56 protein-coding genes and 1 pseudogene (2 of these 57 cut by a window edge) are annotated in these 57,671 nt (G+C 65.4%); 11 read left to right on the forward strand and 46 right to left on the reverse strand.

The window, feature by feature from the left end:
* The 3 genes in view from ACIA48_RS07340 to ACIA48_RS07350 are tightly spaced (at most 27 nt apart) and all read right to left on the reverse strand, a layout consistent with a single transcriptional unit that may run on beyond the window.
* On the reverse strand, nt 1–466 hold the 5' portion of the coding sequence (locus ACIA48_RS07340; protein WP_396729209.1) for a TetR/AcrR family transcriptional regulator. It extends 158 nt beyond the left edge of the window; 466 of the gene's 624 nt are visible here — the first part of the coding sequence; its start codon is at nt 464–466; the stop codon falls past the left edge of the window.
* 27 nt (nt 467–493) lie between these two features.
* Nucleotides 494–1,279 (reverse strand): spirocyclase AveC family protein, encoded by a 786-nt coding sequence (locus ACIA48_RS07345; RefSeq protein ID WP_396729211.1) that lies wholly within the window; start codon nt 1,277–1,279, stop codon nt 494–496.
* The gene (locus ACIA48_RS07350) at nt 1,276–1,416 is read right to left on the reverse strand and encodes a hypothetical protein (RefSeq protein WP_396729213.1); all 141 of its coding nucleotides are present in this window, start codon (nt 1,414–1,416) and stop codon (nt 1,276–1,278) included. Before ACIA48_RS07350 ends, ACIA48_RS07345 begins: the two co-directional genes overlap by 4 nt.
* A gap of 122 nt (nt 1,417–1,538) precedes the next feature.
* Between ACIA48_RS07350 and ACIA48_RS07355 the strand changes: the two genes are divergently transcribed.
* Nucleotides 1,539–2,183 (forward strand): TetR/AcrR family transcriptional regulator, encoded by a 645-nt coding sequence (locus ACIA48_RS07355; RefSeq protein ID WP_396729215.1) that lies wholly within the window; start codon nt 1,539–1,541, stop codon nt 2,181–2,183.
* A gap of 8 nt (nt 2,184–2,191) precedes the next feature.
* Here the strand turns inward: ACIA48_RS07355 and ACIA48_RS07360 are convergent, their stop codons facing one another.
* From ACIA48_RS07360 to ACIA48_RS07400, 9 genes are all read right to left on the reverse strand, one after another.
* A complete protein-coding gene (locus ACIA48_RS07360; RefSeq protein ID WP_396729217.1) occupies nt 2,192–3,073 on the reverse strand; it encodes a mycofactocin-coupled SDR family oxidoreductase in 882 nt (293 codons plus the stop codon).
* Complete coding sequence (locus ACIA48_RS07365; protein WP_396730677.1) at nt 3,070–4,347, reverse strand: cytochrome P450; 1,278 nt, start codon at nt 4,345–4,347, stop codon at nt 3,070–3,072. Before ACIA48_RS07365 ends, ACIA48_RS07360 begins: the two co-directional genes overlap by 4 nt.
* 32 nt (nt 4,348–4,379) lie before the next feature.
* Complete coding sequence (locus tag ACIA48_RS07370) at nt 4,380–5,594, reverse strand: cytochrome P450 (RefSeq protein WP_396729219.1); 1,215 nt, start codon at nt 5,592–5,594, stop codon at nt 4,380–4,382.
* 12 nt (nt 5,595–5,606) lie between these two features.
* Nucleotides 5,607–7,091 carry an aldehyde dehydrogenase family protein gene (locus ACIA48_RS07375; RefSeq protein ID WP_396729221.1) on the reverse strand — a complete coding sequence of 495 codons (1,485 nt, stop codon included), beginning with the start codon at nt 7,089–7,091 and terminating at the stop codon, nt 5,607–5,609.
* The gene (locus ACIA48_RS07380; RefSeq protein ID WP_396729223.1) at nt 7,084–8,082 is read right to left on the reverse strand and encodes an SDR family NAD(P)-dependent oxidoreductase; all 999 of its coding nucleotides are present in this window, start codon (nt 8,080–8,082) and stop codon (nt 7,084–7,086) included. The genes ACIA48_RS07375 and ACIA48_RS07380 overlap by 8 nt, the downstream gene beginning before the upstream one ends.
* Entirely contained in the window at nt 8,075–9,211 is a 1,137-nt protein-coding gene (locus tag ACIA48_RS07385) for a spirocyclase AveC family protein (protein WP_396729225.1), read from the reverse strand. The genes ACIA48_RS07380 and ACIA48_RS07385 overlap by 8 nt, the downstream gene beginning before the upstream one ends.
* Nucleotides 9,212–9,217: 6 nt before the next feature.
* Nucleotides 9,218–10,336, reverse strand: a complete 1,119-nt coding sequence (locus ACIA48_RS07390) for an ABC transporter substrate-binding protein (protein WP_396729227.1) — start codon at nt 10,334–10,336, stop codon at nt 9,218–9,220.
* A gap of 61 nt (nt 10,337–10,397) precedes the next feature.
* Nucleotides 10,398–11,243 carry a CbbQ/NirQ/NorQ/GpvN family protein gene (locus ACIA48_RS07395; RefSeq protein ID WP_396729230.1) on the reverse strand — a complete coding sequence of 282 codons (846 nt, stop codon included), beginning with the start codon at nt 11,241–11,243 and terminating at the stop codon, nt 10,398–10,400.
* 152 nt (nt 11,244–11,395) lie between these two features.
* The gene (locus ACIA48_RS07400; RefSeq protein WP_396730679.1) at nt 11,396–13,042 is read right to left on the reverse strand and encodes a nitric oxide reductase activation protein NorD; all 1,647 of its coding nucleotides are present in this window, start codon (nt 13,040–13,042) and stop codon (nt 11,396–11,398) included.
* 128 nt (nt 13,043–13,170) lie between these two features.
* Here ACIA48_RS07400 and ACIA48_RS07405 point away from each other — a divergent pair, with 128 nt between their 5' ends.
* The 3 genes from ACIA48_RS07405 to ACIA48_RS07415 all read left to right on the forward strand — a co-directional run bounded on the left by ACIA48_RS07405 (nt 13,171) and on the right by ACIA48_RS07415 (nt 16,224).
* On the forward strand, nt 13,171–14,145 hold the full coding sequence (locus ACIA48_RS07405; RefSeq protein ID WP_396729232.1) for an SDR family NAD(P)-dependent oxidoreductase: 975 nt from the start codon (nt 13,171–13,173) through the stop codon (nt 14,143–14,145).
* Between the two features lie 74 nt (nt 14,146–14,219).
* Nucleotides 14,220–14,774: a nuclear transport factor 2 family protein gene (locus ACIA48_RS07410; RefSeq protein WP_396729234.1), complete on the forward strand. Its 555-nt coding sequence runs from the start codon at nt 14,220–14,222 to the stop codon at nt 14,772–14,774.
* Between the two features lie 103 nt (nt 14,775–14,877).
* Entirely contained in the window at nt 14,878–16,224 is a 1,347-nt protein-coding gene (locus ACIA48_RS07415) for a TetR/AcrR family transcriptional regulator (RefSeq protein WP_396730681.1), read from the forward strand.
* Here the strand turns inward: ACIA48_RS07415 and ACIA48_RS07420 are convergent.
* The 5 genes and pseudogenes from ACIA48_RS07420 to ACIA48_RS07440 form a co-directional block, all read right to left on the reverse strand.
* Complete coding sequence (locus ACIA48_RS07420) at nt 16,216–17,100, reverse strand: SDR family oxidoreductase (RefSeq protein WP_396729237.1); 885 nt, start codon at nt 17,098–17,100, stop codon at nt 16,216–16,218. The genes ACIA48_RS07415 and ACIA48_RS07420 overlap by 9 nt on opposite strands.
* A 3-nt stretch (nt 17,101–17,103) precedes the next feature.
* Nucleotides 17,104–18,216, reverse strand: coding sequence for an ABC transporter substrate-binding protein (locus ACIA48_RS07425; protein ID WP_396729239.1), 1,113 nt, complete (start codon nt 18,214–18,216; stop codon nt 17,104–17,106).
* 13 nt (nt 18,217–18,229) lie between these two features.
* Nucleotides 18,230–19,426, reverse strand: coding sequence for a cytochrome P450 (locus ACIA48_RS07430; protein ID WP_396729241.1), 1,197 nt, complete (start codon nt 19,424–19,426; stop codon nt 18,230–18,232).
* Between the two features lie 45 nt (nt 19,427–19,471).
* Nucleotides 19,472–20,532, reverse strand: a pseudogene (locus tag ACIA48_RS07435) (dihydrodipicolinate reductase).
* A 21-nt stretch (nt 20,533–20,553) separates the two neighbouring features.
* Nucleotides 20,554–21,522, reverse strand: a complete 969-nt coding sequence (locus ACIA48_RS07440) for an LLM class flavin-dependent oxidoreductase (protein WP_396729244.1) — start codon at nt 21,520–21,522, stop codon at nt 20,554–20,556.
* A gap of 123 nt (nt 21,523–21,645) precedes the next feature.
* Here ACIA48_RS07440 and ACIA48_RS07445 point away from each other — a divergent pair, with 123 nt between their 5' ends.
* Nucleotides 21,646–22,752 (forward strand): dihydrodipicolinate reductase, encoded by a 1,107-nt coding sequence (locus ACIA48_RS07445; protein ID WP_396729247.1) that lies wholly within the window; start codon nt 21,646–21,648, stop codon nt 22,750–22,752.
* Nucleotides 22,753–22,755: 3 nt separating this feature from the next.
* On the opposite strand, the gene ACIA48_RS07450 is transcribed toward ACIA48_RS07445, so the two are convergent.
* From ACIA48_RS07450 to rplS, 4 genes are all read right to left on the reverse strand, one after another.
* On the reverse strand, nt 22,756–23,061 hold the full coding sequence (locus tag ACIA48_RS07450) for a DUF2469 domain-containing protein (protein ID WP_006242155.1): 306 nt from the start codon (nt 23,059–23,061) through the stop codon (nt 22,756–22,758).
* A gap of 47 nt (nt 23,062–23,108) precedes the next feature.
* Nucleotides 23,109–23,852 carry a ribonuclease HII gene (locus ACIA48_RS07455; protein WP_396729251.1) on the reverse strand — a complete coding sequence of 248 codons (744 nt, stop codon included), beginning with the start codon at nt 23,850–23,852 and terminating at the stop codon, nt 23,109–23,111.
* Nucleotides 23,853–23,896: 44 nt separating this feature from the next.
* On the reverse strand, nt 23,897–24,742 hold the full coding sequence (gene lepB, locus ACIA48_RS07460; protein ID WP_396729253.1) for a signal peptidase I: 846 nt from the start codon (nt 24,740–24,742) through the stop codon (nt 23,897–23,899).
* Nucleotides 24,743–24,828: 86 nt separating this feature from the next.
* On the reverse strand, nt 24,829–25,170 hold the full coding sequence (rplS, locus tag ACIA48_RS07465; protein ID WP_006242158.1) for a 50S ribosomal protein L19: 342 nt from the start codon (nt 25,168–25,170) through the stop codon (nt 24,829–24,831).
* Nucleotides 25,171–25,482: 312 nt separating this feature from the next.
* Here rplS and ACIA48_RS07470 point away from each other — a divergent pair, with 312 nt between their 5' ends.
* Nucleotides 25,483–26,400 (forward strand): hypothetical protein, encoded by a 918-nt coding sequence (locus ACIA48_RS07470; RefSeq protein WP_396729256.1) that lies wholly within the window; start codon nt 25,483–25,485, stop codon nt 26,398–26,400.
* 19 nt (nt 26,401–26,419) lie between these two features.
* Here ACIA48_RS07470 and trmD read toward each other — a convergent pair whose 3' ends face one another.
* From trmD to rpsP, 4 genes are read right to left on the reverse strand one after another with little or no spacing between them, the layout of a single operon-like run.
* Nucleotides 26,420–27,097, reverse strand: coding sequence for a tRNA (guanosine(37)-N1)-methyltransferase TrmD (trmD, locus tag ACIA48_RS07475; RefSeq protein WP_396730683.1), 678 nt, complete (start codon nt 27,095–27,097; stop codon nt 26,420–26,422).
* Between the two features lie 14 nt (nt 27,098–27,111).
* Nucleotides 27,112–27,627: a ribosome maturation factor RimM gene (gene rimM / locus ACIA48_RS07480; protein ID WP_396729259.1), complete on the reverse strand. Its 516-nt coding sequence runs from the start codon at nt 27,625–27,627 to the stop codon at nt 27,112–27,114.
* Nucleotides 27,628–27,633: 6 nt separating this feature from the next.
* Nucleotides 27,634–27,876, reverse strand: a complete 243-nt coding sequence (locus ACIA48_RS07485) for an RNA-binding protein (protein WP_003881089.1) — start codon at nt 27,874–27,876, stop codon at nt 27,634–27,636.
* A gap of 8 nt (nt 27,877–27,884) precedes the next feature.
* Entirely contained in the window at nt 27,885–28,391 is a 507-nt protein-coding gene (gene rpsP / locus ACIA48_RS07490; protein WP_396729265.1) for a 30S ribosomal protein S16, read from the reverse strand.
* Nucleotides 28,392–28,568: 177 nt separating this feature from the next.
* On the opposite strand from rpsP, the gene ACIA48_RS07495 reads away from it, so the two are divergent.
* On the forward strand, nt 28,569–29,051 hold the full coding sequence (locus ACIA48_RS07495) for a nuclear transport factor 2 family protein (RefSeq protein ID WP_396729267.1): 483 nt from the start codon (nt 28,569–28,571) through the stop codon (nt 29,049–29,051).
* Between the two features lie 3 nt (nt 29,052–29,054).
* On the opposite strand, the gene ACIA48_RS07500 is transcribed toward ACIA48_RS07495, so the two are convergent.
* Nucleotides 29,055–29,486, reverse strand: a complete 432-nt coding sequence (locus tag ACIA48_RS07500; RefSeq protein WP_396729270.1) for a nuclear transport factor 2 family protein — start codon at nt 29,484–29,486, stop codon at nt 29,055–29,057.
* A gap of 45 nt (nt 29,487–29,531) precedes the next feature.
* On the opposite strand from ACIA48_RS07500, the gene ACIA48_RS07505 reads away from it, so the two are divergent.
* The 3 genes from ACIA48_RS07505 (at nt 29,532) to ACIA48_RS07515 (ending at nt 33,032) form a co-directional block, all read left to right on the forward strand.
* Nucleotides 29,532–30,410, forward strand: coding sequence for a D-alanyl-D-alanine carboxypeptidase family protein (locus ACIA48_RS07505; RefSeq protein WP_396729272.1), 879 nt, complete (start codon nt 29,532–29,534; stop codon nt 30,408–30,410).
* Nucleotides 30,411–30,479: 69 nt separating this feature from the next.
* Nucleotides 30,480–31,313, forward strand: a complete 834-nt coding sequence (locus ACIA48_RS07510; protein WP_396729275.1) for a D-alanyl-D-alanine carboxypeptidase family protein — start codon at nt 30,480–30,482, stop codon at nt 31,311–31,313.
* A 141-nt stretch (nt 31,314–31,454) separates the two neighbouring features.
* Nucleotides 31,455–33,032 (forward strand): sulfite reductase flavoprotein subunit alpha, encoded by a 1,578-nt coding sequence (locus ACIA48_RS07515; protein WP_396730685.1) that lies wholly within the window; start codon nt 31,455–31,457, stop codon nt 33,030–33,032.
* A 100-nt stretch (nt 33,033–33,132) separates the two neighbouring features.
* On the opposite strand, the gene ACIA48_RS07520 is transcribed toward ACIA48_RS07515, so the two are convergent.
* The 8 genes from ACIA48_RS07520 to ftsY form a co-directional block, all read right to left on the reverse strand.
* Nucleotides 33,133–33,831, reverse strand: a complete 699-nt coding sequence (locus ACIA48_RS07520; RefSeq protein WP_396729278.1) for an enoyl-CoA hydratase-related protein — start codon at nt 33,829–33,831, stop codon at nt 33,133–33,135.
* 52 nt (nt 33,832–33,883) lie between these two features.
* Nucleotides 33,884–34,975: an amidohydrolase family protein gene (locus ACIA48_RS07525; RefSeq protein WP_396729281.1), complete on the reverse strand. Its 1,092-nt coding sequence runs from the start codon at nt 34,973–34,975 to the stop codon at nt 33,884–33,886.
* 2 nt (nt 34,976–34,977) lie between these two features.
* Nucleotides 34,978–36,540, reverse strand: coding sequence for a signal recognition particle protein (ffh, locus tag ACIA48_RS07530; RefSeq protein ID WP_396729284.1), 1,563 nt, complete (start codon nt 36,538–36,540; stop codon nt 34,978–34,980).
* Nucleotides 36,541–36,584: 44 nt separating this feature from the next.
* Entirely contained in the window at nt 36,585–37,466 is an 882-nt protein-coding gene (locus ACIA48_RS07535; RefSeq protein ID WP_396729287.1) for a DUF4190 domain-containing protein, read from the reverse strand.
* A gap of 55 nt (nt 37,467–37,521) precedes the next feature.
* Complete coding sequence (locus ACIA48_RS07540) at nt 37,522–40,029, reverse strand: [protein-PII] uridylyltransferase (RefSeq protein WP_396729290.1); 2,508 nt, start codon at nt 40,027–40,029, stop codon at nt 37,522–37,524.
* A gap of 75 nt (nt 40,030–40,104) precedes the next feature.
* Entirely contained in the window at nt 40,105–40,443 is a 339-nt protein-coding gene (locus ACIA48_RS07545) for a P-II family nitrogen regulator (RefSeq protein ID WP_006242172.1), read from the reverse strand.
* A 6-nt stretch (nt 40,444–40,449) separates the two neighbouring features.
* The gene (locus tag ACIA48_RS07550; protein WP_396729294.1) at nt 40,450–41,841 is read right to left on the reverse strand and encodes an ammonium transporter; all 1,392 of its coding nucleotides are present in this window, start codon (nt 41,839–41,841) and stop codon (nt 40,450–40,452) included.
* Between the two features lie 174 nt (nt 41,842–42,015).
* Complete coding sequence (ftsY, locus tag ACIA48_RS07555) at nt 42,016–43,335, reverse strand: signal recognition particle-docking protein FtsY (protein ID WP_396729297.1); 1,320 nt, start codon at nt 43,333–43,335, stop codon at nt 42,016–42,018.
* A 49-nt stretch (nt 43,336–43,384) separates the two neighbouring features.
* On the opposite strand from ftsY, the gene fni reads away from it, so the two are divergent.
* A complete protein-coding gene (fni, locus tag ACIA48_RS07560; protein ID WP_396730687.1) occupies nt 43,385–44,386 on the forward strand; it encodes a type 2 isopentenyl-diphosphate Delta-isomerase in 1,002 nt (333 codons plus the stop codon).
* A 51-nt stretch (nt 44,387–44,437) separates the two neighbouring features.
* Here fni and smc read toward each other — a convergent pair whose 3' ends face one another.
* The 12 genes from smc to ACIA48_RS07620 all read right to left on the reverse strand — a co-directional run.
* Nucleotides 44,438–48,025, reverse strand: coding sequence for a chromosome segregation protein SMC (gene smc, locus ACIA48_RS07565; protein WP_396729300.1), 3,588 nt, complete (start codon nt 48,023–48,025; stop codon nt 44,438–44,440).
* 26 nt (nt 48,026–48,051) lie between these two features.
* Nucleotides 48,052–48,336 (reverse strand): acylphosphatase, encoded by a 285-nt coding sequence (locus ACIA48_RS07570; protein ID WP_396730689.1) that lies wholly within the window; start codon nt 48,334–48,336, stop codon nt 48,052–48,054.
* Nucleotides 48,320–48,736, reverse strand: coding sequence for an OsmC family protein (locus tag ACIA48_RS07575; RefSeq protein ID WP_396729302.1), 417 nt, complete (start codon nt 48,734–48,736; stop codon nt 48,320–48,322). The genes ACIA48_RS07570 and ACIA48_RS07575 overlap by 17 nt, the downstream gene beginning before the upstream one ends.
* Nucleotides 48,737–48,882: 146 nt before the next feature.
* Nucleotides 48,883–49,740, reverse strand: coding sequence for a bifunctional DNA-formamidopyrimidine glycosylase/DNA-(apurinic or apyrimidinic site) lyase (gene mutM, locus ACIA48_RS07580; protein WP_396729305.1), 858 nt, complete (start codon nt 49,738–49,740; stop codon nt 48,883–48,885).
* A complete protein-coding gene (rnc, locus tag ACIA48_RS07585) occupies nt 49,733–50,437 on the reverse strand; it encodes a ribonuclease III (protein ID WP_396729308.1) in 705 nt (234 codons plus the stop codon). Before rnc ends, mutM begins: the two co-directional genes overlap by 8 nt.
* On the reverse strand, nt 50,430–51,059 hold the full coding sequence (locus ACIA48_RS07590; RefSeq protein ID WP_396729311.1) for a YceD family protein: 630 nt from the start codon (nt 51,057–51,059) through the stop codon (nt 50,430–50,432). Before ACIA48_RS07590 ends, rnc begins: the two co-directional genes overlap by 8 nt.
* 32 nt (nt 51,060–51,091) lie before the next feature.
* A complete protein-coding gene (gene sepIVA / locus ACIA48_RS07595; RefSeq protein WP_396729314.1) occupies nt 51,092–51,829 on the reverse strand; it encodes a cell division protein SepIVA in 738 nt (245 codons plus the stop codon).
* 192 nt (nt 51,830–52,021) lie between these two features.
* Nucleotides 52,022–52,588: a hemerythrin domain-containing protein gene (locus tag ACIA48_RS07600; RefSeq protein ID WP_396729317.1), complete on the reverse strand. Its 567-nt coding sequence runs from the start codon at nt 52,586–52,588 to the stop codon at nt 52,022–52,024.
* A gap of 80 nt (nt 52,589–52,668) precedes the next feature.
* A complete protein-coding gene (gene coaD, locus ACIA48_RS07605; protein ID WP_396729320.1) occupies nt 52,669–53,145 on the reverse strand; it encodes a pantetheine-phosphate adenylyltransferase in 477 nt (158 codons plus the stop codon).
* A gap of 22 nt (nt 53,146–53,167) precedes the next feature.
* Nucleotides 53,168–53,722 carry a 16S rRNA (guanine(966)-N(2))-methyltransferase RsmD gene (gene rsmD, locus ACIA48_RS07610; protein ID WP_396730691.1) on the reverse strand — a complete coding sequence of 185 codons (555 nt, stop codon included), beginning with the start codon at nt 53,720–53,722 and terminating at the stop codon, nt 53,168–53,170.
* Nucleotides 53,719–57,102 carry a pyruvate carboxylase gene (locus ACIA48_RS07615; RefSeq protein ID WP_396729323.1) on the reverse strand — a complete coding sequence of 1,128 codons (3,384 nt, stop codon included), beginning with the start codon at nt 57,100–57,102 and terminating at the stop codon, nt 53,719–53,721. The genes rsmD and ACIA48_RS07615 overlap by 4 nt, the downstream gene beginning before the upstream one ends.
* 20 nt (nt 57,103–57,122) lie before the next feature.
* Nucleotides 57,123–57,671: the 3' portion of a vitamin K epoxide reductase family protein gene (locus ACIA48_RS07620; RefSeq protein WP_396729326.1), read on the reverse strand. Its footprint extends 84 nt past the window's final position; 549 of the gene's 633 nt are visible here — the last part of the coding sequence; its start codon lies beyond the right edge, outside the window; its stop codon occupies nt 57,123–57,125.

Below are 57,671 nucleotides of genomic sequence, written 5' to 3' on the forward strand. Positions count from 1 at the left end.
CCTTGATGGTGCCGAGTTCCTCATGGCGGCGCAGCAATTCGGTGACCGCACGTGTGCGGCCCGCCCACATCATCGACTCCGCCGAGACGTTGAACTCCGGGAACTGAGCGGCCTCGTTGAACGCGATCCGCTTGAGCCGCACGTTCTCGGGATGCGTTGCGCGGGCCAGTGCCACGCGTCCGGTGGCCAGAAGCGCGGTCTCCAAATCGTCTTCGTCGATCTCGTCGATGGAGCCGTCGTCGCTGAAGCGAGCCAGCGCCCACGGGATAACGTCGGCGAACACCGCCCGCTTGTCCGCGTAGCGGGCATACAGCGACCGCTTGGTGATGCCTGCGGCCTTCGCGATGGCCTCCATACTGGCTCCGGCATAACCCATTTCGAGGAAAGTGGCGACCGCGGCCTCACGCACCGCGAGGTCGAGCTTCTTCGTCTCCGCCTGGGTAGGCCGCCCACGCCGAATCGCCACCAGGCGAATTGTACTGCGTCAACGGCGCTATCTTGGTTGGTTGGGTACGCCGGGGAACAGCTGAACGTCGGGGCCGGAGGTCACGTATCCCATTTGCTTGGTGACGAGATGCGGTGCGAACACGGATGCGTAGAGAACGTTTCCGATGACGATCACCGCGACGGCGGACAGGACAGCCGACTGCGCCTTGGTCTTCGACAGTTTGTCCGACCACATCTCGATGACGTTGCGGCCCTGTGAGTCCACCCGGCCCAACAGGTAGGTGAAGACCATCATCTGGATGCCCATCGCGATGGCGTCGTAGATCGGGTACTGGTGCAGGGTGCCCTCGAACAGTCCGAGACCCGGAATGACGTAGGCGTAGTGAAAGACTCCGAGGCGGGCGCCGAGCCCCGCGTTGAACATCAGGGCCCAGCAGAAGCCGACGATGAGGCCGACGATCAACAGTGTCTGCGGTTGGCGCCAGTTGAACCGGGCGCTGAGCCGCCGGCCGATCGCCGCGCCGGTGACCGCGGGGATGCAGAAGTAGCCGATGTATCCGAGCGGCACCGATGACGGCAGCCCACCCCACGTCATATTGAGCGGCCACCACGAGGGCATGCGTGGAAGTGCCGGCGGGAACTGCGCATACATCGCCCAGTCGTAGGGCGCCTCGATCCACGAGAACGAGATCGCCGAAATACACAGCAGAAGCAGCGGGTGCAGTCGGCCGCGGCGGACGCTCAGATAGATGCCGGCGATGACGAATAGGATGCCGCTGCCCCAGCCAAAGGCGTTGGACGCGATCAGCAGCGGGGTCATCTCGGTGTTCATCGGTCGGCCTCGTCACCCACCGGTGCTGATTCGGGCGTAGGACGCGGACCGCGCGCTTCGGGGTCGAAATAGGTCACCACGCCGAATATCAGGATGATCAGCCCGAACAGAGTCCCGAGCATGATGAGTTGGCCCACGAGCGCGTCCCTTCACAGCGATCCACCGATCAGTAATAGTGGACACTATTACCAGGGTTCAGGTCAAGGACGGCTATCGTGGTGCCACTAGCCGCGCAGCGCGGTCAGAGGAGTGAGAAGCCGTGCCGCAGCGACGTTCGGGAAAGCAGACCGCCCCGACACCTCGTCGCCCGCGCGGGGAGGCGCGCAGGCTGCTGCTCGACGCCGCCCGTGATCTGTTCGCGCGCCAGGACTACCGCGCCACAACCACCCGCGAGATCGCCGAAGCCGCCGGAGTCACCGAATACCTGCTCTTCCGCCACTTCGGCTCGAAGGCGGGGCTGTTCCGCGAAGCCCTCGTCCTGCCGTTCACGAACTTCGTCGACGACTTCGGCAAGACCTGGCAGTCCGTCATACCCGAGGAGACCGACGAGGAGGAACTTGCCCGACAGTTCGTCGGCCATCTCTACGACGTCCTCGTCGAACACAAGGGCCTGCTGCTGACCCTCGTCACATCGGACGGACTCAGCGAGGAGGAGATCGAAAGTGCCGGCATCACCGATATCCGGCGCGCGCTCACCCTGCTCGGTCAGATCAGCGGCGAAGGCATGCGGCTGCGCGGATTGCATTCGGGCCACCCGGATCTGCCCGCACACTCCACGGTGGCGATGATCGTCGGCATGGTCGCATTGCGGTCCACGTTCTTCGGCAGCCGCCCGCCGTCGCGCGAGGCGATCGTCGACGAACTCGTCCAGTCGACCCTGCACGGCTTCCTGCACCGCCCCTAGAGCGCTGCCTATCCCCCAGGCCCGTTCGGCCACTTCAGCAATGAGCCCGCGTCGACCCGGATCTGCTGACCGGTGATGTATCGGCTGTCATTGCTGGCCAGGAAGACCCCCAGCTTCGCCATGTCCTCGGGTTCGATGTACGGGATCGGCATGGCCTGAAAGATCGTGAACAACGGCTCGGCGTCTTCGCGGGTGGCCTGCTTGCCCTCCATCGTCAGGTCCGGCCGGAACATGCTGTACATGCCGTCGTTCTGCAGCAGATGGGTGTTGCAGTTCGTCGGATGGATGGCATTGACGCGGATCATCTTGTCCGCCAATGCCATCGACATCTCTTCGACGTACTCGATGAGCACACGCTTGCTCCAGCCGTAGCCGCGACCCCCGGGCCCCATGTTCGGGTTGTCGGTCGTGCCGCGGATCATCCCGGCCGTGGATCCGGTGATGATCACCGAGGAGCCGTTGGGCAGATGCGGGACGGTGACGGCCACGGTGTTCATCACACCGAGCAGGTCGACGTCGCTGGCGTCGACGAACGACATCGCATCGAAGGCTCGTCCCATCGCCATCGGCAAGATGCCCGCGTTGGCGACGACGATGTCGATCTTGCCGAGGTCGGCGACGCCTGCCTCGACGGCGTCGCGCAACTCGTGCCGCTCCCGGACATCGGCGACGCGGGCGACCACGCGGCGCCCGATCTCCTTGACCGATCGCTCCGTCTCGGCGAGATCGTCAGGTGTGGCCAACGGGTAAGGGTTGGACGGGATGTCGCGGCAGATGTCCACCGCGATGATGTCCGCCCCCTCCTTCGCCATCTCGATCGCGTGGGCCCGGCCCTGACCGCGAGCCGCGCCGGTGATGAAAGCGACCTTGCCGTCGAGCTTTCCGGTCATTCCGTACTCCTCGGGGTGTATTCCACGTGCAGCGCGGTAAGGCCACGCATGATGAAGGTCGGCTCGTACCCGTACTTCCGATCGTCTGCCGGTCCGTGCATCTCCTCGGAGACGCGAATGTCGGCCATCCGGTCCAGGATTCGATTGACTGCGATACGTGCCTCCGACCGCGCCAGCGGCGAACCCGGACAGGAATGGGGGCCGCGCCCGAACGCGACGTGTTCGCGCACGTTCGGCCGGTCGTGCTTGAACTCGTCCGGATTCTCGAACTTGCGCGGATCGCGGTTACTCGCACCGGGGAGCATCATCAGGATCGTGCCCGCGGGAACGTCGAACTCCCCGATGGTTGTCGACTTACTCGCCAGCCGGAAGTGGCTTTTGACGGGGCTTTCCATCCGCAGGCATTCCTCGAGGAAAGCCGGGATCTGCGAGCGGTCGTCGCGGAGGGCCTTCTGGATGTCCTCCCGCTCGCCGAGCACGCGCATCGCGGTGCTCACGAGCTTGGTCGTCGTATCGGTACCTGCCGCGAACAGGAACGTCGCCAGTTTGACGACCTCGTCGACCGGCGGCACCGACCCGTCCGGATACGTCGCCGCGGCGAGTTCGGTCAGCACATCCTGTCGTGGGGACTCACGCCGGTCGGAGATGTAAGCGGTGAACTTCTCGTCGAGCCACGCCAGCGGGTTGTGCGCTACCGTTTCGCCCTCGTTGCCTTCGACCTCGCCCAGCGGTTCGGCGCCCATCATCTGCTTGAACTCCTGATGGTCTTCAGCTGGTACGCCAAGCAGATCGGCGATCACCAACAGCGCCAACGGTTTCGCGAAGTCCTCCATGAACTCGCATGAGCCGCGGTCGACGATCTTGTCGAGCTGCTGGTCGACGAGACGCCACATGAAGTCTTCGTTCTCGCTGAGTCGCTTCGGCGTGATCAGCCTGCTCAGCAGCCCGCGCGTCTTCTGATGCTCCTCGGCATCCATGGTGACGACGTGCTCGGCCATCGGAATCGTGGCGCGGTGCTCTTCGATGAGCGCGCTGATGTCGTCGCCCTCCGGGGTGAACGGCAGCGGTGGGAACGGACCCGCCACCGCGACACACGACGACATCGCCGGGTCTTTGTACGCAGCCAGCGCTTCGGAGTGTCCGGTCACTGCCACCACGCCGTACGGTGTCGCGTGCTGCACAGGGCATTTCGAGCGCAGCTGGTCGTAGTACGTGTACGGGTCGGGGACCAGCGACATGTCGGTGAAGTAGTCGATCGATTCGAGATCGCCCATCGCGCCTCCTCGGAGCTCGGTCATCGGAATTCCTACTGTGGATCGAAAAGCACCGGCAGCGACGTCGGCGAGCGGAACACCATGCCGCGGATGTGCGGGTCGTCGCCGTCGGGATCCATGCGCAGATTGGGCAACCGGTCGAGCAAGAGGTTGATCGCCGTGCGCATCTCCAGCCGCGCCAGGTGCATTCCGAGGCAGACGTGTACGCCGTGGCCCCAGCTGATCGGAACCTTGGCCTGCCGGAAGATGTCGAATTGGTCTGGATCGGCGTAGCGATCTTCCTGACGGTTGGCCGCACCGAGCATCGGCATCACCGAACAGCCCTCCGGAATCTGCACTCCGCCGAGTTCGGTGTCACGCGTCGTGACCCTGGTGATGTTCAACAGCGGTGCGTCCCAACGCACCCCCTCCTCGATCGCCTGCGGGATCAGCGACCGGTCGGCCTTGATCGCATCGAGTTGATCCGGATTGCTCAAGAGCCCGAACAACAGGCTGCCCAGCGACCGGTACGTCGTCTCCACCCCGGCGGGCAGCAGCAGCCGGATGAACGAGTAGATGTCCTCGTCCTCGAGCTTGTGACCGTCGATTTCAGCGGCCGCCAGAGCACTGATCAGGTCCTCGCGGGGTTCTGCCCGACGAGCCTCCAGGATCGGCGTGAAGTAGTCGATCAGCGCTTTCGACGCCGCCTTGCCGCGTTCCGGGTTCACGGTGAAGCTCAACATCGAGATCGACCACCGCTGGAACTGCGGGAAGTCTTCCTCGGGCAGGCCGAGCAGCGCGGCGATGATGCGGGTCGGATATGGGAAGGTGAACGTCTTGACCAGGTCCGTCTTGCCGTCCGCGGCGAACCCGTCGATCAGCTCGTTGCCGACACGCCCGACGATCTCGTCCTCCCAACGGGCAAGCGCCTTCTGGGTGAACGCCTTGGTCACCAGTGACCGCAGCCGACCGTGGATGGGCTCATCCATACCCAGCATCACGCCCTGACCCAGCACCTCCCCGAAGATCTGGATGACCATGTTCGACGAGTAGGTCTCGTTGTCGCGCAACATCGTCTGGATGTCCTCGTGCCGGTACACGATGAAAACCGGCTTACCCTCCTCGCCGGGCATCGCCGACATGTCGATCCGTTGGATCGGCGTCTCATGGCGCTGTTTGGCCAACTCCGGGTACGGGTCTCGGACGTTACCCGAGACAACTTCGTCGAATGCCCCGAAGTCCTCGAGGTCGTCGAATAGATCGGACAAGACTGCTTCCTCCTACTGGGCTGGGTAGGCCACCGATTTCACTTCGGTGTACTGGCTGAATCCGGCGATACCGTTCTGGCGGCCGACGCCGCTGTCCTTGTAACCGCCGAACGGCGTGTCCGCCCCGTATCCCGCGGTTCCGTTGAGGCCGATGAAACCGGCACGCAGCCGGCGCGCGACGGCAAGGGATCGATCAAGCGAACTCGACATCACGTTCCCCGCAAGGCCGTACACGCTGTCGTTGGCAATTCGGACCGCGTCGTCCTCGTCCTCGTAAGGGATGACGACGAGGACGGGTCCGAAGATCTCCTCCTGCGCGATGGTCATCGTGTTGTCAACATCGGTGAAAAGTGTTGGGGTGAGCCAGAATCCCTTGTCGAATTCCTTCGGCGGCTCGGGACTGCCGACGAGCATGGTCGCGCCCTCGTCCACACCCTTGCGGATGTAGCCGAGGATGCGCTCCTGCTGTTTGGCCGAGATGACCGGCCCGCAGATGGTGCCCGGATCCTGCGGATCGCCGGCCTTGATGTTCTCGTAGATGCCGCGCAGGATCTCAACGCCTTCGTCGTAGCGGGAGCGCGGCAACAGCATCCGGGTCGGGGCTGCACAGCCCTGCCCCGCATGCATCAGCGGACCGATGCCGATCAGGCAGGCGGTGTTGAAGTCGGCGTCGTCGAGCACGATGGTCGCCGACTTGCCGCCGAGTTCGAGGAACAGGCGCTTCATCGTCGCGGCGCCCTTCTCCATGATCCGCTTGCCCACCACGGTCGATCCGGTGAACGAGATCATGTCGACCTTCGGCGACAGGGTCAGTTCCTCTCCGACGAAGTGATCCGACGCGGTCACGACACTGACCACACCCGCTGGGATATCGGTCTTCTCGGCGATCAGCCGACCGAGCCGGGTCGCGTTGAACGGCGTGTTGGGTGCTGGTTTGAGCACGACGGTGTTGCCCGTCGCCAACGCCTGCCCGAGCTTGTTGATCGTGACCTCGAACGGGAAGTTCCACGGCACGATGGCGCCGACCACGCCAACGGGTTCGTGCCAGACCTTCCGTCTGGTGTTGACCCCTGTGACCGATACGACCTTGTCGCCGAGGTCGGTCTCCCATTCGAAGGTGTCGATCAGCCGGGCGGGGTATTTCAGGCCGTCCTCCAGCGGCGCATCGAGGTGCGGGCCGTGCGTCACCGCTCGCGGCGCGCCGACCTCGAGGATCAGCTCCTCGCGCAACTCCTCGAGCTCGCTTTCGATCGCGTCGTGCAGCTGCAGCAGACAACGCTTGCGGAGCTCGCGGTTGGTCGACCAATCAGTCTCGTCGAAAGACCTTCTGGCAGCGTCGATCGCGCGGTTCATATCGGCCTTCGACGCGTCGGCGACCTCGCCGAGAACGTCTTCGTTGGCCGGGTTGATGTTGGTGAACGTGCCTGCTTCGCCGTCGACGAGGGCGCCGTCGATCAACATCCTCGACTCGAATCTCACGGCAGTGGCTTCAGTCATCGATCTCACTCCTGTCGGGCTTCGGCTTCGGCATCAGCGACACGAGTCGCATGAGAACCGGCTGAGGAATCACCTTGGCGGCGGCGACCATCGCCTTCTGCGATGCGGTCAACGGGTATGCCCCGCCCCGCATCGCGCCTTGTCGCGGGATTCCCATGACCAGTCGGGACATGTGGTGCATCCCGGATGCCGGCAGAACTCTGTTGGACACCAACAACATCGAGGCATCCGGACCCACACCGTGGCGCCGGAACGACGCTTTGTCGCCAAGCGCCTTGAGCAATCCGTCGGCGAATTTCTCTGGCGGTCGCGCGAGCTTCATCGCAAAGCGCCCGCGGGTGTTCACGGTGTTGTGTATGCGCGCGTACGGGCCGCCGAAGTTGCGGTCGTCGGTCGTCCCGGCGTCGGTGATGATGTCGGTGGCGTACGTCCCGGTGACCAATATCGTGACGCCGAGCCCGAACGGTGCGATCTCACCGGCCATCGACTCACCCCAACGTTCCAGCGCACCCTTGGCCGCTGAGTACGGGGCGATTCCCGGCTGACCCCTGACGCCACCCGCACTGGACACCAGCACGATTCGGCCTTCGCCGACGTCGCGCATCGCTGGTAGGAGCGCCTTGGTCAGTTCGACCGGTCCGAGCACATGTGTGGACAGCATGTTCTGCCACAGCTCCATGTCGGCCTCTTCGACCATGCCCGCGGCCGAGATACCGGCGTTGTGCACCACCGCATAGGGTGCGCCGACTGTTTCCAGTATCGACTTGGCCGCCGCCGCGATCGACGCGCTGTCGGTGACGTCGAGCTGAACGCCGATCAACCTGTCATCGTCTGCCACGGCACCCGTCGCCGCACGCAGCAACGGCATTCCGTGATCCGGAGAGCGCATCGCCGCGACCACGCGCCACCCCTCGCGATAGAGGCGCACGGTCGAGGCGAAGCCCAGACCCCTGGACGCTCCGGTGATGACAACCGTGCGAGCGTCAGTCATTGGAACTTTCGGTAGCGCACCTCATACTCTTGCTGCCCAGCTCGACGTCGGTGTTACGGGACGGCCCCTGCTGCCAGGTAGCCCACTTGCCCACCGAGTACGGGCCTTCGGCTCCGTTCGCGCGGTAATACCCTTGCGGGTCATAGATCTTCGCCTCGGGGTACGGCCACGGGCAGGCAACCGACGTGGCCAGGCCGCTCGCCTTGATCGCCCAGAACCAGCCGCCGTAGGCGAAGTACGACACGTTGATGATCGCGAACATCACGATGAACATGCCGAGCACCGGCTTCTTGGGGAACAGCCTGGCCTTCGCCGCGAGCTTTTCTGCCACCGACTTTCCGGTGTCATCGCGGTAGACGAGGATGGCCGCCGGGATCATCACAAACGTCACCGACAGCGACTCCCAGATCAGCGGAAACTGGAAGGTGCTGCCCGGGAACAACGTTCCGAACGGGATCGCCTGCGAATAGATGTACAACCCCGTGCGGACCAGGCTGATCTCCAGCATTGCGTCGAAGATGAAGCCGATCACGAGGACCAGCCCGCCGAGGCTGATCAGCGGATGCCTGCTGACGAACGATTCCGGTCCGTACTTCGCCTGCCACTTCCTCAGAATCCAGATGGCGGGAAAGTACGGGCCGAAGTAGAAGGTGACGTAACCGAACACGATGAAGGGTTCGACGGTCGGCGACATCATGATCAGGGGCCAGGACTCCGGCCAGTGCAACAACGCCGGGTTGTACACCGCGTAGGGCGACCAGTTCATGATCGGGTCCTGCCACACGATCAGCGTGGTGACCAGGACCATCATCAGCACCGGGCTGCCCGGATTTCTGCGCCAGCCGATGATGAAGACGATGGTGAGCACCACGACCATGATCAGCGCGCCGACCTGCGGGATGACCTGCCAGTGATCGAATCCCGTCAGGAATTCGACCGGCCGGGGCCGGCCTTCGACTTCCGGGTTCGCCACGCGCGGATCCACGGCCGTCCGCCCGACGGCGAGGAACAGTCCGAGGAAGCCCAACCAGGCGAAGAGCGCGATGACCCGCCCCCAGTTGGGACCCTTACGTTTCGACTCGGCCGATTCGACCGGTTTGTCGGGTGGCGCGGATTCCTTGGTAGCCATCTGCGGTCAGCCTTCCTCGCCGAAGCGATCTACCAAATGCGAGTTGACGCCGTCAGCGTCGAGCGTGCGCGCGACGAGATACCCCGAGCCCATCCATGCGCGTCGCGTCCACTTGCCAAGAGAGACACGCGTTCCCGGCGCTCCGGAGGCGGCGGGCATCATCTTGACCCGCTCGAGCGCCTCTTTGACACCGCGCGGACTCAGCGGGTGGGCATCGGTGAATGCGCGCACCAGCGTCGCGGCCACATCGCGATTCACCACCGTGACGCAGAACTCCGGACGGCTGCCGTTGTACTTCGCGGCGTAGCGGTCCAGAAAGTCCTGTCCGATCGGGTTTTCCTCGTCGTACTGATCGATCCCGATCCAGCCCATGAACGCGTTCCACATGATCGGGTTCACCCACGCGTTCTGGAAGGCCGTTGTGGTGAACCGCGGCGGGTCCCAGTCGACGGCCTCGAGCGCGGGATTGACGAACACGATGCCGAAGCCGAAGCCGAGGTGCACGATCGCCTCTGCCTTCGCTTCGTGCAGTGTGCGCACCGCCTCGTTGATGTCCTGTGCCGTCTGAGCGATCGCCGCCTCGGCCACGATGCGAATTCCTTTGCGCCGACATGCACTCCGCAGGTTTTTCAGATAGCTCTCGCCGATGAGGTTCTGTTCGACGAGGACGCCGATCTCGGTGAGGCCCCGCTTGGCCACCAGGTCGGCGAGGAAGATCGGTTCGTCGGTCATCGACCCCTGGGGGAATGCGAACGTCCACTCCCCGAGCCAGTCGTCGGTCCCGGTCACGCTGATCGCCGGAACCTTGAAGCGCTCTTCAATCGCCTCGCGCATCGGCACACAGTTGTCGGTGATGTTGGGGCCGAACACCACGAGGCAGCCCTCGTCGACAAGCTCCTGGTAGGCGTCGATGACCGCCTTCACCGAACCCTTCGGCAGGCCCTCGACCTCGCGATAGATCATCTGCACCGGGCGGTCCATCAAGCCTTGCTCGACGGCCTCTTCGAAGATCAGGTCGAAGCACTGGGTGAACGAGGCCAGCAGTTCCTCCGGGAAGCCCGGCGGCAGCGTGAAGTCCATCAGATAGCCGACCTTGATCGGCTCAGCAGTGCTTTCGTAGGACATCTGACCTCCCTCGGGGTCGACCTAATATTTGTTCAGACCCTAGCGGGGGCGATCAGCATGGTCAATCAACCTCGGACATGCCCAGGTAGACGTCGATCATTTCGTTGAGCCCACGGCTCACGGACGCCTCGTCGGTCAACGGTCCGGCGATCGCAGCCCTGGCCGCATCGCGCATGGTCAAACCCTCGGCGATGAGCCGGCCCGCGGCGATGAGCACCCGCGTCGACGCGACCTCACGCAGCCCCCCGGTCTCGAGCCGCCGGATCGCCTGACCGAACTTCACCAGCTCGACGGCGGTCGCGTGATCGACACCGGCTTCATGGGCGACGATGCCCTCTTCGACCTCGGGCTCGGGGAATCCGAACTCGATGGCGACCATCCGTTGCCGCGTGGAGTCCTTGAGGTCCTTCAGGACGCTCTGGTAGCCCGGGTTGTACGACACGACGAGCCCAAATCCCGGCGCCGCATCGAGGGTGATACCGAGGCGTTCGATCGGCAGCTGACGCCGGTAATCGGCAAGCGGATGCAGCACGACCGTGGTGTCCTGACGGGCTTCGACGACCTCGTCGAGGTAGCAGATCGCGCCTTCGCGCACGGCATGGGTCAGCGGTCCGTCCACCCAGACCGTCTCGTCGCCGCGAAGCAGGTATCGACCGACCAAGTCCGCGGTGGTGAGATCGTCGTGGCAGGCCACGGTGATCAGTGGGCGACCCAGGTCATGCGCCATCGCCTCGACGAAACGGGTCTTGCCGCAACCGGTCGGCCCCTTCAGCACCAGCGACAGGCCCTGGCGATAGGCCGCCTTGAACACGACCTCCTCGTTGCCCACCGGCCGGTAGTACGGACGGTCGGTGTCGGCCTGCGCTACAGCGCCGTTCTGGTAAGCGAGTCCGGGCTCGGTGCCCATAGCGCCCCTTTCGTCACCCGCGTCTTTGCGGTGGCTATGAGCCTAACCGGAACAGATGTTTGTTTCAAGCATGCAGGGCCTGCTGCCCGCCGCGCCGACCCGAGCTATCTGTGGGGCGACACGGGGCATTAAGCGTTGGGGGGCAAGCGATGTCATGACACTTTGCGTCGCACTTCGGCCGACCGGATCGCCGACCGGAAGAGTGGGCCGATGATTCCCGCGAGTTGTTCAGGCCGCGCGATAGTCGCGTGTGCGGTACTTCCAAAGACCTTTCTCAGCGCCTCGACGTCCGTGCCCGCACCCACGGTCAGGCATACACAACCGGTCCCCCGGCGGCGAGCCTCCGTCAGCGCGCGGCGCGCATCGGCCGCTCCGTAGGCGCGTTCGTAGCCGTGGTCGTAGGCCAGCCCGTCGGACACCACGACCAGCAGGCGCCGCGACGTCCCACCGCGTGCCTCCAGGATGGTCGAGCCGTGGCGTATGGCCGCCCCCAGACGCGAATACGCTCCCGGCTCGAGGCTGTTCAGCCGACGGAGCACCCTGGCGTCGAGATGGTCGTCAAATCTTTTGACGGGCAACACATTCACCGCGCTGCGGCCCTGAGAGTTGTAGGCGTACAGCGCCACGCGATCACCGAGGTCGTGCAGCGCGACCGTGAGGTCGGTGATCACCGCGCGTTGCTGTTGATGGACTGTCTGCCCGACGGTCCCCGGCTCCGCGGTCGACCCCGAGACATCGAGCAGCAGCAGTACCGACAGATCCCGACGGCGCCGCAAGCTGTCGAGATAGACCGACTCGTCGGGCACCGATCCGGCCCTGACCTCGACCCGCGCCTCGACCGCCGCGTCGATATCGATGTCGTCGCCCTGGGACTGCCGATGACGGCGATGCAAGCCCATGCCCAGGCGCGCCAGTGGCCGCCTGACTCCAAGGGCCCCGTCGATCGCATCGGCCGCCGATGCCTTGATTCGCGGTTCCACCTCGCGCACGGTGCACCAGTCCGGCCGATAACACTTGCGGTCGGCGTCCCACTCCGGGTATCTGAAGCCGTGTACCGCGATGTCGGTGACGTCCTCGGATGACGCTTTGGCCGTCGACGACACCGCGTACGCGCCCCGGTTGGCCGAGTTGGTGCGGTGCGTCGGCGAGTCTGCACCTGGCGGCCCGCCACCGCTGCCTCCCGACTTGCGCGCAGACGACAACATCTTCTTCAACCACTTGCCGATGAAGCCGCCCCCACCGACCGGATTGGAAAACAGGTCAGGGTCGTCGCTGTCGTCGACCTCGCCGTCATCGAGTTCTTCGAGGGCCTCTTTGCTGTCACGGCGCGGAACGTGAGCAGCCGTTTCATGGTCGACCTGGGTGGCGGCACGGCCGCCCGCGGCCAACACCTTCCTGGCCCGGATGATGCCGAACTCCGCGGGCGGATCGTCCAGCGTGTCCTTACCCGATGCGATGGACAGCGACGATTCCGGCGAATCGCTGCGGCGCGCGATGTCTGGATCGGCGAGTGCAGCCAACACACCCGGCAGCACCTCGCGGTTGGCGGCGAGCGCGCGGTGCCCCTCGATCGTCAAAAAGCGTTTCGCCGAACGCGGATGCCGCAGAAGCGCGCCCACGATCTCGGGTGACAGGCTGTCCGCGGCGATCAGCGACGCGTGCACCGCCACCGATTCCAGATTCTCGCGGGCTCGTGCGGATGGATCGACGAAAACGGTCTGACCATCGGTCCACGACGGTTCGCCCGGATCGACAGCAGCCACCGCGACGGCCCGACCGGCGAGCGCGGAAGCCAACATGCCCAGCGCCTGCAGCCGATCGCCTTGAACCTCGTTCGCCACCGTCACCTCCGACCGAACACGTTGACCAAATATCTGTTCCACCGTAAAGTCCGCTTCTACTGGAGTCAATCAATAAGGAGCGCAGGGTGATCGACTTCGAAGGACAGGTCGCAATCGTCACTGGAGCCGGCCGGGGATTGGGCAGACTGTACGCCCTCGACCTGGCGCGACGGGGCGCGTCCGTGGTGGTCAACGATCTCGGGGGCACGATGCGCGGTGACGGCGCCGACGCGAGCGTCGCCGACCAGGTGGTAGAGGAGATCAAACGCGCAGGTGGTCAGGCAGTCGCCTCGCATCATTCGGTGGACAGTCCCGAGGGCGGTCAGGCCATCGTCGACACCGCTGTCGATACCTTCGGCCGGTTGGACACCGTCGTCAGCAACGCAGGCATCTTCAACAGCATCCCTTTCGACACGCTCACGCCTGGCGACTGGCGCCAGATGCTGCAGGTGCACCTCGACGGCGGCTTCTACCTGAGCCAACCCGCGTACAAGGTGATGACGAAACAGAACTACGGACGGTTCGTCTTCATCTCGTCGTCGGCGGGTAACTTCGGCCAGCCGTCCGAAGCGCACTACGCGGCGGCCAAAACCGGCCTCGTCGGGCTGTCCAACGTGATCGCGATCGAAGGAGCGGCGCACGGGATTCTCTCGAATACCGTGCTGCCGACCGGCTTTTCGCGGATGGTCACCGAGACGGTCGGTGACGAGAAGTTTCTTCGGGAGTCAGGCTTCATGCGCGCGATCCGGGCCGAATTGGTGGTGCCGCTCGTGACGTTCCTGGCCAGCCGCGCCTGCGATTTCACCCACCGCAACTACTCGGCGTGCGCGGGTCGCTATGCGCGCGTGTTCGTCGGACTTGGCGAGGGCTGGTTGGCCGACGCCGAAGCCGAGCCAACCGCCGACGACATCCTCGCGCACCTTGATGAGGTGTCGGCGACCGACACGTTCATCGTGCCCGACTCGATCGTCGACGAAGTTCTCGAAGTGTGTGACCGCCTTGGCATCAGCGCGATGCCCGACAACGCCGAGGTCGCCTTTCCCGAGCCCTCGAAGTCGTAGGAGAGGGCGTGGACGTCCGTCGCACCCCGCCGAGCCATCGACGCGGTCATCGGCATCAACGGATGGGAAGGTGAATGACCGGAGACGACGATTTACTCGAAAGACTTGCCCGCCTGGAGGATCGCGAAGAGATCCGCCAGTGCATCATGCGGTACGCGCGGGGCATGGACCGGCGGGATCGAGACGTGCTCCGCTCGGCCTATCACGACGGCGCGGTCGACGACCACGTCGGATTCATCGGCGAGGTCGACGGTTTCATCGACTGGGCCTTCGCCTATCACTCCACCCAGACGCGTTATCAGCACTATCTGCTCAACCACACCGCGGACATCGACGGTGACGAGGCGCACGCCGAGACCTACTACTTCTTCGTCGGCACCGACCGTGAACCCGCCAACCATCTGACCCTGTCCGGCGGCCGCTACGTGGACCGACTGGAGCGACGTGACGGCCGCTGGGCCATCGTCGACCGGGTGTGTGTCGTCGAGTGGAACGCCGAGTCGACCTCGTTCATCACCGACGAGGTGATCGCGATGATGGCCGACTCCATGAAAGTCGCCGCGCACGATACGACCGACCCCTCGTATGACCGCCCGCTGATCGCGTCGCGTACGGACGCAGCGTCGTGAGCGCAACCCCCGATTGCGGCGTCCCCGCAGTTCGGACGGTGATCGGTAGGATCTGCTTGCAGTTGTGGATGCCGATGGAGCCGAGAAGGGTGCGCAGTTAGCGATGGCCGACGCCGACGCCGTTGGGCGAAATCCGAGGGGTACCAGGTCCGCGGGTAAGCGAGGTCAGCGCGCCACGAAGCTCACGGCCGTCAGCAATGAACCCGCGGTTGACGCGACGCGGCGCACCGAGATACTCAAGACAGCGAATGAAGTCATCGCGACGACGGGTCTTCGTACCTCGCTGCAGCAGATCGCCGATGCCGCGGGCATTCTCGCCGGCAGCCTCTACCACCATTTCGACTCGAAGGAAGCGATCCTCGTCGAGCTGATCAGGCGGTATCACGCCGACCTGGACCGCGTCGGCGAGGTGGCGCTGAAGCGTCTCGACGAGCCCGATCCCCGACCCGTCGCCGAGCAGATCACCGAACTCGGCCGTGAGATCGCCCGATGTGCGGTCGAACACCGGGCCGCCCTGCAGATGTCGTTCTACGAGGGGCCGAGCTCGGACCCCGAGCTGATGGAATTGACCCGGCGTCCGCCCTCGACCATCCAGACCGCGATGTTGCAGGCGCTTCGCGCCGGCCGCTGGAGCGGATACATCCGATCCGACCTGGACCTCCCGACGCTGGCCGACCGGGTGTGCCAGAGCATGCTGCACGTCGGTCTCGACGTCATCCGGCACAAGGCGTCCACCGACGAACTGGCGACGATGAAGAGCCACATCGCGCTCGAAGGTCTGGCGATGGACGTTCCCTCCGATGCCGACCTGGACAAGTCGAATGCCTTCGCAGCCGCGGAAGCCGTGATCCAGAGTTGGGTCGACACCGAGGACGACAGCGACCTCAAGGCGGCGCATGTACGCGCCGTCGCCCGCTCGGAGTTCGGCCGCCGCGGATACGAGATGACGACGATTCGCGACATCGCGTCCGCCGCGGGACTGGGCACCGGCACCGTGTACCGCGTCATCGGCTCGAAAGACGAACTGCTGATGTCGATCATGCTGGAGTTCGGGCACAAGGTCGGCGGCGCGTGGACCGACATCGTGAAAACCGATTCGACCACCCTCGAGAAGCTCGACGCGTTGAGCTGGCTGAACATCAACGCACTCGACCAGTTCCCGGACGAGTTCCGGATCCAGCTGGCCTGGCTGCGCCACACCCCGCCGGATACCGCCAATCCCGCATGGTCTTTTACGACGCGGATCCGGCAGATGAAAGCGCTGCTCTCCGAAGGCATTCGCGCCGGCGAGATTCGCAAAGAGAGTCCAGCTGCGGATCTGCTGGCCCGGTGCATCATCGGCGAGCAGTGGATTCCGGAGAACATCCTGCAGCAGATCGGCACACGCAACGCGTTGATCCTGGCCCGTGACACCACCTTGCGGGGCATCAGCGTGCGTCAGTCAGTCTGACCGTTCGTTCCTTAGGGCGCCGAAGCGCGGGATGCCCATCATCACGCGAATCATGTGGTGCATGGCCACCGACGGCATGACCTTGTTCGCCAGCAACAACATTCGCGCGTCGGGTCCGACCGGTCGGTGCACGAACGGAGCTCGGCTGTCGAGGGCCTTGGCCAGACCGGCGGCGAACTTCTCCGGAGAACGGGCGGCCACCTGCATCGCCTTCCGCCCCCGCTTGTCCATCGTCCGGTGGTGGCGCGCGTACGGACCCGCGAGGTCGCGGGAGTCCGTGGTGCCCGCATCGGTGATGATCTCGGTGTCGTACGTTCCCGCCACCAGGATCGTCACACCGATACCGAACGGCGACACCTCGCCGGCCATCGACTCGCCCCATCGTTCGAGCGCCCCCTTGACCGCCGAATAGGGCGCGGTGGCCGGCATACCGCGGACCCCACTTTCGCTCGACACCAGTATGATTCGGCCCCGCCCCGCTTCGCGCATCGCCGGCAGCAGCGCCCGCGTCAGCGCCACCGGCCCGAAGATGTTGGTGGCGAACATCCGCTCCCACAGGTCGATCGGCGTCTCCTCGACCATGCCGGCGGCCGATATTCCGGCATTGTGCACCAACGCGTACGGCGCACCCACCGCGGCGACGATCGCCGCGGAAGCGTCCTCGATCGACGCCGGGTCGGTCAGGTCCAGGCGGACACCGATAAGGCGGTCATCGCCTGGGGCCGCACCCGTCTCGCGGCGAAGGGCATCCAGACCCGCGTCCACCGACCGCATGGCCGCGACGACCTTCCACCCCCGTCGATACAGGTATGCCGCGGATGCCAACCCGAGTCCGCGTGAGGCCCCCGTGATGACGACGCTCCGCGGTTGCGTCACTGGCTACTCCTCGCCGAACCGGGCGACGAGGCGGGAGTTGACACCGTCGGCCTCCAACTCCCTGGCCACCAGGTAACCGGAGCCCATCCAGCCCCTCCGCGTCCAGTTGCCGAACGAAATCCTGGTGCCGGGTGCGCCAGAGGCAGCCGGTACAGACTTGACCCGCTCCAGCGCTTCCTTCACTCCACGCGGGCTCAGTGGATGCGCATCGACAACGGCATGGAGAATCGCCACGGCGACATCACGATTCACCACCGGCACGCACCACTCCGGACGTCGGCCGGTTCGCTCCTTGAACTCGTCGAGGAAGCGCTGCCCTACCTGGTTGCCCTCGTCGTACTGGTCGAGACCGGTCCAGCCCATGAACGCGTTCCACATCACCGGATTGATCCATGCGTTTTCGAACGCGGTCCCCGCGAACCGGGGTGGATCCCAGTCCAGCTCTGCCAGTGCGGGATTGACCAACACGATTCCGAAACCGAAACCCGCGTGCACGATCGCCTGTGCCTTTGCGTCATACAGCGTGCGCACTGCCTGGCTGACGTTCTGGGCGGTCTGCGCGATAGTGGCCTCTGCGACGATCCTGATACCGCGCTGCTGGCATGCCTTTCGGAAGTTCGCGATGTAGGCCTCCCCCACCAGCGACTGCTCCATGAGCACCCCGACGTCGGTGTGGCCACCCTTGACCAGCAGATCGGTCCAGAAGATCGGCTCGTCGAAGTGCGATCCCATCGGGAAAGCGAAGAACCACTCGCCCAGCGCCTCATCCGATCCGGTCACGCTGATCGCGGGCACCCTGAATCGCTCGTTCAACGCCTCCTTGATCGCCACGGCGTTGTCACCGATGTGCGGGCCGAAGATCGCCAGACAGCCCTCGTCGACAAGTTCGGAGTAGGCGTCGATGACCGCCTTCACGGTGCCCTTGGGCAGCCCCTCGACCTCGCGGTAGACAATCTCCACGGGCCGGTCGATGATCCCCTTGGCCATCGCGTCGGAGAAAACCATGTCGAATGGGATCGTCAGGTCGTCGCGGTAGTGCTGCGGAAAGTCATCGGACAGCTTGAAGTCCATCAGGTAACCGATTTTGATCGGCTCTGCGTTGCTCTCGTATGACATGACTAATCCTTTCTCAAGCCGTCACGATGGGCAGCTTGCCCCAGCCGCGGACGCTGGAGGTGTGCGCCATCTCTGCGTTGTCGAGGTCGACGTCCCACTCGGGCCAGCGGGTCAGCATCTCCTCGAGCGCGACCCTCGCCTGCATTCGTGCCAGTGACGATCCGAGGCAGAAGTGCAATCCCTGACCGAACGAGAGATGGGATCCCGTGCGGTGGATGTCGAAACTCTCGCCCTCGGGATACTGCCGCTCATCTCGATTGGCTGAACCGTTGAGCAGCAACATGATCGAGCCCTCCGCGATCGTCTGTCCGTGAACTTCGGTGGCCCGCGCGACAGAACGGGCCTGGACCGGTGACGGCGACTCGTAGCGCAGCACCTCCTCGATCGCCCGGGGGATCAGCGAGAAATCCTGGGCGAGTTCGCGCCGTTGCGCGGGATGTTGGGCGAGGAGTTGGCCGATGAAGCCGATCAGCCGGGTCGTCGTTTCGTTGCCCGCCCCGGCGATCATGCTCGTGTAGGTCAGCACCTCGATACGCGTCAGCGGTCGAAGCTCCCCGTCCTCTTCGACTTCTGCGTTGAGCAGTTGCGTCATCACGTCGTCGGACGGATGCTCGGCCCGCCACTCGATGTAGTCGGCGAACAGTTGATACGCATTCTCGAAGGTGGCGCTCGACACGTTGCGGAAGCTGCCGTCCTTCAGGCCTATCGACGCGTCGGTGTTGTCCCGGATCTGCTGCTGACCCTCCTCGGGTATGCCCAGCAGGTATCCGATGGTGCGCATCGGGATGAGCGCGCCGAAGTCGGTGATGAGGTCGAAGCGCGAGGCGCCGGCCAGCTCATCGAGCGCACGGACGCAGTACTGACGGGTGAGGGGTTCGATAGCCTCCATCCGGCGCGGCGTGAAAACCCTTGACAGCACCCGCCGATGAAGGTCGTGCAGCGGCGGGTCCTCGAACAGGATCACGCCGGGCGGCACCTCGACGCCGCTCATGATGATGTCCATCGTCGTACCCTTGCCCGACCGGTAGGTGTCCCAGTTGTGCAGTTCACGCGCGACGTCCTCGTAGCGGCTCAGCGCGTAGAAGTCGTACTTCTCGTTCCAGTAGAGCGGAGCCTCGTCGCGCATCCGCCGCCAGATCGGATAGGGGTTGTCGTCGATCGCGAAGTCGAACGGGTCGTAGTACAGATCGGTGGTGTGCACGTCAGTCATCGGCTGCTCCTTTGGTCGGTCATCAGGTCGTTGAAACCCGGTTGGTCAATCGAATGCGTGACGCGGCAACGTGTTCGGCAGGTCGAGCGAGCTCAGCAATCCTGCCGGGCTTGCACCACATAGGGAATGGCGTTGACGACCCGCATCGCGGTTGCGGACATCGCCGCGTGTCCCGCTGCATGGCCCTCCGCGGCGCCGACGTTCATCGCACAGTGGATGTCCGGATCGCCCTCGATGTCTACGCGGTAGGTCGCGTCGAACTCCGATGCGAGCCAATCCGGTGCGACGTCGCGCGCCATCCGGATGATGTGCTCGACAACGATCGCTTCCCTACCGTTGACCACTCCGGCCGCCCTGGTGCTCACCGCACCACAAGTCCCTGCCTTGATCGTGCCGAACGCGACCTCGATGTCTCTGTTGGTGAGTCTGCGGTCAAGAGTCCCTCGGACTTCGTCGACCTCGACGCCCAGCCCTGCGGCCATCAGGTGGATCGGTGCCCGCCAAGCCATTTCGATGAAACCCGGTGTCTTCAGCAGAGGTTCGAAGTCGAGCGGGTGGCCGAAGCCCATGCCGTTCATCATCACGTCGGCAACCGGGTAGTGGTCGTTGAGCGCAACCTCGGTGACCTTGAGGCATGTGATCTTCTTCGACTGTGTGGCCAGCAGCAGTGCCAGCTGGTCCGAGCCGAACCCGGGGAAGATGCCGGATGCGTAGAACGAGGCATCGCCCGACTTGGCCGCGGTTTCCATCTCTTCACGCCACTGCGGTGAGTAGTAGGCGGGCGGATATACCAGGCTTGTCGACGACGTCGAGACGACGTTGATACCGGCGTCGAGCAGTTTCAGGTAGTCCGGCACTGCGCCCGCGTCACGGTCAGGTCCGCTGGCGGCATACACCACGCAGTCGGGTCGCAGTGCGATCAGCGCGTCGGCATCGCTGGTCGCTGTCACCCCGATCGGGTCGGAGCCGACGAGTATCCCCGCGTCCTTACCGACCTTCTCCGGAGAGTGCACCCAGACGCCGACGAGCTCGAGGTCCGGTCTGCCCTGAATCGCGTCTATCGCAATGGATCCGACGCCACCTGTCGACCAGACTACGGTTCTCAATGTCACGGCTCCTCCTAATGGTCACGCACGCTCGGACGCCATCACGGCGCGCTCCAGATACGGCCACGCAATGTCGGGCGGGACGCCGCCGCACAATGGAGGCAGCGGCAGCGGTTTGCCGCGGCGGATGTAGGCGGCGGCCTCGTTGATGGTGAAGATTTGATACGGCCCTGGTGTCTCGCGCAGTCCCGCAACGGTTTCGGCCCGTGAGATGCTGGCCACCGAGTCGTCACCGTGCCGGTAGGACGCGGCCATCTTCGCATCGTGCAGGAGGTGCGGCCCGAGCTCGTCCCAGGCGGCCTCGACGTCTTCGGCGACGAACACCGCCGTCGGCGTATCCGGAGCGGGAAACTGGATCACACCCGGCTCATGGCCGTTGGCGCGGCATTCCGCTTCGTAGAAGTCCTTGAGTGCCGGCGATGCGGTCTGCGAGATGAAGCCGAGTCCATACTTCGCCGCGCGCCGCGCCGCCGCCTTGCTGCCTCCCGCGACGAGCATGTACGGCCCACCGGCGGTCGCGGGACACGGGGTGACGTGGATGCGTCTGCCGTCGTGGTCGACAGCTTCACCCGCGAGCAGTCGTCGCAGCAGTTCGAGAGACTCGTCGGCTCGCTTGCCACGCCTCTTTACGTCGACCCCGAAGTGCTCGTATTCCTCTGTCCGGTGACCGATTCCGAATGCGTAAGACACCCGTCCCTTACTGATGATGTCCAGCACACTGATCTCCTCAGCCAGCCGGACCGGATCCCAGAACGTGATCGGCACGGCGGCCAGCAAGATCGCGAGATGCTTCGTGCGCGCCGCGATCGCGGAGGCGAGGAGGTGTGGGACCGGCAGATGACCGTCGTCGGTGCCGTGATGTTCGGACAGCACCGCCATCAGCGCGCCGCGTGTCTCCGCCCACGCGCACATGTCGATGGCCGCCCCGTAGAGATCGGTCACCGGCGCGCCGCTCGCGGGCGCGCGCATGTCGAACCGCAGGGTGAACATTCAGCGCCGCATCCAGGCCGGGGTAATCACGTCGTCTGACTCTAACCTAAATTTTGTTCCGTTCCGGTGTAATAGTGATTACTATTCTAATTGATCGTCCGCAACTCTCCACGAGGAGGAAAGATGACCGAAGGCAGGCACCGTGTCGTCGTGTGGTCGACGGGTGGGATCGGTTCGATCGCGATCCGCGCCATCAACCAGCGACCGAATCTCGACCTCGTCGGGGTGTGGGTGCACTCCCCCGAGAAAGACGGAATGGACGCGGGCGAACTCGCCAACGGTGAGCCGATTGGGCTGGCGGTCACTACCGACGCGGATGCGCTGATCGCCCTCAAACCCGACTGCATCATCTACGCGGCCAGTGGGCCAGAACGCGATGCATTGGCGATACCCGACTACGTGAAGTTGCTCAGCGCGGGAATCAACGTGGTCACGACGAGCACTACCCGACTGGTCAACCCTCATGCCTATGAACCCGCCGAGTGGCGCGACCAGCTCGTGACAGCAGCGAAGGCGGGCCAGGTGTCGCTGTACGCGTCGGGCATCGAACCCGGATTCGCCGCCGACTACCTTCCGCTGGTGCTGGCCACCCAGTCGTCGCAGATCGAGAAGATTCACTGCTACGAAATCGGCCTATACGACGACTACGGCGTGCCCGACATCATGAGTGACGCAATGGGATTCGGCCGACCACTGAATTACGAGCCGTGGATCGCCATGCCCGGCGCGATCGAAGGCGAATGGCAGGGGCAGATCCGGATGGTCGCCGACGCGCTCGGAGTCGAGGTTCAGGAGATGCGGTCGACGTTCGATCGCGCCGTGACGGAGCGGACGCTCGAAGTCGCGATGGGAACGGTCGAGGCGGGCACCTGCGGCGCGTTGCGCATGCAGGCCATCGGTGTGGTCGACGGCCACGAGGCGATCGTCATCGAACACGTCACGAGGCTGGCCCCCGACGTCGCGCCGCACTGGCCGACACTTCCCAATGCCCTCGGCTATCGCGTGGTCATCACCGGCACACCGGACATCGACTGCGCCTACGACGTGACACTTCGTGATCGTAAGAAGGCCGGTATCGAAAGCATGACCTCCGGGGCGGGAGCGATGGTCGCCACGGCGATGCGCGTGGTCAATTCCGTGCCTTATGTGGTCGATGCGCAGCCGGGTCTACTGAGCTCCGTCGACCTGCCGCTCACGATTCCGACGGGCGCGTTCAGCGCCCAGGGCTAGGCGCTACTCCGGCAGCCGCAGCTCGGGCTTCTCCACCTCTTCGATGTTGACGTCCTTGAAGGTGATGACCCGGACCTGTTTGACGAATCGGGCGGGACGATACATATCCCACACCCAGGCATCGCCGAGCCGCAGCTCGAAGTAGACCTCACCTTCGGAGTTGCGCGGCACCAGCTCGACACTGTTGGCGAGGTAGAAGCGCCGCTCGGTTTCCACGACGTAGCTGAACTGCCCGACGATGTCCTTGTATTCGCGGTAGAGCGAGAGCTCCATCTCGGTTTCGTACTTTTCGAGATCTTCGGCACTCATCAGCTCAGTTCCTTCACATGCACACTCATCGCGACTCCAATCCTCCCCTACCCGAATCGGCTCTGCTGCTCGGGCTCGGTGTCGAGTTCTGTGTCGGGTCCAAGGTCGGGTACCAACACCGGGCCCATCTCACTCTCAACCGTCACGAGCCGTCGCACGTTGATGAACGAGTAACGATGCTCGGCGCACGGGCCCAGCTCGGCAAGTGCCGCGCTGTGCGCAGGAGTGCTGTACCCCTTGTGCTCGGCGAAGCCGTAGCCCGGATGCTCGGCCTCCATCTTGACCATCAGCCTGTCACGGCTCACCTTCGCCAGCACACTGGCCGCCGCAATGCACGCCGCGGCGGCGTCCCCGCCGACCACTGGAAGCGAGGGCGCGGGCAAACCCGGCACCCGGAAGCCGTCCGACAGCACGTAACCCGGGCGCACCGACAGGCCCGCGACAGCACGCCGCATCCCCTCGATGTTGGCCACATGCACGCCGCGGCGATCGACCTCCGCCGACGGGATGAAAACCACGTGATAGGCCAGCGCATACCTGCGGATCAGCGGAAACAGCCGCTCGCGCTCTTTGGCGTTGAGCTTCTTGGAGTCGTCGAGCGCCGCCAAGCTCTCGAGCCGGTTCGGCCCGAGCACGCAGGCTGCCACGACGAGCGGGCCCGCACAGGCCCCGCGGCCCACCTCGTCCACACCCGCCACCGGTCCCATCCCACCCCGGTACAGCGCCGACTCCAACGTGCGCAGACCAGCGGATTTCCGGATCACCGTCCGTGGAGGCCATGTCGCCGGCAATTCAGGCCCTCTGCTCTTCGCGCGAGCAGCTCATCGCGCAACTCCTACTCGGTCTGCGGATTCACGCTGTCCACGCCGCCCCATCGCCCCGGTGGCCATGCAATGAACTGTGCTTTTCCAATCACATTGGCAATCGGCACGGTGCCCGCCTCCGGGTCACCCGTGCAAATCAGGCCGCGCTGCGCGTCCTCGGGCGTATTCGTGCAGTGGAAGCGCGAATCCGCGGAATGGGTGCGGTTGTCGCCCATCACCCAGACCTTGTTCTCCGGAACCGTCACCGGCCCGAACTCATTGCCAAGGCACGCCGCGTACGCGTTGGTGGGTTCGACGTTCATCGTGGTGTAGTCCAGATAGGGCTCGTCGAGGCGCTTGCCATTGACGGTCAGCCCAGTGTTGGCCCGGCACTCGACGGTCTGGCCGCCGACCGCGATCACGCGCTTCACCAGGTCGTTCTCGTCGGGCGGGACGAAGCCGATGAAGGACAACGCGTTCTGCACCCACCGCACCGCGGTGTTCTCGGATCGAATCGACTTGTATCCGACGTTCCAGTTCGGCGGGCCCTTGAAGACGATGACGTCGCCCGGTTCCGGCGATCCGAACCGATAGCTCAGCTTGTCGACCATGATGCGGTCGCCCGTGCAGCCGGCGCATCCATGCAGCGTCGGCTCCATCGACTCCGAGGGAATGAGGTACGGGCGCGCGACGAACGTCAGCATGACGTAGTAGAGGACCAGCGCGATCGTGATCAGAATCGCGAATTCGCGCAGCGCGCCGTGCTTCTTCTTGGGTTCTTCGTCGTCGTCTTGCGGAGCCGCCCCGGCGGCGACATCGGAAGCAGAGTCGGTGTCCTCGGACTTCAGGTCGGTGGGTTCATCGGTGGATCCACTCACCGCATCAGGGTAGCCAGCGCGGCGCTCATCGCCGCGATCATCGGCAGCCACCTGTCAGAACCCGGCGTGTCGACCGGATGCGCGAGTCAGCGCTTTTCCTTGATCTTCGCCTTCTTGCCACGGAGCTCGCGCAGGTAGTAAAGCTTGGCCCGGCGCACGTCACCGCGGGTAACGACGTCGATGTGGTCGATGTTGGGCGAATGCACCGGGAAGGTCCGCTCGACACCGACGCCGTAGCTTTCCTTGCGCACGGTGAAGGTCTCGCGGATACCGCCACCCTGCCTGCGCAGGACGACGCCCTTGAAGACCTGGATACGTTCCTTGGAGCCCTCGATGACCTTCACGTGCACGTTCACGGTGTCGCCGGGGCTGAAGTCCGGGATGTCGTCGCGCAGCGACGCCTGATCGACGAAGTCCAGCGTGTTCATCGGTGACACATCCTTGCTGTCGGCGGCTGCGGGCGTGCTGTCGCGAAATTGTTCGCGTCGCCGAGCCGGTCTTTCGGGTATCGGGGTGTATCTCGCAGCGGTCGGAGAGGCTGAAGGTCCCCGACCGGCACAGACAACTGCTCAATTGTGCCAGATGAGGCCCCATCCAGTGAAATCCGGTGATGAACCGGCCCCCGGACGCGCCCGGCGACTGAGCACGCGCCCACCGTCGGTGGCGGTTAGGCTGAATGACACACATTATGCCGGTGCAACGAGGCCGAATCCGAACCCAGAATGAGCCGAGGGAGGGTCATGCGACGCGGGCCGTCGAAGCTGGTCACGTCACTCGCGATCGCCGGTGTAGCGGCGCTCTCCGCGTGCGGGTGCGAGGCCACTGTGCATGGCACTCCCCCGGAGTCCGCACTGACCGTCGTCGTACCGCAGGGCAGAATGGCGCCCTTGCCCGAAGCCCCACCCGACGAGCCCGCCGCCGCCTTCGGCGGACTGGGTGAACGCATCAGACTGGCCACGGCCGACGCCGCCAAGGGTGGTGCCCAGATCTCCGTCGTGGTCCTGGATCGCAATACCGGCCAAATCGTGTCGGGCGGCGACGATGCGCCGTTCCCCATCGCTTCGGTGGTGAAGCTGTTCATCGCCGACGACCTGTTGCTGCAGGAAGCCAAAGGCGAGACGAAGCTGTCGCCCGCTGATCGCGGTGCGCTCGACGTCATGCTCAGGTCGTCCGACGACGACGCGGCCGAAAACTTCTGGAACCGCAGCGGTGGCAGCGACATCGTCAACCGCGTCGTAGCCCGGTACGGCCTGACGAGCACGACGAAGCCGTATAACGGCAAATGGGACCTCACGACGAGCACGGCAGGCGACCTGGTTCGTTACTACGACAAGCTGCTGAGCGGCGGCGGAGGGCTACCGTCCGAGCAGGCCAACGTCATCATGGCCAATCTGGCGCAGTCGACCCCGACCGGGATCGACGGTTACCCGCAGCGTTTCGGCATTCCCGATGGGCTTTACGCCGAGCCTGTCGCCGTCAAACAGGGATGGTTCTGCTGTTGGAGCGGCGCCAACCAGTTGCATGTGTCCACGGGTGTCATCGGGCCTGGGCGACGCTACGTGATGGCAATCGGCTCGCTGGATCCCACCAGCGAGGCGGCCGCGCGCGACCATGTCACCCGAGCCGTCAAGACGATCTTCCCCGGCGGCCGCATCTAGTTCGCCCTTTGCGGGGCGATCAGTCGAGCAGATCGGGGCGCCGCTCACGCGTGCGCTGAAGGCCCTGTTCGCGCCGCCACGCCTCGATTTTGGCGTGGTCCCCGGACAACAGAATCTCCGGCACGTCGAGTCCCCGCCAGCTCGAAGGCCGTGTGTAGCTCGGCCCCTCCAAGATCCCGTCAGAATGCGAATCATCTTGATGGGACGCGGGATTGCCGAGCACGTCGGGAAGCAGTCGGGCCACCGCTTCGATCATTACCAACGCCGCAGACTCACCGCCTGGCAGCACGTAGTCACCGATGGACACTTCTTCGACGCGCATCCGACGGGCAGCGTCGTCGGCGACCCGCTGATCGATGCCTTCGTACCGTCCGCAGGCGAAGACCAGATGGCTTTCGGTGGTCCATCGGTGCGCGTCGGCCTGGGTGAACAGTCTGCCCGCAGGCGTCGGCACGATCAGAAGTGTTTCTTCGGAACATATTTCGTCGAGCGCCTCACCCCAGACCGGGGCTTTCATCACCATGCCCGGCCCGCCGCCATAGGGCGAATCGTCTACCGAGCGGTGCACATCGTGAGTCCACCGACGCAGATCGTGGACCGCCACCGTGAAGATTCCGGCCTCGATCGCCCTGCCCGGCAACGACTGCCGCAGCGGCTCGAGGTAGGCCGGAAATACGGTCACCACATCGATTTTCAGACCGGCACCCATCGTCATTCCAGATCCAGCAGGCCGTCGGGCGGGTCGATCTTGATCACCTGATCGGCCAGCGACACCGACGTCACGATCGCACCGACGAACGGGACGAGCACCTCACGCTCGCCGGTTCGCACTGACAGCAGCTCACCGGCCGCGGTGTGCAGCACCTCCGCGACGGTGCCCACGTCGGCTCCTGCGGCCGTGCGGACCCGCAGCCCCTCCAGCTGATGGTCGTAGAACTCATCGGGGTCCTCGATGGGGGGCAGGTCCGACGAATCGACGAGGAACAAGGTGCCGCGCAGGGCGTCGGCGCCGTCACGGTCGGCGACCCCGTCGAGTCGGACCAGCAGCCGCCCACCGTGCGGACGCGAAGAGTCGACGGTGAAGCGGCGTTCGGCTCCGCCCTTGGCGCGACCGCGCAGGCTGGTACCACGCGCGAAGCGGGTTTCGGGGTCATCGGTGCGGACGTCGACGACGACCTCGCCGGTGATCCCGTGCGCCTTGACGACCCGCCCGACAACCAGGTCCATCGTGACCTACTGGTCGGTGTCCACCACGTCGACGCGGATCCCGCGCCCTCCGATGCCCGCCACCAGGGTGCGCAGCGCGGTCGCGGTACGTCCGCCGCGACCGATGACCTTGCCGAGGTCGTCGGGATGAACGTGCACCTCGACGGTGCGCCCGCGGCGGCTCGTGACCATGTCCACCCGGACATCGTCCGGGTTGTCCACGATTCCGCGAACCAGGTGCTCGACGGCGTCGACGACGACTGAGCTCACGGTGACGCTCAGCTCTCGGACGACTCGGGTGCGGCCTCGGCCGGTGCGGCTTCGGCACCCTCGGCGGCGGCTTCGGCCGGCGCGGCCTCGTCAGCCGTCTCAGCCTTCTCGGCAGCCTTCTTGGCCGGTGCCTTCTTCTTCTTGAGCTGGGTGGCCTCGCCCGACGGCGCGCCGTCCGCTTCGGCAAGCGCCGCGTTGAAGAGGTCGAGCTTGCTGGGCTTGGGCTCCTTGACCTTCAGCGTGCCCTCGGCGCCCGGGAGACCCTTGAACTTCTGCCAGTCCCCGGTGATTTTCAGCAGCTGCAGCACGGGCTCGGTGGGCTGGGCGCCGACGCCGAGCCAGTACTGGGCCCGCTCCGAATCGATCTCGATGAGGCTCGGATCTTCCTTTGGGTGGTACCGGCCGATGACCTCGATCGACCGGCCATCGCGGCGGGTGCGCGCGTCAGCGACGGCGATGCGGTACTGGGGATTGCGGATCTTGCCAAGCCGAGTCAGCTTGATTTTGACAGCCATGTTGAACAACTTCTCCTGTGATTGCCACGCTGCAATTCAGCGATGCCTGCGGATTGCCTGCACCCGGTTTTGCCTTACGTGTGTGACCGCCACACAGCCGTAGTCGCGTGGCAGACAGCCGCCCATTGTGCCAGAACAGCCCCTACCGGTGGAAATCCGGTCGCTACCCTCTCGAATGTGGACGCCGCCAGCACTCTGCTCGAGATCGAAGCCATCAAACAACTGAAGGCACGCTACTGCCGGTTCCTGGACACCAAGGACTGGCAGGCATGGCGGGGCATCTTCGCCGACGACTTCCACAGCGACACCTCGCCGTCGGGCGGCAAGGTGATCGACGGCGCCGACGAGTTCGTCGCCTTCGTTCGCAAGAACGTGGACAAGCAGCCGACCGTGCACCAGGTGCACGCGCCGGAGATCGAGCTGACGTCGCCCACGACCGCGCGCGGCGTCTGGGCACTCAACGACATCGTCCGGTTGGCGCCCGGATTGAACCTCGACGGCTGGGGGCACTACCACGAGACCTACGAGAAGATCGACGGTCAGTGGCGCATCAAGAGTTCGACATTGACCCGTCTACGCACTGACTTCTTCAATCCGCTGTTCTCCGTGCGCATCTCGGACCGGCTGACCCGGGCGGCGACCAAGCTGTCACGCCGCTGAGCGCTAGAGCAGCTTGTCGAAGCACTTCTCCTCGACGCGCTTGCTCATCCGCCAGCCCTCGGCGGTGCGGATGAACTCATCGACGTACCAGATGCCGACGAACAGGATCTGTTTCTCCTCATTGTTCGGGCTGGCGTTGAAGACCATGGGGTTGAAGCAGATGGTGCGCGAGGACGCGCTGTCGCCGGAAATGCGAACATCGAAATTGCCCAGCATGTGGTAGTAGGCCGGGAAGTTCGGAAGCACCTCTTTGAGCCACGCCTTGACGTCCGGAAAGCGCCCGTCGATGCCGCCGGTCACCCGGTAGTCGATGTACGCGTCCGGGGTGAAGACGCGATCAAGGTCGTCGAATTGCTTTTGGTCGATCGCGTTCGAGTAGTCGATCATCAGCTGCTGTATCTCGAAACGATCGGATATCTCTTCCAGGCTCAACATGCGTTGATTGAACACGATCCCGCCGCGACGATAGGCTCAGCCGTCATGCGGAAGATTCTTGTCTGCATCGCGACCACGTTGTGCCTGGTTGCCGGGGGAACCGCGGTGGCATCAGCCGTACCTGCCGGCGTCATCCAGCCATCTGGTTCGGTGCCCATTCCCGACGGTCCGGCCCAAGCGTGGATTCTCGCCGACATGGACAGCGGCGCGGTGCTGGCCGCCCGTAACGAGTACGGCCAATTCGCACCCGCCAGCACCATCAAGGTCCTGCTCGCGTTGACAGTACTCGACGAACTTCCGCTCGACACCACGATCGTGGCCACCGAGGCCGACACCAAGGTCGAATGCAACTGCGCGGGCGTCACACCCGGCATGACCTACACCGCGCGCCAGCTGCTCGAGGCACTGCTGCTGGTGTCGGGCAATGATGCCGCCAACACCTTGGCCAGCATGCTCGGCGGTCAGGACGTCGCCGTCATGAAGATGAACGGGAAGGCGGCGCTGCTCGGCGCCTACGGCACCAACGCCGGGTCACCGTCGGGCCTGGACGGACCCGGTATCGACATGTGGTCATCACCGCACGATCTCGCGGTCATCTTCCGCGCTGCCATGGCCAATCCAGTGTTCGCACAGATCACGGCCCAGCCGACCGCGGTTTTCCCCACCAAGACCGGTGACAAGGTGCTGGTGAACCAGGATGAATTGCTCAAGCGCTATCCGGGCACGATCGGCGGCAAGACGGGCTACACCGACCTTGCGCAGAAAACGTTTGTCGGCGCGGCGGGCCGCAGCGGCAGGCGCTTGGTCATCGCGTTGATGTTCGGGATGGACAAGCCTGGGCAGCCGACGTACTGGGATCAGGCCGCCAGCCTGCTGGATTGGGGCTTTGCGCTCGACAGGAACGCGACCATCGGCAGTCTCTAAACGCGAAGTTGCTGAATCGCAACACGTTCGAGACCGCGTCTGGAACAGCGCCGGTTACGCTCGGCGTCCGTGCGAAAGTTGTTGGCCGCGTTGGTGATCACGGCGCTCTCTCTGTGTTCAGCCCTCGCGGTAGCGGTGCCTGCCGCCGCCCAACCCGGCATCGAGCCCTCGGGCGCTGTCGCGTTGCCGGAAGGGCCCGCACAGGCATGGCTACTCGCCGACCTCGACACCGGCGCAATTCTGGCTTCCCGCAACCCAAATGAGCCCCACGCTCCGGCGAGCACCATCAAGCCGCTACTGGCGATGGTGGTGCTGGACAACCTGCGCCCTGACAACTTCGCACGCGCCAACTCCTCGCATACCGAAGTCGAATGCTCGTGCGTCGGATTGCAGCCGGGCCAGCCCTACACCACCCGCCAGCTGCTGGAAGCGCTGTTGATGGTGTCGGGCAACGACGCGGCGAACATGCTGGCCGACATGCTCGGCGGACAAGGTGTGGCGATCCCCGCGATGAACCGCAAGGCGGCTTCCCTGGGCGCCCGTTCCACCAAGGCGTCGTCACCGTCAGGGCTGGACGGCCCAGGTTGGGAATCCACCACGACGCCCTTCGACCTCGCGCTGATTTATCGCGCAGCGCTGCAGTATCCGCTCATCGCGCACATCATGCGATCGCCGTCGGCACAGTTTCCCGGTAAGACCATCACCAATCAGAACGAACTGCTGACGCGCTATCCGGGCACGTTCGCGGGCAAGACCGGGTTCACCAACCTCGCCCGCGAGACGTATGTCGCCGCGGCGCAGCGCGGCAACCGCCGGCTCGTGGTGGTGGAGATGTACGGCACCGGCGACTTGTACGGGCAGGCGATCCGCCTGTTCGACTGGGGCTTCGGCCAGCCCCGCTGACGATCTGTCGCTCCCCGTGTCCAAAAAAGGGAGGCCCGCGCATCGCGAGCCCTTCAAGTAAGGTCACCCTAAATTTGCGACCGAGGGGATGCGATCGTGACTGGCCGCCAGTTCTCGTTGATCGTCGGCTACGGCACCGATATGGGTAACGCCGAGGATGCGGCGATGACGTTCACCGAAGCGCTCGAAACCGTCGGCATCGAAGCCGAGGCCATCGAGCTCAATCAGATCGACGTCGACGAATTGCAGTCGGCCACACACTTTATCGCGGTCACGTCGACGTTCGGCGACGGCGAGTTCCCCGACAACGCCACCCTGTTCTGGGAAGCGATCAGCGGTGAGACCGAGCGCCTCGAGCACCTCAGCTTCGCGGTGCTGGCGCTCGGCGACATCTCCTACGACCTGTTCTGCCACGCGGGCAAACTGCTCGACGAGCGACTAGAGGCGCTCGGCGCCACCAGGATTGCCGATCGCGTCGATATCGACGGCTTCTACGAGCAGCCGGCCAAGGCGTGGTCGACCGACGTCGTCAAGCTGCTGGCCGCCGAACGGACGGGCGGCGCACCGGCCGTCGTCGCGAGCGCTCCCGAAACGCCGGAGGCCGAACCGCCGCCGACGCGGGAGCGCAACCACCCAGTTGACGTCCGGCTTGTGGTCAACCGACTGCTCACCGCCCCCGCGTCCGACAAGGAGGTCCGACACTACGAACTGGACCTCACTAACACCGGAATCGCATACCAGGCAGGCGATTCGATCGCGGTGCACGCGAGCAACGATCCGGCGCTCGTCGATGCGGTACTGGCGCAGCTCGGCGTCGGTCACGATTACGCTGTCGCCGAACAGGACGAGCCGCTCGGCGTGCTGCTCACCGACAAACTGGAAATCCGGACACCGTCAAGAGCGCTGAAAGCGTTGGTAGCCAGCCGAACCAGTGATGAACAGGCCGCGGTAGCGCTGAGCAGTGACGCCACACTGGTGCCCGGCTCGTGGCTCTATGGCAAGGACGTCTTGGACCTCATCAAGCTGGGCGGCCTGACGGCCGACGAGGTCGTCGACACGCTGCGCCCGCTGCAGTTCCGCGACTACTCGATTGCGTCGAGCCCGCGGCTCCACTCCGACCGCGTACACCTGACCGTCGCGACGGTGCGCTACAGCGCCGAGGACCGCATGCATGGCGGTGTGGCGTCGACATTCCTGGCCGACCGTGGCGACACAGTGCGGGTACACCTGCGCCCGAACAACCACTTCCGGCTGCCCACCGATGACGTACCGATCATCATGATCGGCCCGGGCACCGGCATCGCGCCCTTCCGCGCGTTTCTGCAGGAGCGCCACGCGAAGCGGGCGAAGGGACGGTCATGGCTGTTCTTCGGGGATAGGCGACGGGCCACCGATTTCCTCTACGGCGAGGAGCTGCAGAGCTTTGTCGACTCGGGCACACTCACCCGGCTCGACTGCGCATTCTCCCGCGACGGCGCCGAAGGCGATCCGAAAACCTATGTGCAGCATCGCATGTTGGAGAAGTCCCCGGAGTTCTTCGAGTGGCTGCAGGCCGGTGCGCACATCTATGTGTGCGGCGACGCGGAGCGGATGGCCAAGGACGTCGACGCGACATTGCATGAGATCGTCGCCCGCAGTGGCGAAATGGATGCGGACGCGGCGCACAAGTACGTCAACGACCTCATCAAGTCGCACCGGTACCTGCGCGACGTCTACTGAGAACGGGCCCTGCGGGCTCCCTGCGTGAACTGCGACTCACGCTTCTCGAGGAAGCTGCGGATACCCTCTTGGCCGTCGGTGGCGACCACGCCGCGCGCCATCATGTCGATCGCGTACGCGTAGGCGGCGGCCTGCTCGAGTTCGATCTGGCATAGAAACCCTGCTTGCCCTTGGCCTTTGAAAACGCACTTCCCCTCGTAGCGCGCGCCATCAGGTCAGCCACCTCGGCGTCGAGCTGATCGTCCGGCACGGCGCGGTTGATCAGACCCCATTCGGCGGCGATCGCGGCCGGCACCACATCGCCCGTCATCGCCATCTCAAGTGCCCGCTTGCGGCCGATCTGGCGGGCCACCGCCACGAGTGGCGTATGGCAGAACAGCCCGCCCCGCCCGCCGGGTAGCGCGAAGCCGGCCGATTCGGCGGCGACAGCGAGATCGCAGGAGGCGACTAGCTGGCAGCCCGCGGCGGTGGCCAACGCGTGCACCTTCGCAATGACGACCTGCGGGATCTCTTGGATGGTGGTCATCATTTCGGTGCATACCTCGAACACGTGCTGCGCGTCGGAGAGCGAGACGTCGAGCATGTCGGCGAAGTTGTGGCCGGCCGAGAACACGGGGCCGTTGGCGGCCAGCACCGCGCCGACCGCATCGCTGTCGGCGATCTCTCGCAGGGCATCCGTGAGCTCGATCATCACGTCGAGCGCGAGCGCGTTGCGCTTCTCCGGATTGTCGAGCGTGACCGTGGCGACAACGCCACGCTCTGACTCGTACTGGGACACGTCGAGATACCGGTTGCCCACGGGAATCAGAGTACGGTCGCCGGTCCGGCGTCGCCCCTCTTTGGAGAGGGTTTCACCCAGTAGCGGTGAACACGCGGCCGCGCAGAATCACCAGTTCCGGATTGTTGACCACATTGGCGCCCAAGCGCGGGTCGTCGACATAGCACACCAGGTCGGCCGAGGCCCCGTGCTCGATGCCCGGACGGCCCAGCCATTCGCGGGCGCTCCAGCACGCCGCGCCCAGGGCCTCTGTCGGGCTCATCCCGATGCCTTTGAGCGCGTCGATCTCGTCGGCGATCCGGCCGTGGGCCACCATGCTGCCCGCATCGGTGCCCGCATAGATCGGTATGCCTGCCTCCCGGGCAGCGGCGATGCGCGGGAGGCACTTCTCGTGAAGGTCACGCATGTGGCGGGCGTAGGTCGGGAATTTGGCTGCGTTGTCGGCGATTCCGGGAAAGTTCTCGATGTTGATCAGCGTCGGCACCAGCGCGGTGCCGTGCTCGACCATCAGCTCGATGGTGTCGTCGGTCAGACCCGTGCCGTGCTCGATACAGTCGATGCCCGCCTTGATCAGCCCCGGCAGCGCGTCCTCGCTGAACACATGAGCCGTGACGCGGGCACCGTTCTCATGGGCCGCCTCGATGGCCGCCTTCAGTACGTCGTCCGACCACAACGGAGCCAGATCGCCGATCTCACGGTCGATCCAGTCGCCGACGAGCTTCACCCAGCCGTCGCCGAAGCGCGCCTGTTCGGCCACGGCGTCCGGAAGCCCGGACTGGTCCTCCAATTCGATGGCGAACCCGCGCTGGTAGCGCTTGGGTCTGGCGAGGTGGCGGCCGGCCCTGATGATCCGCGGCAGATCGTCGTGATCGTCGAGGCTGCGGGTGTCGACAGGGGAACCCGCGTCGCGCAGCAGCAGAGCGCCTGCGTCACGTTCCGTCTCCGCCTGGGCGATCGCCTCATCCAGATCGGTCGCGCCCTGCACACCGAGTCCGACGTGGCAATGCGCATCGACGAGGCCGGGCAGGATCCAACCGTTGTCGAATACGGTCTCGGCGCCGCGCACCGGTTCGGCACTCAGTGTGCCGTCGGCGATCCACCATTCGACCGGCTGTTCATCGGGCAGGCCGAGGCCTCGAATATGCAGGGGCCGTGAAGGCGTCATCCCTAGTTCTGACCCGGGAACTTGAACTTCGAGAGGTCGATGTTGGCCAGGCCGGGCGGCAGCTCGTCGAGACCCTTGGGCATATCGGAGAGGTCAGGGAATCCGGCAGGCAGTCCGCCGGCGCCCAGCGGATTGCGTACCTTGGGCGGCGTCGGCCCACGGTTGCCCTTCTTCTTTCCGGCCTGCTTGTTCTTGCCTTTACCGGACTTGCGCGCGGATCCCTTGCGGCCGAACGGCATTCCCATCTGCCCGGCCATCGACGACATCATCTTGCGCGCCTCGAAGAACCGCTCGACGAGCTGGTTGACCTCACCGACCGTGACCCCGGATCCGTTGGCGATGCGCAGCCTGCGCGATCCGTTGATGATCTTGGGGTCTGCGCGCTCTTCGGGCGTCATGCCGCGGATGATCGCCTGCAAGCGGTCGAGCGACTTGTCGTCGACGGCTGCCAGCGCATCCTTCATCTGCCCGGCGCCGGGCAGCATGCCCAGCAAGTTGCCGATCGGGCCCATCTTCCGGATCGCCAGCATCTGCTCGAGGAAGTCCTCCAGCGTCAGCTCGCCGCTGCCGATCTTGGCGGCGGCTTCCTCGGCCTTCTCGGCGTCGAAGACCTGCTCAGCCTGCTCGATCAGGGTGAGCACGTCGCCCATGCCCAGGATGCGGCTGGCCATCCGGTCGGGGTGGAAGACGTCGAAGTCCTCGAGCTTCTCGCCCGCGGACGCAAACAGGATCGGCACGCCGGTGATCTCGCGCACCGACAGCGCGGCACCGCCGCGGGCGTCGCCGTCGAGCTTGGTCAGCACCACACCCGTGAAGCCGACGCCTTCGCGGAACGCCTCGGCGGTGTTGACGGCGTCCTGGCCGATCATCGCGTCGAGCACGAAGATCACTTCGTCGGGGTTGACGGCGTCGCGGATGGCGCCGGCCTGCCGCATCAGCTCCTCGTCGATGCCGAGGCGGCCCGCGGTGTCGACGATGACGACGTCGTGATGCCTGGCCTTAGCCTCGGCGATGCCTGCCGAGGCCACCGCCACCGGATCGCCGGGTGCCGAGTCGTCGGACCCTTCGGCGGTGCCGGGATGCGGGGCGAAGACGTCGACGCCGGCTCGCTGACCGACGATTTGGAGCTGGTTGACGGCACCGGGACGCTGCAGGTCGCACGCGACGAGAAGCGGCGTGTTCCCTTGTCCTTTAAGCCATTTCGCGAGCTTTCCGGCCAACGTGGTCTTACCGGAACCCTGCAGACCCGCAAGCATGATGACCGTCGGCGGGGTCTTGGAGAACGCCAGCTGGCGCGTCTCGCCGCCGAGGATGGCGATGAGTTCCTCGTTGACGATCTTGACGACCTGCTGGGCGGGATTCAGCGCACCGGACACCTCGGCGCCCTTGGCGCGTTCCTTGATGCGTGCGACGAAGTCGCGCACCACCGGCAGCGACACGTCAGCTTCGAGCAGGGCCAACCGAATCTCGCGGGTCGTCGCATCGATGTCGGCGTCGGACAACCGGCCCTTACCGCGCAGCCCTTGAAGGGCGCCGGTCAACCGGTCGGACAGCGATTCAAACACGCGGTCCAGCCTAACTTCTCCCAGCGGGCCGCTCCTGACACGTCCTAGATCTGGCTGTACAGCACCGCGAAATAGACCACGACAAGGATCAGAAGCAGCGCCAGCAGCACCGTCACGACGTAGCCGATCACCAGGCCCGCGACCGCCAATCCCCGACCTTCGTCACCGGTCCTCTTGATCTGCTTGAGCGCCACGTGCCCGAAGATGATGCCCAGGGGCGGGAAGACCAGCGCGGACACCAGCGCCGCAATGGCCGTCGTGTTCGTCTGCGGGACCGCCGGCGACGCAACGTTCGCGACGGTTGCCGGCGGTGCATCCACGGTTGCGACCGGGGTTGCGGTGCCCGGGGCCGACGCACCCATCGCATCGAAGCCCCAGCAGGCCAGGCATCCCAACAGGAAGCTCCCGATCCATACACACGTGTAGGCGAGCCACGGGGCGCCGACATCGATGATGTACAGCCAGTCCGATGCGGTCAGCACGGGAACAGCAATGGCGATGACCAGCGCCGGAGCAAGGCCGATCACCCACTTCGGGGTGCAGCGGCGCGCCACGCCCCACGCCGCGACGAACAGAACGATGGTCACCACCGTCAGGATCCGGTCGACCCATTGGGCCGGACCCGAGGCCGACGCGTACCACGCAAGGGTCGAGCCGCCGAAATCCAGCACGGTCGCCGCGACGGCCATCACCACCGCGGGGAGCCGCCGCGCGGCGGTGCGCGCGCGGACCGCGACAACGACCACGAAATAGGCTCCGAGCACCACGGTCCACGCGAGGCTCCACATCCTCACTGCGTCCACGGACCAGTCGGTTTCATATGGCCACAGCCGCAGATACCAAAGGACCATCGCGGGCAGCACCAGCGCCGCGCTGACCAATGCCTCTGTGGTCGACGACCCGCGTTCTGTGGTGCTCTGATCCATCCGCCGATTATCGCCGCCGCGGGAGGGGCGTTCCGGCACCAAATCCGGCCGAGTTCTAACTGGCCTCGGAAACCGGCTTCGCGGGTGCGGGTGTGGGCAGGATCGCGTATAGGTCGCGTTCGAGTTCCCCACGTACGGTAGGGGAAAATTCAACCGGGGCTCCGTCTGAATCGCCGTCTCCGACGGCGGTGATGCCGAACAAGTCGACCACCGACGAACCCAGCGTCGTGACCTTCGCCCAGGCGATGTCGACGCCATCGCGTTCGAACACCGCCGTCAGCCTCGCCAGCAGGCCGGTGCGATCAGTACTGCGGATCTGCACTACCAGCTCGCCCGGCGACGCGCCCTCGGACCACAGAATCCGCGGCGGGGCGATCACATGGTTGATCGGAACCGCGTCCGGCACCTCACCCGCGCGCATCGTCCCGTACTGCGCGGCTTCGCGATCGCGCTTGTCCAGCGACGCGAGCGCATCGAGGTCGCCTTCGAGCGCGAGGATCCACTGCTGGCGTAACAGCTCGGCCGCGGGCGGGGAACCGAAGTGCGGCGACACCACGAACGTGTTGATCGCCGAGCCCGAGTGCCCGTTGACCGACGCCGAATGCACCCGCAACGAGTTCAGCGCCAGCACACCCGCGGCCTTGGACAACAGTCCACGGCGATCTGGCGCGATCATGGTGACGTTGTAGATGTGCGGACTGTCGCCTGGCGTGATCTCGACATGGATGCCCACCTCGGTCGCAAGCGAAAGGTACCGCGGGTCAATGGGATCGGGCTGCGGCAGCGGCTCACCGGCCATCACCAAGCGGCAGCGATTCACGAGATCGCCGATGAGGGAGGCCTTCCAGTCGCCCCACACCCCGGGGCCGGTCGCCAGCGAGTCCGCTTCGGCCAGCGCGTGCAGCAGTTCGAGCACGACCAGATCGCCGTCGAGTGCGTCGACCACCAACGCGATCGTGTTGGGGTCCTGCAGGTCTCGCCGCGTCGCGGTGTGCGGGAGCAGCAGGTGGTGGCGAACCAACTTGGACAGGATCTCGACATCCGATGGCCACAGGCCCAGCCGGGTACCGATCTGGACCGCCAACTCGGCACCGATGACACTGTGGTCGCCACCCCGACCCTTGCCGATGTCGTGGCACAGCGCGCCCAGTACCAACAGGTCAGGTCGCGACACCCGGGTGGTGAATGCGCTTGCCCGCGAGACGGTTTCGACGAGATGGCGGTCGACCGTCCAGATGTGCACAACGTCGCGCGGTGGAAGATCGCGCACCGCGCCCCACTCCGGGAAGAGCCGGCCCCATAGATTTGTGCGATCGAGCGCCTCGATGGTGGCCACAGCGGTCGGACCGGCGGCCAGCATCACCAGCAGGTCTTTGAGCGCCTGGCGGGGCCACGGGGTGCGCAGCTCAGGTGCGGTTTCGGCGAGCCGGCCGAGTGTGGACGCGGCCATCGGCAGACCGGTGTTGGCCGAGGCCGCGGCCACCCGCAGGATCAGACCCGGATCGCGTTCTGGGCGGGCGTCGCGCGCCAGAATGACCTCGCCCGCGAATTCGATCACGCCTTCGTCAAGGGGCCGGCGCGTGGGCCGCCGAAACGCCGAAAGTCCGCGTCGCGGTAGTGCATTGCCGGCGGTACGAATTCCGGCGTCGACGTAGAAGCTGATGGTGCGGGCGGCGTCGGAAAGCATTCGCGCCAGCTCGAACCGGTCGCCGATCTGGAGCGCGGCCCCGATCTCATCGGCGTGCTGGGCCAGCAACAACTCGCGGCCCCGGCCGGCCACCCGGTGCAGTTCAGTGCGCACATTGAGCAGCGTCATATGCGCCTCACCCAGTGTCTCGGTGGGCGACGCGAGCGATCGGCTCGGATAGACGTCGGCGAGTTGGGCGATTGCCAACGCGTTGAGAAGTTGAACGTCGCGCAGGCCGCCGCGTCCGCATTTCAGGTCGGGCTCTGCGCGGTGGGCGATCTCGCCACTACGCTGCCACCGTGCCCTGGTGTGCTCGACCAGTTCTTCGAAACGCGCGGCGACCCCAGTGCGCCACTGCCGTCGCGCCCCACCGATCAGCAGGTTTGACAGGTCCGAATCACCCGCGATGTGTCGCGCTTCGAGCATGGCCAGGCCCGCGGAGATGTCCTCACCGGCGACGGACAGCGCCTCAGGTACCGTGCGCACACTGTGGTCGATGCGAATGTTCGCGTCCCACAACGGATACCACAGCAACTCGGCGACCTGGCCGACGACGTCGCCAGGCATGTTGTCGTGCAGCAACGTGAGATCGAGATCCGAATAGGGCACCAGTTCGCCGCGGCCCAGACCACCGGTTGCGACGATGGCGAATCCGCTGGTCGGCGTGATGCCGATCTCGGCGGCCTTTGTCGTGAGCCAAAATTCGTGCAAATCGAGCAGTGCGTCCCGCAGAGCAGCCGAATCCAGTTGCCTGGAGTCGTTGGTCAACAGCTGTTCGGCGGCGGCTTTCAGGTCGGTTGCGGGTCGTAACGAGCCCGCCGCCGGAGCCTCCCATCGAGGAGGCCCGGCGGCGGAATCTGGTCTCTGCTCAGTCATTTCGTGTCCTCCCCGGCCCTTACCTTCAACATTCACGGTGCAAAGGCCGGGTGACGACCTCTTATCTCAAGCTGCTCAAAGGGCGTCCGTTCCACGCTCGCCGGTGCGAACTCGCACGACCGTGTCAACGGGACTGACCCACACCTTGCCGTCGCCGATCTTCCCGGTGCGTGCAGCCTGGACAATGACGTCCACGACCTTGTCCACCGCGGAATCGTCGACCACGACCTCGACTCGGACCTTCGGAACGAAGTCGACGGAGTACTCCGCGCCGCGATACACCTCGGTGTGGCCCTTCTGGCGGCCGTAGCCCTGCACCTCGCTGACGGTCATTCCGAGAATTCCGGTCTGCTCGAGTCCGGTCTTGACGTCTTCGAGCGTGAACGGCTTGATGATCGCAGTAATCAGCTTCATATCCCCTTATTCCTCTCCGCCGTGACGTCCGAGAACGGAACCGCCGCCGACAGCTGCAAAGTCGTATCCGCTTTCCGCGTGTTCGCTCTCGTCGGCACCCGCAGCCTCTTGTTCGTCGCTGAGTCGCAGCCCCACCGTGAATTTCACGATGAAAGCCAAGATAGCTGTACCGATCGCACTGTAGAGCAGAACCGCCCCGGCGCCGACTGCCTGCCGCCACAGCTGGTCGACTCCACCGCCGTAGAACAGACCTGCCACTCCGGCGCCGGCCTCTGGGGCCGCCACCAATCCGATCAGCAGCGTGCCGACGATGCCGCCCACCAGGTGGACGCCGACCACGTCGAGCGAGTCGTCATAGCCCAGTTTGTATTTCAGGCCGACAGCCAACGCGCACAAGGACCCTGCGACCACACCGATGACGAGCGCTCCCAGGACGTTGACCGCGGAACACGAGGGCGTGATGGCGACCAGACCGGCCACCACACCCGAGGCCGCTCCCAGTGATGTGGCCTTGCCGTCACGAATGCGCTCCGTGAGCAACCACGCCAGCATCGCGGCGGCCGTGGCCACTGTCGTGGTGACGAAGGTCGAACCCGCCAGGCCACCAGACGCGCCGGCCGAGCCCGCATTGAAGCCGTACCAGCCGAACCACAGCAGACCGGCGCCGAGCATCACGAATGGCAGATTGTGCGGGCGCATCGGCGTATTCGGCCAACCTCTGCGCTTCCCGAGGATCAGCACGAGAACCAGCGCCGCGGTGCCTGCGTTGATGTGGACCGCGGTGCCGCCGGCGAAGTCGATCGCCGCCAGCTTGTTCGCAATCCAGCCGCCGGTCTCCGCCGTACCACCGTCGAACGAGAACACCCAGTGGGCGACGGGGAAGTAGATGAAAGTGGCCCACAGGCCTGCGAAGAGCAGCCACGCGCCGAACTTGATGCGGTCGGCGACCGCACCCGAGATCAACGCGACGGTGATGATCGCAAACATCAACTGGAACGCGACGAACACCGAAGCCGGCATCGTGAACACCAGCGGAATGAGAGTTTCCGGAACCGCCTCGACAGCCTCGACCCCGGGGGCCGCGGCAATCGCCTCGACCGCGGGAGCGGCGTTACCTCCGATGAGACCCTTCAGGCCGAAGAACTGCGTCGGGTCGCCGAACAAACTCGACACGTCGTTGCCGAATGCCATCGAGTAGCCGTAGAGCACCCAGAGCACCGTCACCAAACCCATGGCGCTGAAGCTCATCATGATCATGTTGAGCACGCCCTTGGCCCGCACCATGCCTCCGTAGAAGAAAGCAAGGCCCGGCGTCATCAACAAGACAAGCGCTGCGCTAGCCAGCATCCATGCGGTATCACCGGTGTCCGGTATACCGAGGGTCGGGAATCCATCCACTCGCAGTTTCCTCCTTCGACATGCCACGGCCGCAACGCTTTACGACCATTGACCTGGTCCAAGACTTTGCTGAGTGGTTGTTTCGTCGAAGGCTCCACGGTGTTTCACTCGTGTGAACGGATGGACACTGGACGTTTCGTCGGTGTTACATCACGCGTTTTAGGAGCCTGTTCGTTAACCGAGCAATGCGTCGACGAACGCCGTCGGCTCAAACGGAGCAAGGTCGTCGGGACCCTCGCCCAGACCGACGAGTTTGACGGGCACACCCAATTCCTGCTGCACGCGGAAGACGATCCCGCCCTTGGCGGTGCCGTCGAGTTTGGTGAGCACGACGCCGGTGATGTCGACGACTTCGGCAAAAACGCGAGCCTGAGGCAAACCGTTTTGGCCGATCGTCGCGTCGAGCACCAACAGGACCTCGTCAACCTCCGCGCGCTTGCTCACCACGCGCTTGACCTTGCCCAGTTCGTCCATCAGGCCGGTCTTGGTGTGCAGGCGCCCTGCAGTATCGATGACGACGACGTCGGCACCGGTCTCGACGCCGACGTCGACGGCGTCGAACGCCACCGACGCCGGATCGGCGCCCTCGGCGCCGCGCACCACCTGCGCACCGACTCGAGACGCCCAACTCTGCAACTGGTCGGCGGCGGCAGCGCGAAACGTGTCGGCCGCGCCCAGGACGACGCGGCGGCCGTCGGCCACCAGCACCCGGGCCAGCTTGCCCACGGTGGTCGTCTTGCCGGTGCCGTTGACGCCGACGACGAGCAGCACCGAGGGCTTGTCGGCGTGCGGAAGCGCCTTGATGGAGCGGTCCAGGTCGGGTTGCAACTCGTCGATCAAGACCTGACGCACGATTTGACGGGCGTCGGCCTCGGTGCGCACGTGGCTGCTCGCCATCCGCGACCGCAGTGACGTGACAACAGACTCGGTCGCGACGGGGCCGAGGTCGGCGATGAGCAGGGTGTCCTCGACGTCCTGCCAGGAGTCCTCGTCGAGGTCGCCGCCGCCGAGTAGGCCGAGCATGCTGCGGCCCAGCGTGCTCTGCGATTTGGCGAGCCGGCCCCGCAGCCGCTCCAGCCGGCCCTCAGCAGGGGCGATCTCGTCGAGTACGGGAGCAGCAGACTCCGCCGGCGTGGCCGGCTGTACCGGAACCTCCGGGACTTGTACGACGTCCTCGACTTCTGCGACGACCGGCGGCTCGGGCAGCCGAACGTCTGAGATGGGCCGCTTCGGGGCATCCCGCGGGATGGTGGCATCATCGCCGACGGCGGGTAACCCGCTGGTATCGATGCGTTCGACCGGTTCAGCGGGCGCTGACTGCGAGAACGTGATGGTTGACGAGGCGGTGTAGCCGCCAGAGCGGTCGACAGGAGTTGCGGTGTCTTTAGACGACAAACTGACCTGTCGACGCCGGTATCGCACCAGACCTACGACCAGCGCGGCGATGATCAATACGGCAATGACCGCGATCGCGATCCACAACTCGACAGTCACGACGCCATTGTCTCAGGACGGTTAGCCGGTGACGCTGGACCCCGGTGGCATGGAGACCCGCAAACGGCGCCACATCGATGTGTGCCTCAGCGAGGCGGTCGACTTCCAGACCGTGACGACCGGGTTCGAGCGTTACCAGTTGCCGTACAACGCGCTCACGCAGACCGACCTCGGGTCCATCGAGCTGGCGACAGAGTTCCTGGGCACCCGGTTACGCGCACCGGTGCTCATCGGCCCGATGACCGGTGGCGCGGAGTTGTCCGGCACCATCAATCGCAACCTCGCCGGTGCGGCCCAGCAGCTCGGCATCGGCATGATGCTGGGTTCACAGCGCATCATGCTGGACAACGACCCCGCCTCGGCCACGTTCCAGGTCCGCGAGATCGCGCCGGACGTATTGCTGATCGGCAACATCGGACTGAGCCAACTGACCGCGCAAACGGTGCCCGCCCTGATCGAGGCGCTCGATCGGGTCAACGCCAATGCCCTTGCAGTGCATACCAATCCATTGCAGGAAGCCATGCAACACAAGGGCGACACCGACTTCTCGGGTTCGATCGCACGCCTGCGCGAGATCACAGGAACCATCGGCTACCCGGTGATCCTCAAGGAGGTCGGCCACGGGATCGGGGGCAAGGCGGCAGCCGAGCTTTACGACTGCCCGATTGCGGCGGTGGACGTCGCGGGCGCGGGCGGGACGTCGTGGGCGCGAGTCGAGCAGTTCGTCCGCTACGGCGAGATCCGGTATCCGGCGCTGGCCGAGTGGGGCATTCCGACCGCACAGGCACTGCTGGAGGTGCGGCGGACGCTGCCCGGTGTTCCGCTGGTCGCGTCCGGCGGTATCCGTACAGGGATGGACGCGGCCAAAGCGATCGCACTGGGGGCCGACGTGGTGTCGGTGGCTCGGCCGCTGCTAGCGCCTGCGATCGAATCGCCTGCCGCCGCGGCGGATTGGCTGCAGCGCTTCATCGACGAACTGTTGATCTGCCTGCACGGCAGCGGAGCGGCAAACCTCGCCGAACTCCGCGAGGGCGGCGTCACTCCCCTGTGATTTCGGTGTCGACGGTCGCGGTGAGCGCGACCAACTACACCCAAATCACTCTTAGTTGGCGGCGCCGACCAGTTCCTGGCCGCGCATCCGCTGACTGATCACCGCGGTGATGCCGTCGTCGCGCATCGTGACGCCGTACAGCGCATCCGCGATCTCCATCGTCGGCTTCTGGTGCGTGATGACGAGCAGCTGCGACTGGCTACGCAACTGCTCGAACAGCCCCAGCAGGCGGCGCAGATTCACATCGTCGAGTGCGGCCTCCACCTCGTCCATGACGTAGAACGGCGACGGCCGCGCACGGAAGATGGCCACCAGCATCGCGACGGCGGTCAGCGACTTCTCACCACCGGACAGCAGCGACAGTCGCTTGATCTTCTTGCCCGGCGGACGAGCCTCCACCTCGATACCGGTGGTGAGCATGTCGTCGGGATTGGTCAGCAGCAGCCTTCCCTCGCCGCCGGGGAAGAGTGCCGAAAACACCTGCTGGAACTCACGTTCCACATCCGCGTACGCCTCGGCGAACACCTGGAGGATGCGGGCGTCGACATCGTCGATGACGTCGAGCAGGTCCTTGCGGGCGGCCTTGACGTCCTCCAACTGGGTGGACAAGAAGTTGTAGCGCTCCTCCAGCGCGGCGAACTCCTCCAACGCTAGCGGGTTCACCCGGCCCAGTTCGTTCAGTTCACGCTCGGCCTTCTTGGCGCGGCGCTCCTGGGTGGGCCGATCGAATGGCATGGGGGCCGGCGCCATCACCTGTTCGCCGCGCTCCTTGGCCTGCTCGTACTCGGCCATCTCCAGCTCCGTCGGAGGCAGCGAGACATCGGGACCGTACTCGGCGACAAGGTCGGCGGCCGCCATCCCGAACGTCTCGAGGACATGTTCCTCGAGCTGCTCTATACGAAGCGCCGCTTGCGCTTTGGCGATCTCATCACGGTGCAGGGCGTCGGTGAGGGCGGTGATCTTGGCGCTCAGATCGTTGACCTCGTCGCGTGCCTTCGCCAGAGCGGTCGCCCGGTGCTGACGTTCGGCGGCGACGTCGTCACGCGCCCGCGACGCGACCGCGACAGCGGCACTGAGCCGTTGCGCGACGAGACGTCCGGACTCCGCCACCGCCGCCGCGACCGCGGCGGCGTGCACGCGCGCCTCACGCGCACGCTGCGCGCGCAACCGTGCATCACGCTCGGCGGCAGCCGCCCTGCGCAGCGAATCAGCTTGACCGCGAACGGCATTCGCGCGCTCTTCGGCCGTACGCACCGTGAGCCTGGCCTCGACCTCGGCCGAGCGGGCGGCCTCGGCCGCCGCCGTCGATTCCTGCCGGTGGACAGGCTCCGATTCGAACGTCGGCTCTGCTTGGGCGTTGTGCAGCCGTTGCTCGAGCTCCGCGAGTTCCTGGACCGTTTGATTGCGGCCGGCCTCTAGCTCGTCGCGCTGCTGGATCAGCCGCTGCCATTCGTCGTCGGTAGCGCGTGCCTCCTGGCCGAGCCTGCCGAGATGTTCGTACACAGCCGAGATCGCCGCATCAGACTCGTTGAGCGCCGCGAGCGCTTGTTCGGCGGCGTCCTGCCGGGTCGTCTGCTCCGCAAGGGCACCGGCCAGCGCGGCGGACAGTTCCGCGGTCTGCTTCTCGGCGGCTGCGAGCTCTTGGCGAGCCTTCTCGACCTCCGACGCGATCTCCAGCGTGCTGGGCTTGCGGTCGGAACCGCCGCTGACCCAGCCGGCGCCGACAAGATCACCGTCGGCGGTGACCGCCTTCAATTGCGGGCGCGCCACGACCACGTCCAGCGCGGCGGACAGATCGCGAACCACCGCGACGCCCGACAGCATGGCGGTGATCGCGCCCTGCAGACGTTGCGGCACATCGACGAGGTCCAGCGCCCACACCGCCCCTTCGGGAGGCGGGCCGACGTTTGGCGCGGCGTGCTGGGGCCAGTCGCCGAGGACGATGGCCGCGCGACCACCATCGGACTGCTTGAGCGCGGCAACGGCCGAACGCGCCGCACCCGAATCCTCGGCGGCGACGGCGTCGGCAGCCGCGCCCAGCACCGCGGCAACAGCCACCTCGTAGCCGGGGCGTACCTTCACAAGGTTGGCTATCGATCCGAAAAGCCCTGCGCCATCACGGTTTTTCTGCAGCCACGCCGCGCCGTCCTTGCGATCGAGGCCAACGGACAACGCCTCGATGCGGGCGCGCAACGACGCCACCTGACGTTCGGCGCCACGTTCGCCCGCCTGCAGTTCGGCAACCCGTTCATCGGCGAGCCGCAGCGCGGTCACCGTGCGGTCGTGGTGCTCGTCGAGACCGACCTCACCGGCATCGAGTTCACCGACCCGCCCCTGCACGGTCTCGAACTCGGCCTGTGTCTGCTGGGCTTTCGCCGCAGCCTCCTCGATGCCGCCGGTCAGCCGTGCGACGGTCTCGTCGATCGACTCGACGCGGGTGCGCATCGTGTCGACCTGGCCGGCCAGGCGGGCCAGACCCTCACGGCGATCGGCCTCGGCGCGGACGGCGGCGAGGTGGGCGCGCTCGGCTTCGGCGGCGACGCTCTCGCGCTCACTGAGTTCGGTGCGGGCGGCTTCCAGACGCGATCGCGATTCGTCGAGCTCCGCAAGGAGTTGGCGCTCCTGGGCGGCGACCTCTTCGGCCTTGGCCTCCAGTTCGTCGGGATCAGGACCGGTCGAAGTTTCGGGTTCGGTGTCCAGGTGTTGGGCACGCTCACTGGCGATGCGCACGGTGGCACTGACGCGTTCGGCCAGCGCCGACAGCGAAAACCACGTCTGCTGAGCGGATTCCGCACGCTCGCTGAGGCTGCCGACCGCCGACTCGTGGGCGTTCAGCTCGACGCTACGTGTCTCGAGCCGGGTCGCCAGATCGTCGTGTTCGCGACGCAGCGTCGTCTCGGTCTGGTTGGTGTTCTCGAATTCGGCCTTGCGCACGACGAGGTCGTCGGCGGCCAATCGCAGCCGGGCATCGCGCAGGTCCGCCTGGATGGTCTGGGCGCGGCGAGCCATCTCGGCCTGCCGGCCCAATGGCTTGAGCTGACGGCGCAACTCGGTCGTCAGGTCGGTGAGCCGCGCCAGGTTGGCCGACATCGAGTCGAGCTTGCGGACGGCCTTTTCCTTGCGCTTGCGGTGCTTGAGGACGCCCGCGGCCTCCTCGATGAATGCACGCCGATCCTCCGGGCGTGATTCGAGGATCTCGGAGAGCTTGCCCTGCCCGACAATCACGTGCATCTCGCGGCCGATGCCGGAGTCTGACAGCAGTTCCTGCACATCCATCAAACGGCAACTGGCCCCGTTGATCTCGTATTCGCTGCCGCCATCGCGGAACATGCGACGGGTGATCGACACCTCGGAATATTCGATCGGCAGCGAGTTGTCCGAATTGTCGATCGTGACCGTCACTTCAGCGCGGCCGAGCGGTGGGCGCGACGATGTGCCGGCGAAGATGACGTCCTCCATCTTGCCGCCGCGCAGAGTCTTGGCACCCTGTTCGCCCATCACCCAGGTGAGTGCGTCGACCACATTCGACTTGCCCGACCCGTTGGGGCCAACGACACAGGTGATGCCTGGCTCGAAGCGCAGAGTCGTCGGCGAAGCAAACGACTTGAAGCCCTTCAGCGTCAGACTCTTGAGGTGCACGACGTGCCACACTACCGTCGCGCAGGCTAACGCTCGGTGAACCCCGATAGCGTTTCGCCGACTTCTGACCAATCCGCGATCACTTTGGCGACATGTCCGGGCGTACCGCCGCCTTGCAGCAGGTCAAGTAGCTTTTCGCAAGACTCTTGAGGGCCCTGGGCGACCACCTGAACGCGGCCGTCGGGCCTGTTCGACGCGTATCCGGTCAACCCGAGTTCCAACGCGCGCGACCGGGTCCACCATCTGAACCCCACCCCCTGGACGTGGCCGTGCACCCACGCGGTCAGTCGTACCTCAGCTAACTCCTGCATCATCAACCTCAAATGTCACTTTGGTACCGGATTTCAGGGTGCGGCCCACCGTGCACACCTGATCGATCGCCCGCTCCACGACCGTGAGTACCCGCGCCCGCTCGTCCTCCGACAGCGCGGACAGGTCGAGTTCCATCCGTTCCTCGAGCAGCGGGTAGCGCTCCTGCTCACGGTCCGCCGGACCCGACACCCTGATCGTGGTCGCGTAGTCCTCGCCGAGACGGCGCTGCAACGGCGCGTCGCTCGCCATCCCACTGCAGGCCGCGAGCGCGATCTTCATCAGCTCGCCGGGGGTGAAGACGCCCTCGACGTCTTCGTTGCCCACGAGTACCTCGGCACCACGTGTGCTGCGCCCGGTGTAGCGGCGCGCGCCGGTGCGCTCAACCCACAGTTCAGTCATTATCTAGTTCTACCGGGCGACATCGCGTTTCATTCCCGCACCTGTTGTCACAGCGAGCAACGATGTGCAGAGAAAGTGCGAGAGAACCTCTGCAAAACGTGGGTCGGTGGCATTGGCGTTGCGTGCGGGACAAACGAGCGATGGCTTCAATCGCGCCGCACGCGCGGGCGCGGTTGGCATTTCGGGCAGTAGAACGACGAGCGGTTCATGAACCTCTCCCGACGCATGATCGCCCCACAGCGCCGGCACGGCTCGTCCTCGCGACCGTAAGCGTCCAGCGATCGTTCGAAGTAGCCGGACTCGCCGTTGACGTTGACGTATAGCGAGTCGAAGGACGTACCGCCCTGGCCGAGCGCCTCGGTCATCACCTCGGTCGCTGCGTCGAGCACCTCAGCCAGCTTCGCCCGCGACAGTGACGAAGCCAGCCGCGCACCGTTGACCTTCGCCCGCCACAGCGCCTCATCGGCATAGATGTTGCCTATCCCCGACACCACCGTTTGATCGAGCAGCTGCCGCTTGATCTCGGAGTGCTTGCGCCGCAACACCGTAACGACGCCATCGCGGTTGAACTCCGGATCCAGCGGATCGCGGGCCACGTGCGCGACGGGAAACGGAACGTCGGTGCCGTCGACTGTGACGACGTCGGCGAGCATCCAGCCGCCGAACGTGCGCTGGTCGACGAAGCTCAGCGCGGTGCCGTCGTCGAGCAGCGCAGCAATCCGCAAGTGGTCCTCGCGCTGCAGGGGCCCGAGCAGCATCTGCCCGCTCATCCCGAGATGGACGACGAGCGCCGTGCCGTCATCGAGTGTGAGCCACAGGTACTTCCCGCGCCGTCCCGTGCCGACGATCCGCGAATCGAGTAACCGCGCCGTCAGATCGGCGGGTCCGGCTTCGTGACGGCGCACCGCACGTAAATGATGAACCCGCACAGCGGTGATGGTCCTGTCGACGACGTGCGCGTCCAAACCCCGGCGAACGACCTCGACTTCGGGAAGCTCAGGCATCGTCTTCCGCGGCGGACTTCAGCGCGTTCCACGCCGCGGCGGCCGCCTTGAGTTCGGCTTCTTTCTTCGTGCGGCCGACCCCCCTGCCGTAGGAAGTCTCCGCGATGATCACCGTCGCAGTGAATTCCTTGTCATGATCGGGGCCCGTCGACGTCACCGCGTACGACGGCGCACCCATGCCGCGGGATGCAGTCAGCTCCTGCAAGCTGCTCTTCCAGTCCAGTCCCGCGCCCAGTGTCGGCGCGGTGTCCAGCAGCGACGCGAACAGACGCAGGATCACTTCGCGCGCGGTGACAACTCCGTGCTCCAAATAGATTGCACCAAGCAGTGATTCGACACCGTCGGCAAGGATGCTAGCCTTACCCGCACCGCCGGAATTCTCCTCGCCCTTACCCAGCAACAGGTAGGCGCCGAGCCCGTCGTCTGACAGTTCACGACCGACATCGGCCAGCGCGTGGGTGTTGACGATGCTGGCCCGCAGCTTGGCCAGATCCCCCTCGGTGCGATCGGGGTGGCGGTGATAGAGCTCCTCGGTGATGGTCAGCCCGAGAACGGCGTCGCCGAGGAACTCCAGACGCTCGTTGGTGGGCAGGCCGCCGTTCTCATACGAGTAGCTGCGATGGGTCAGTGAAATGGTGAGCAGTTCCTCGGGGAGGTCGACTCCCAATGCCTTGAGCAGCGGCGCGCGGTCAGTCACGGGTGTCCTCAGTGGGATTGTCGGCCCCGCCGACAGTGTCGAAATTGTCGGCCCCGCCGACAGTGTCGAACATGCCCGCGAGTTTGGCCCAGCGCGGATCGAGCTTCTCGTGGTGGTGACCGGGTTCGGCTGTCGCCAGGGGGACTCCGCAATCCGGACACAGGCCGACACAGTCCGGTCCGCACAGCGGCGCGAACGGCAACGCCAAACCGACGGCGTCGATGATTGGCTGCTCGAGGTTGACGGTGTCGTCCACCACGCGCCCCATCTCGTCGGCCTCGGTGGTCTCGTCGGTGGCGCTGTCGGGGTAGGCGAACAGTTCGGTGATCGAGATCTCGACGTGCCCGGCGATCGGCGTCAGACAGCGCGCGCACTCACCCGACGTGGGGGCAGAGACTGTGCCGGACACCAGTACGCCCTCGGAGACGGACTCCACCCGGAGATCCAGATCCAGCGGGGCGCCCTCGTCGATCGCGATCAGATCCAGCCCGATGCGCACCGGGCTGGGCACCGTTTCAGCGACGGTCATCATGGATCCGGGTCTACGCCCCAGCCTGGAGATATTCAGCACCAGCGGCGAATCCGACGCGCGCCGCGCCGCCGACTTCGCATGCGTCGCCATAAGGGTAGATCTTACGGCGGCCGTCCCAGGGCTTAGCGAGCTGCGTAGTCGTGCGTCCCAGCAGCGGTCCGTAATTGATGCCGGCCGCGGCCCACCGAGCGCAGTGTGCCGTTCAGGAAGTCCTCGAACTCGGCCAGCTTGCTGTCGACGTAGATGTCGCATTCGCCGCGCAACCGGTCCGCCTCAGCGTGTGCCGAGTCGATGAGGCGGGTGGCTTCCATTGTGGCGGTCTGGACGATCTCAGTCTGCGCGACCAGCCGCTGCTGCTCCTTGATGCCTTCCTGCACAGCCTTTTCGTATGCCAGGTTGCCGTTCTCGATGAGCCGGTCAGCCTCGTTCTTGGCGCGTCCGGTGCTTGCCTCGTACTCCCGCTTGGCGGTGGCTGCCAGACGGGAGGCTTCCTCTCTGGCCTCGCCGACCATGCGTTCGCTGTGCTGTCGGGCTTCGCCGACCATGCGGTCAGCCTGCGACTTTGCATCGGCCAGCAGCCGATCGGCCTCGGCACGGGCGTGGTTGACCAGGGAATCCGCCTCGGCGGTGGCCGAGGACACCATGGATCCGGAGTGCTCCTTGGCCTCACGCAGCAACGAGTCGCGCGCGTCCAGAACATCCTGGGCGTCGTCGAGTTCGCCGGGGATCGCGTCCTTGATGTCGTCGATCAGCTCGAGGACATCGCCGCGGGGCACTACGCAGCCTGCCGTCATGGGCACGCCGCGCGCTTCTTCCACAATCGCGCCCAGCTCGTCGAGCGCTTCAAATACTCGGTACACGGCAACACCCTCCAGGCGTAGTTGACAGTTACCAGTGTGCCTGGTGTTACGCCTGTGACTCAGCTACCGAACACGGTGTGTCGCATCTTTGCTGCTGATTGCTGTGTCACTGCTGCCCAGGCCGCAGTTCCGTCTGCTCAGTTTCGTGCAACATTATGTCAACACACCGGTCCGGCGCATCGTCGCCTGTGACTAGCGGACGGCAGCGGCGAGCGCGTCGCGCGCCCGGTCGAGCATCGACGCGAACGGGCCGACCATGAAGTTGGCCTTCGCGCTCTCCACGCCAGCGTGCGGACGGGTCGGCGCGATGGCCTCCGCGGCCAGCACCGCCTTGGCCATCCGACCGCGATCATCCGCCGTGAGGTTGCGCTCGAGCTTGGTGAACTCGTCGATCTCCTCGTGCTCGGCGTGCTCGACGACCGCGTCACGGAACACTGTGAGCTCGGCGATGAACTCCGGGGAATCGATGTCCATGCTCTCGAGCTTGGACAGCATTTCCTTGGCCGTGTGCTCTTCCTTCAGGCGGGCGTCGACGATCTCGTCGCCGTTGGCCGCCTCGTGGCGCACCCGCGGGTGGACCACCATCTCCTCGGCGGTCTCGTGTACTGCCAGCAATTGACGCAATTCGACGAAGGCCGTCTCGCGCGCTTTGGTCTCCGTTGCGTTGAATACCTCTTCGAACATGTCCTTGATCAGATTGTGCTGATCCTTGAGAAACTTCACGACGTCGTCAGTGGACTGGACAAATGTCTCAACCACAGCAATCACTCCAATGCTCATGGGGAAATGGGCGGCGCGGGGGCTGCGCGCCACTAATTGCCTACCCCGTCAGTGGGCGGTTAACCCTTGAGCTTGCCCTGCAATCGCACGTTGACAGCCTCGGGCAACAGCGCGGAGACGTCGCCGCCGAGCGATGCGACCTCCTTCGCCAGCGACGAGGACACGAACGAATACGTCGGCGTCGTGGCGACGAAAAAGGTGTCGACGCCAGCGATGTGCTTGTTCATCTGCGCCATCTGCAGCTCGTATTCGAAATCCGTCCCGGTGCGCAGGCCCTTGACGATCGCGGTCAGCCCGCGGGTCTTCACGAAGTCGACCACCAGACCCTCACCGGACTCCGCCCTCAGGTTCGGCAGATGCGTCGTGGATTCCTCGATCATCGCGATGCGCTCGTCGAGGCTGAACATCCCCTTCTTGTTCGGGTTGACCAGCACAGCGACGACGACCTCGTCGAACTGCGCTGCCGCGCGCTCGAAGATGTCCACGTGACCCAGCGTTACCGGGTCAAAAGATCCCGGGCATACGGCGCCGCTCATGGGGAACGACGCTACAGGCAGCTCACGCCCTCTCGGCGAGTTCCAGCCTGGTGTCGCCGTACGTACGCGATGGCCACACGTCCCAGCCGTCGGGCCACGTCAGTGCCCGACCTGACGTCGGGCGTTCGACGACGGCCACAGTCCCGGTCGTCGTCCATCCGCCCCGGGTCAAAGCGGAGAGCACGCTGTCGAGTTCGCCCACGTCCACGGTGTAGGGCGGATCGGCGAGCACCAGGTCGACGGGCTGCGCGGCGCCCGAAGCCAGCACTGTGGCGACCGTGCCGCGCCGCACCGACGCGTTCTTCACGCCGAGCGTGGCGATGTTCTTGTCGATGACGGCCGCGGCCCGCTGGTCGGATTCGACGAACACCGCCGACTCCGCTCCACGGGACATCGCCTCAAGGCCGAGCGCGCCCGAGCCGGCGTACAAATCGAGAACCGACAGTCCGGACAGTTCCACGCGAGCCGTCAGCAGGTTGAACAGCGATTCCCGAACCCGGTCGGTGGTCGGGCGGGTTCCACTGCGCGGCACCGCGATTCGCCGTCCACCGAGGGTGCCGGCGATAATGCGGGTCAGCTGACCACCACGAGCAGATCGCCACCTTCGACCTGTGCGGTCGCCGATACTGCGACGCGGTCGACCTGGCCGGCCTTGGGTGCGGTGATCGCGGCTTCCATCTTCATGGCCTCGATGGTGGCGATGGTCTGCCCCGCGTCGACCTTGTCGCCCGCGGATACGCTGACGGTGACGACTCCGGCGAACGGCGCGGCGACATGGTCGGGGTTGGACCGGTCGGCTTTCTCGGCGGCGGGCACCTCGGTGGCAATACTGTTGTCCCGCACCACGACCGGACGTAACTGACCGTTGAAGATGCACATCACGGTGCGCATCCCGCGTTCGTCGGGATCGGAGATCGCTTCCAACCCGATCAACAACTCCACGCCTTTTTCAAGCCTGACGCGGTGCTCCTCGCCGTGGCGCAGACCGTAGAAGAACTGGTTGGCCGACAGGCTGGAGGTATCACCGTACAGCTCGCGATGAGCCTCGAATTCCTTTGTCGGCCCGGGGAACAGCAGCCGGTTCAACGCTGCTTGTCGAGTCACACCCGGTTGCGCCAGCGCCGACTCGTCCTCCTCGGACAGCTCTTCGGTGGGCCGGGCCGGCGGCCGTCCGGCCAGCGCTTTGGTGCGCAGCGGTTCGGGCCAGCCGCCGGGCGGGTCGCCGAGTTCGCCGCGCAGGAATCCGATCACCGAGTCCGGGATGTCGAACCGTGCCGGGTCTGCCGCGAATTCGTCGGCGCTGATGCCGGCACCCACCAACGCCAACGCCAAATCACCAACCACCTTCGACGACGGCGTCACTTTCACCAACCGACCCAAAATCCGGTCCGCGGCAGCGTAATTGCCTTCGATCTCCTCGAAGCGGTCCCCGAACCCGAGCGCGATCGCCTGCTGGCGCAGGTTCGACAGCTGACCACCGGGGATCTCGTGGTGATACACCCGCCCCGTCGGCGCGGGAAGCCCAGACTCGAAGGGCGCGTAGACCTTCCGCAATGCCTCGAAATACGGCTCGAGATCGCATACCGCCGACAGCGACAGACCGGTGTCGTACTCGGTGTGCACGGCCGCGGCGACGATCGACGACAGTGCGGGCTGACTCGTGGTTCCCGCCAACGGTGCTGAGGCGCCGTCGACCGCGTTGGCGCCGGCCTGCCACGCCGCCACATAGGTGGCCAACTGCCCACCCGGGGTGTCGTGGGTATGCACGTGCACCGGCAGATCGAACCGGGAGCGCAAAGCACCGACCAGCACGCTGGCCGCATGCGGGCGCAGCAAGCCCGCCATGTCCTTGATCGCCAGCACATGCGCACCGGCGTCGACGATCTGCTCGGCCAGCTTGAGGTAGTAGTCCAGGGTGTAGAGGTTCTCCCCCGGATCCGAGAGGTCACCGGTGTAGCTCATTGCGACCTCGGCGATCGACGTGCCCGTCTCGCGGACCGCATCGATGGCTGGGCGCATCGACTCGACGTTGTTCAGCGCATCGAAGATGCGATAGATGTCGATACCCGTCGCGGTCGCTTCCTCAACGAACGCGCGAGTGACCGACTCCGGATACGGCGTGTAGCCGACGGTGTTGCGTCCGCGCAGCAGCATCTGCAGGCAGATGTTCGGCAGCGCTTCACGCAGGGCGGCGAGCCTCTCCCATGGGTCTTCCTTCAAGAACCGAAGCGCCACATCGTAAGTCGCACCACCCCAGCACTCCACCGACAACAACTGCGGCGTCATGCGCGAGATGTAGGGCGCGACCATGACCAGGCCGTTGGTCCTCAGCCTGGTCGCCAACAGTGACTGGTGAGCGTCGCGGAACGTCGTATCGGTGACGCCGACCGCCTTCGATTCGCGCATCCACCGGGCGAACCCGTCGGGCCCGAGTTCGGTCAGCAGCTGTTTGGAGCCGGAGGGCGCCGGCTCCGACAGATCGATGTCGGGCAGCTTGTCGTACGGATACACCGTGGACGGCCGCGGTCCCTGTGGCTGATTGACCGTGACGTCGGCCAGATAGTTGAGGATCTTGGTGCCGCGGTCAGCCGGGGTGTGCGCGGTCAGCAGGTACGGCCGGTCGTCGATGAACGACGTGGTGATCCGTCCCGCCCGGAAGTCGGGATCGTTGACGACAGCCAACAGGAACGGGATGTTCGTCGACACACCACGCACCCGGAACTCCGCCAGCGCACGCCGGGACCGAGCCAGCGCCGCCGCGTAATCGCGTCCACGGCAGGTCAGCTTGACGAGTAGTGAGTCGAAGTGCGCCCCGATCTCAGCGCCCAAATGCGTTGCGCCATCGAGGCGAATGCCCGCACCACCCGGCGACCGGTAGCTCGTGATGCGGCCGGTGTCGGGGCGGAATCCGTTGGCGGGGTCCTCCGTGGTGATCCGGCACTGCATCGCCGCACCGCGGATCTGCAGCGTGTCCTGGCTCAGACCGAGGTCCTCCAGGCTCTCGCCGTCGGCGATCCGCAGCTGGCTGGCCACCAGATCGACATCGGTGATCTCCTCGGTGACCGTGTGCTCGACCTGGATGCGCGGGTTCATCTCAATGAACACGTAATGGCCGCGCTCGTCGAGCAGGAATTCCACGGTGCCCGCGTAGGTGTAGTCGATGGAACGCGCGAAGGCGACCGCATCGGCACACATCTGATCACGCAACTCGGCGGGAAGGTTTGGCGCAGGGGCTAATTCGATGACCTTCTGGTGGCGCCGCTGCATGCTGCAGTCACGCTCGAACAGATGCATCACGTTGCCGTGTTTGTCGGCCAGGATCTGGACCTCGATGTGGCGCGGGTTGAGCACCGCCTGTTCGAGGTAGACCATCGGGTCTCCGAACGCCGACTCGGCCTCACGACTGGCCGCCTCGATCGCCTCACCCAGCGCGGCCGCATCGGTGACGCGCCGCATACCGCGCCCACCACCGCCGGACACCGCCTTGACGAACAGCGGGAACTCCATCGACTCCGACGCCGCGACCAGGTCGTCGACCGACGACGACGGTGCCGACGAATTGAGCACCGGCAGACCGGCATCGCGCGCCGCCGCGATCGCGCGGGCCTTGTTTCCCGTCAGCTCGAGAATTTCCGCGCTGGGGCCGATGAACGTGATCCCGGCGTCCGCACACGCCGCGGCCAGTTGCGGGTTCTCCGAGAGGAATCCGTACCCGGGATACACGGCATCGGCACCCGCCTGCTGCGCGACGCGGATGATCTCGTCGACCGAAAGGTACGCACGCACGGGATGGCCGATATCGCCGATCTGATACGACTCGTCGGCCTTCAGGCGGTGCTGGGAGTTGCGGTCCTCGTGTGCGTACACCGCGATGGTGGTGATGCCCATCTCGTAGGCCGCCCGGAAAGCACGAATAGCGATCTCGCCGCGATTGGCCACCAGGACCTTGGATATCACCGCTAAGCCCCGTCGTCTTTCTAGAGAAGGGTGGACCAGTAGTCCCAGAAGCGCACCAGGATCAGCAGGAGCACACCGGTGAACCACAGCGCCACCAAAGACCAGCGCCACGTATGAAGCACGTGTACGAGACGACTGGATGTCGCAGACCCCGTGGCGATCGACGTCGCGACGACGAACAGCGGGATCGTCACGGCCCACACCACCATGCAGTACGGGCACAATGCACCGATGCTGTAAAGGCTCTGCCATGCGAGCCAGTGCACGAACACGACGCCCAGGAAGGTGCCGATCGCCAGACCCGTCCAATACCAGCGCGGCAGATCGACTTTGGCGATTGCGAGCACGCCGGTCACCAACACGACGGTGAACCCGACGATGCCGATCAGCGAGTTGGGGAATCCGAAGACCGACGCCTGCGGAGTGATCATCACCGAACCGCACGACAGCACCGGATTGATGCTGCACGACGGCACGTAGTCGGGGTTGATCAGAATCTCGATCTTCTCGACCGTGAGTGTCACCGCGGCGGCCAGGCCGAGGACACCGGCGATCAGCACCCAGATCGC

The organism is Mycobacterium sp. NPDC051804 (genome assembly GCF_044452905.1).
Lineage (GTDB): Bacteria > Actinomycetota > Actinomycetes > Mycobacteriales > Mycobacteriaceae > Mycobacterium.

Bases quoted from the DNA above. Each gene is read 5' to 3' on its own strand.
- ACIA48_RS07345 (WP_396729211.1), bottom strand. From the start codon at position 1,279: ATGAACACCGAGATGACCCCGCTGCTGATCGCGTCCAACGCCTTTGGC.
- ACIA48_RS07360 (WP_396729217.1), bottom strand. From the start codon at position 3,073: ATGACCGGAAAGCTCGACGGCAAGGTCGCTTTCATCACCGGCGCGGCT.
- ACIA48_RS07365 (WP_396730677.1), bottom strand. From the start codon at position 4,347: ATGGGCGATCTCGAATCGATCGACTACTTCACCGACATGTCGCTGGTC.
- ACIA48_RS07375 (WP_396729221.1), bottom strand. From the start codon at position 7,091: ATGACTGAAGCCACTGCCGTGAGATTCGAGTCGAGGATGTTGATCGAC.
- ACIA48_RS07380 (WP_396729223.1), bottom strand. From the start codon at position 8,082: ATGACTGACGCTCGCACGGTTGTCATCACCGGAGCGTCCAGGGGTCTG.
- ACIA48_RS07385 (WP_396729225.1), bottom strand. From the start codon at position 9,211: ATGGCTACCAAGGAATCCGCGCCACCCGACAAACCGGTCGAATCGGCC.
- ACIA48_RS07390 (WP_396729227.1), bottom strand. From the start codon at position 10,336: ATGTCCTACGAAAGCACTGCTGAGCCGATCAAGGTCGGCTATCTGATG.
- ACIA48_RS07395 (WP_396729230.1), bottom strand. From the start codon at position 11,243: ATGGGCACCGAGCCCGGACTCGCTTACCAGAACGGCGCTGTAGCGCAG.
- ACIA48_RS07400 (WP_396730679.1), bottom strand. From the start codon at position 13,042: ATGTTGGCTTCCGCGCTCGCCGGTCGGGCCGTCGCGGTGGCTGCTGTC.
- ACIA48_RS07410 (WP_396729234.1), top strand. From the start codon at position 14,220: ATGACCGGAGACGACGATTTACTCGAAAGACTTGCCCGCCTGGAGGAT.
- ACIA48_RS07415 (WP_396730681.1), top strand. From the start codon at position 14,878: ATGGCCGACGCCGACGCCGTTGGGCGAAATCCGAGGGGTACCAGGTCC.
- ACIA48_RS07425 (WP_396729239.1), bottom strand. From the start codon at position 18,216: ATGTCATACGAGAGCAACGCAGAGCCGATCAAAATCGGTTACCTGATG.
- ACIA48_RS07430 (WP_396729241.1), bottom strand. From the start codon at position 19,426: ATGACTGACGTGCACACCACCGATCTGTACTACGACCCGTTCGACTTC.
- ACIA48_RS07440 (WP_396729244.1), bottom strand. From the start codon at position 21,522: ATGTTCACCCTGCGGTTCGACATGCGCGCGCCCGCGAGCGGCGCGCCG.
- ACIA48_RS07445 (WP_396729247.1), top strand. From the start codon at position 21,646: ATGACCGAAGGCAGGCACCGTGTCGTCGTGTGGTCGACGGGTGGGATC.
- ACIA48_RS07450 (WP_006242155.1), bottom strand. From the start codon at position 23,061: ATGAGTGCCGAAGATCTCGAAAAGTACGAAACCGAGATGGAGCTCTCG.
- rplS (WP_006242158.1), bottom strand. From the start codon at position 25,170: ATGAACACGCTGGACTTCGTCGATCAGGCGTCGCTGCGCGACGACATC.
- ACIA48_RS07470 (WP_396729256.1), top strand. From the start codon at position 25,483: ATGCGACGCGGGCCGTCGAAGCTGGTCACGTCACTCGCGATCGCCGGT.
- rimM (WP_396729259.1), bottom strand. From the start codon at position 27,627: ATGGACCTGGTTGTCGGGCGGGTCGTCAAGGCGCACGGGATCACCGGC.
- rpsP (WP_396729265.1), bottom strand. From the start codon at position 28,391: ATGGCTGTCAAAATCAAGCTGACTCGGCTTGGCAAGATCCGCAATCCC.
- ACIA48_RS07500 (WP_396729270.1), bottom strand. From the start codon at position 29,486: ATGTTGAGCCTGGAAGAGATATCCGATCGTTTCGAGATACAGCAGCTG.
- ACIA48_RS07505 (WP_396729272.1), top strand. From the start codon at position 29,532: ATGCGGAAGATTCTTGTCTGCATCGCGACCACGTTGTGCCTGGTTGCC.
- ACIA48_RS07515 (WP_396730685.1), top strand. From the start codon at position 31,455: ATGGGTAACGCCGAGGATGCGGCGATGACGTTCACCGAAGCGCTCGAA.
- ACIA48_RS07525 (WP_396729281.1), bottom strand. From the start codon at position 34,975: ATGACGCCTTCACGGCCCCTGCATATTCGAGGCCTCGGCCTGCCCGAT.
- ACIA48_RS07535 (WP_396729287.1), bottom strand. From the start codon at position 37,466: ATGGATCAGAGCACCACAGAACGCGGGTCGTCGACCACAGAGGCATTG.
- ACIA48_RS07540 (WP_396729290.1), bottom strand. From the start codon at position 40,029: ATGACTGAGCAGAGACCAGATTCCGCCGCCGGGCCTCCTCGATGGGAG.
- ACIA48_RS07545 (WP_006242172.1), bottom strand. From the start codon at position 40,443: ATGAAGCTGATTACTGCGATCATCAAGCCGTTCACGCTCGAAGACGTC.
- fni (WP_396730687.1), top strand. From the start codon at position 43,385: ATGGAGACCCGCAAACGGCGCCACATCGATGTGTGCCTCAGCGAGGCG.
- ACIA48_RS07570 (WP_396730689.1), bottom strand. From the start codon at position 48,336: ATGCAGGAGTTAGCTGAGGTACGACTGACCGCGTGGGTGCACGGCCAC.
- ACIA48_RS07575 (WP_396729302.1), bottom strand. From the start codon at position 48,736: ATGACTGAACTGTGGGTTGAGCGCACCGGCGCGCGCCGCTACACCGGG.
- mutM (WP_396729305.1), bottom strand. From the start codon at position 49,740: ATGCCTGAGCTTCCCGAAGTCGAGGTCGTTCGCCGGGGTTTGGACGCG.
- ACIA48_RS07590 (WP_396729311.1), bottom strand. From the start codon at position 51,059: ATGGCGACGCATGCGAAGTCGGCGGCGCGGCGCGCGTCGGATTCGCCG.
- coaD (WP_396729320.1), bottom strand. From the start codon at position 53,145: ATGAGCGGCGCCGTATGCCCGGGATCTTTTGACCCGGTAACGCTGGGT.